Source organism: Streptomyces lacaronensis, assembly GCF_047337785.1.
Lineage (GTDB): Bacteria > Actinomycetota > Actinomycetes > Streptomycetales > Streptomycetaceae > Streptomyces > Streptomyces lycopersici.
Genome location: NZ_JBLHDK010000003.1, coordinates 11,217,075 through 11,274,436 on the forward strand (window position 1 = coordinate 11,217,075; position 57,362 = coordinate 11,274,436).

The following is a 57,362-nucleotide window of genomic DNA, read 5'->3' on the forward strand; positions in this document are numbered from 1 at the left end:
TTGACATACGCGTCCGACGCCGGGTCCATCAGCCCGTGGAACAGCATCCCGGCCTGGGTCGGGGTCAGCGGATAGATGTCCTCCACCGCCCGGCCGTCGGCGGCGATCCGGTCCACCGCGGCCTGGTCGAGCCGGGCCAGCGGGAAGTCCGACGGGGTGCGGCCACCCGCCCCGGGGTCGGCGCAGTGGCCGACGATCTCCTCCAGCCCGCGGAGCATCCCCCGCGCCAGCCCGGCCACCGTCTCCTCGGTGTGCGTCCCCGAGCCGTAGTACCAGGTGATCTCCAGGCACCGGCGCTCCACCCGGCCCACGACGTCCAGCAGATGCGGCCGGGCCATGTCGGGCGCGGCGTCACCGCCAAGACCGTCCCGTACGGCGCGGACGAGACCGGTGTCGTCATCCGCCGCCGACCAGTCGAACTGCCCGAGGTAGTTGAAGCTGATCCCGGGCTCGGCCGCGTCCTGGAGACCGGAGGCGGGGGAGAGATGGCGCAGCGCGCCGTAGCCGATGCCCCGTGCGGGCACCGCCCGCAGCTGCTCCTTGACGGACTTCAGCGTCTCGCCCCAGCCGCCGCCCGGGACGTCCAGGGCGACCGGACAGAGGCTGGTGAACCAGCCGACGGTGCGGGACAGGTCCACCCCGTCCAGCAGATGCTCCTCCCGGCCGTGGCCCTCCAGGTCCACGGCGATCCGGCGCCGCCCGGTCCAGTCGCCGAGCACCCGCCCCAGCGCCGCGAGCAGACAATCGTCCACACGGGTGCGGTAGACCTCGGGAACCTGCCGCAGCAGCGCCTCGGTGCGCTCCTGGTCAAGACGGACGGTGACCGACGCCATGGACGCCACCGTGTTGTCCCCCTCGCCGTCCACGGGCAGCCCCGCGGCGCACTCCGCGGTCACCGCCCGCCAGTGGGGGAGTTCGGCGTCGAAACCACCGGCGGCGGTGTGCTCGGTGAGCTTTCGGGACCAGTCCCGTACGGACGTGGTGCGCGGGCCGAGGTCGGCCCGCCCGCCGTTGAGCAGCTGCCGGTACGCGGTGTTCAGATCCTCCAGCAGCACCCGCCAGGAGACACCGTCCACCACCAGGTGGTGGACGGTCAGGAAGAGGGTCGGCCGCGCTCCGTCGCCACGGTGGAACAGCCGCGCGGCCAGCAGCGGACCCCGGGCCAGGTCGAACCCGGCCTGCGCCTCCGCCATCGCCGTCTCCTCGGCGGCCCGGCACCGGTCCGCGTCGAGCCCCGACAGGTCGTGCTCCCGCAGGGGCGCCGGGGCCGTCAGGTCCGGCTGCGGGCAGTACTGCCGCGGACCTCCGTCGGCGCCGGGGGCGAACCGCATGCGCAGCGCGTCATGGTGGACCAGCAGCGCGTCGAGCGCCGCGCGCAGCGCGCGGAGGTCCGGTTCCCGCTGGAGCTCCACGACCACGGACTGGTTGAAGTGGCCGGGCCGGTCGGTCCGCGTCCCGAAGAACCAGTGCTGGATCGGGGTGAGCGGCACCTCACCGGTCACCGGCCCGGTGTCGGCGGCGGGCGTGGCGGTGGGCGTGGTGACGGCGGCGAGCGAGGCGATGGTGGGATGCCGGAAGAGTTCGCGGGGGGTGAAGGCCAGCCCCGCCCGCCGGGCGCGGGAGGCCACCTGGATGCTGAGGATCGAATCCCCGCCAAGATGGAAGAAGTTGTCCTCCGCGCCGATCCGCTCGCGGCCCAGCAGGGTGCCCCAGATCTCCGCGAGGGCCCGCTCGGTGTCGGTACGGGGCGCCACGTACCCGGCCGTCCCGGCCGCCGCCGGGTCGGGCGCGGGCAGCCGGCGGCGGTTCACCTTGCCGTTGCGGGTGAGCGGCAGCGCGTCGAGGGCGACGAACGCCGAGGGCACCATGTAGTCGGGCAGCAGGCCGCCCAGGAAGGACCGCAGCTCCCCGGCGTCCGGCACCTCGGCCCCGCCCACCGGCACCGCGTAGCCGGTCAGCAGCGTGCGGTCGCCCACGCGGGAGAGCGTGACGACCGCCTCCGCCACGGCCTCGTGGCGGGTCAGCGCGGCCTCGATCTCGCCCGGTTCGATGCGGAAGCCCCGGACCTTCAGCTGGTCGTCGGCGCGGCCCACGAAGCGCAGTTCACCGTCGTCGGTCCAGGCCACGATGTCCCCGGTGCGGTACATCCGGGAGCCGGACGGCCCGAACGGATCGGCGATGTACCGCTCGGCGGTGGCACCGGGGCGGCCGTGGTAGCCGCGCGCCACCCCGGCCCCCGCGATGTACAACTCCCCGGGAACGCCGGGGGGTTGCGGCTGGAGCGCACCGTCGAGGACGTACGTGCGGGTGTTGTCCAGCGGCCGTCCGATGGGTAGCGAGCGCGGCAGCTCCTCTCCGGCGCGGAAGGGGCGACGGGTGGCGAAGGTCGTGGTCTCGGTGGGCCCGTAGCCGTCCATCACCGTCAGATCGGGGCAGGCGGCGAGCACCCGGCGCACCGCGCCCGGGGGCACCGCCTCACCGCCGGTCCACACCTCCCGGGCGCCGCGCAGACACTCCGGCGCCTCCTGCGCCAGCAGCCGGAACAGCCCGGCGGTCAGCCACAGACAGCTCACCCCGTACTCGGCGATCGCCCGGCGCACGGTGTCCGCGTCCACGTCCCCGGCGGGCGCCAGCACGGCCCGGCCGCCGCGCAGCAGCGGGACCCACAGCTCGTACGTCGAGGCGTCGAACGCCTGGGGCGAGTGCACCAGCACCCGGTCGTGGTCCGCGAAGGCGCGGTCCGTGACGAGGGCGGTCACATCGCGGTGGCGCACCGCGACGCCCTTGGGCCGCCCGGTGGAGCCCGAAGTGAACATCAGGTAGAGGGCGTTGTCGGGGGAGAGCGCCACGTTCGGCGGCTGCGACGGGCCGTCGTCGTCGCCGGACCCGGACCCGGACTCCACGAGCAGGGTCCGCGCCGCGCCTGAGAGGTCCGCTGCCGTGCGCTCCCACGCGTGGTCGGTCAGCAGCACCTCCGCGCCCGCCTCCGCCAGCACGCGCCGCAGCCGGTCCCCGGGGGCGCGGGTGTCCAGCGGTACGTACACCCCGCCCGCCTTGACGACCGCCAGCAGCGCCACCACCAGCTCCACCGACCGGTCCATCAGGACGGCCACCGGGCGTTCCGGGCCGACGCCGTGTCCGATGAGCCGGTGGGCCAGCCGGTTGGCGCGGGTGTCCAGCTCCCGGTAGCTCACCGGGCCGGCCCCGCCGTCCAGGGCCACCGCGTCCGGCGCACACCGCATCCGCTCGGCGAACAGCCCGGCCACCGTGGACTCGGGCAGCGGGACCGCGGTGTCGTTCCACTCCCGGAGCACCTGGTGGCGGCGGGCGGCGGTGAGCATCGGAAGGTGTGCGGGCGCCCGGTCCGGGGTGTCGGCCATGGCCGTCAGCAGCACCGTCAGGTGCTCCGCCATCCGCCGGGCGGTGGCCTCGTCGAAGAGCGCCGGGTCGTAGCCGAGCCGCAGCGCCAGCTCCTCGCCGGGGTAGACCACCAGGGACAGCGGGTAGTTGGTGGTCTCGACACCGTTCAGGTCGCGCAGGGCCAGGCCGTGCGCGGCGGCGAGGTCCCCGCCGACCGGATAGTTCTCGAAGACCACGATGGAGTCGAAGAGGTTCACCCGCTCGGGCAGACCGGTCCAGGACCGCAGCCGGGTGAGTGGCACGAAGTCGAACCGCCGGTCCTCGGTCTGCCCGGACTGCACCGCGCCCAGCCAGGACAGCAGGGTGGACCCGGCCGGCACCGTGAGGCGGGTCGGCACGGTGGTGATGAACAGCCCGTTCATCGTCTCCACGCCCGGCAGCTCCGGCGGCCGTCCGGACACCGTGGTCCCGAAGACCACGTCCTGGCGGCCGGACTGCCGGGCCAGCAGCAGCGCCCAGGCGCCCTGCACCACGGTGTTCAGGGTGAGCCCCTCGTCCCGGACCAGCGCCTGGAGCCGCCGGGTGGTGGCGGCGGGCACGGTCACACGGAGCTCCTCGGTGGACTCGGCGTGATGGGTCTCGGTGGGTTCCCGGTCGTACGGCAGCGGGGTGGGCTCGGTGAGATCGCCGAGCCGGGCCCGCCAGTGCTCCTCGGCCAGGGCCCCGTCGCGCTCCCGCAGCCAGGCCACATAGTCGCCGAACGGGCGGCGGCCGGGCAGCCCGGCGGCCATCGCCGCGCCGGACGCCCCGTCACGCGCCCGTGCGTGGCAGTGGAAGACGTCGGAGAGCACCTGGAACAGGCTCCAGCCGTCCAGGATCAGATGGTGGAACGTCCACACCACCTGGACCTCGGTCGCCGACAGCCGGGCCAGCGCCAGCCGCGTCAGCGGCGCGGCGGCCAGGTCCAGGCCGCGCTCCCGGTCCTCGGCGAGGAACCTCCGCAGTTCCCGCCGGCGCTCGTCCGGCCCGGACAGATGACGCCAGTCGAGCAGGGCCACCGGGATCCGGACCCCGCGCTCCACCACCTGGACCGGCTCGGGAACCCCCTCCCACACCGCGCGGGCGCGTAACACCTGGGTGCGGTCGGCGACCTGCTGCCAGGCCGCGGCCAGCGCCGTCGGCTCCGGCACCCCGTCGAGGACGAAGGTGAGCTGCTGGAAGTAGGCCCGCCGGTCACCCTGCGCCAGCGCGTGGAACAGCATGCCCGCCTGGGTGGGGGTGAGCGGGTAGATGTCCTCCACCGCGCCCCCGTTTCCGGCCAGCCGGTCCACGGCGGCCTGGTCGAGGGCGGCGAGCGGGAAGTCGGACGGGGTGCGGCCGCCCGCGCCGGGCGCGCTGCCGTGCCGGGCGATCTCGCACAGCGCCTCGCGGAACTCCCCGGCGAGCCGGGTGACCGTCTCCTCGCGGTGCAGATTCGCGGAGTAGAACCAGGTGAACTCCAGGTCGTCCCCCCGGGCCCGGCCCACCACCTCCAGCGGATGCGGGCGCGGCGAGGTGGGGTCGGCGTCCAGGGCCAGCTCCCGGTGCAGACCGCGGAAGAGCCCGTCGCCACCGCCCGGCGCCTCGAACCGGCCGAGGTAGTTGAAGCTGATCCCGGCCGTGGGGCCGTCGGGAAGGCCCGCGCCATCGAGCAGATGGCGCCGCACCCCGTAGCCCAGACCACGCCGCGGTACGGCCCGCATCTGCTCCTTGACGGACTTGAGAATCTCGCCCCAGCCGCCGTCCGGAAGGTCGAGCGCCACCGGGAAGCGGGTGGTGAACCAGCCGACCGTACGGGACAGATCCAGGTCCGCGAACAGCTCCTCGCGGCCGTGGCCCTCCACGTCCACCGGCACCCGGGCGCGCCCGGTCCAGCGGCGCAGCACCCGGGCCAGCGCGCTCAGCAGGACATCGTTGACCTGTGTGCGGTAGACCTCGGGGAGCGTCTGGAGGAGTGCGGCGGTCTCCTCCGGGCCGAGCCGGACGGTGACCGACCGGGCCGAGGCGTAGGTGTTCGCCCCGGCCGTCCCGTTCAGGTCCGTCGGCAGCGAGGGGTCGCAGGCCCCGGCCAGGCCGGTCCAGTACGCGTCCTCGTCGGCGAACCCGCCTTCCCCGGCATGGGTGTTGAGCCGCAGCGCCCAGCGGCGCAGCGGTGAGGACTTCGGGGGAAGCCCGGCGCCCTCGTCCCGGGCCGCCGCCCGCCGGTAGGCGCCGTCGAGATCCTCCAGGATGACGCGCCAGGCCACCCCGTCCACCACCGCGTGATGGATGGTGAGGTGGAGGACCGGGTGCGGCCCGGCGTCCCGGTCGAGCACCGCCCGCATCAGCGGCCCCTCGGCCAGGTCGAAACGGCCCAGGTGCCCGGCGCCGGTGGTCTGGAGCGGGACGCGGACGGCCGCCGCGTCCTCGATCCGCTGGTACCAGCCGCTGTCGCGGCGGTGGAAGCGGGAGCGCAGGGCGTCATGGTGGCCCACCAGGGCGTCCAGGGCGTGCCGCAGCGCGTCCTCGTCCACGTCCTCGGGCAGCACCAGCGAGATGGTCTGGTTGAAGTGGCCGGCCCGCTCGGGGTCGGCGGTGAACAGCCAGTGCTGAATGGGGGTCAGCGGAAGCTCCCCGGTGGCCGTCCCGTCCCCTTCGGAGGTGGGCTCGGCCGGGGCCGTGGTGGTGTCCAGGTGCAGGGCCAGCGCGGCGATCGTCTGATGGCGGTAGACATCGCGCGAGGTGACGGCGAGACCGGCCCGCCGTGCCTGGGAGACCAGCTGGATGCTGAGGATCGAATCGCCGCCGAGGGAGAAGAAGTTGTCCTCCATCCCCACGCGGTCCACCCGCAGGATCCGGGCCCAGACCGTCGCCAGGGTCCGCTCGGTGGCGGTCCGGGGCGCCACATAGCCCGGTGCCGCGGCCTCGGCCCAGTCCGGCTCGGGGAGCCGGCCGCGGTCCAGCTTGCCGTTGGGGTTGAGCGGCATCCGCTCCAGGACGACGACGGAGGCGGGCACCATGTAGTCGGGCAGCGAGCGCCGCAGGAACCGCCGCAGCCCCGCCGGGTCGGGCTCGGCGCCCGCGGCGGCCACCACATAGGCGATCAGCCGCTGGTGGCCGTCCGTCTCCCGGGCGACGGCCGCCGCCTCGGCGATGTCGGGGTGGCGCAGCAGCGCCGTCTCCACCTCGCCCAGCTCGATGCGGAAGCCACGGATCTTCACCTGGTCATCGGCTCTGCCCACGTATTCCAGCTGGCCCTCGCCGTTCCAGCGGACCAGGTCACCGGTGCGGTACATCCGGCTGCCGGGCGCCCCGAAGGGGTCCGCGAGAAAGCGGTGGGCGGTCAGCCCGGGCCGCCGCAGATACCCCCGGGCCAGGCCCTGCCCACCCAGATACAGCTCACCGGTCACCCCGGGCGGCACCAGCCGCAGCGTCGGGTCCAGGACGTACGCGCGGGTGCCCGCGACCGGGCGGCCGATCGGCGGGGCCTGCGAGGGCGCCCGGCCGTCGCAGAACCAGCCGGTGGCGTACACCGTGGCCTCGGTCGGCCCGTAGAGATTGGCGATCCGGCAGGACGGCATGGCCTCCCGGATGTCCCGTACGGTCTGGGCGGGCAGCGCCTCACCCGCCAGTACGATGGTCCGGGCCCAGTCCGCCGGGCGATCCCCGCCCAGCAGCCGGGAGAACACCGAGGGCACCCCGCTGAGCAGCCCCGTCGCCCGCGGCCGCCCCTCGGGATCGGTGAGGGCGAGCAGGTCGCGCACCACCTCGACGCTGCCGCCGGCCAGCAGCGGGCAGAGGATCTCGAAGACCGACACATCGAAGTTGAGCGAGGTCGAGGCGACCACGTCGGTCAGCCGCTCCCGCCCCAGCTCCGCCTCGGCCCAGGCCGCGAGCCCCGCCACACCGCGGTGGGTGGCCACCACGCCCTTGGGCCGGCCGGTGGATCCGGAGGTGTAGATGACATAGGCGGGATGGGCCGGGACCAGCGGCCGGAGCCGTTCGGTGTCGGTGATGTCGCCGTCCGCGAGCCCGTCCAGCCGGGCGCGCACCTCCGGGTCGTCCAGCGGCAGCGGTGCGGCGTCCGCGGGCAGGCAGCCGGCCGCCCCGGTGGTGGTGAGGACGGTCGAGGGCGCGGCGTCCTCCAGCATGAACGCGATGCGCTCGGCCGGGTATTCGGGGTCCACCGGCAGATATCCGGCGCCCGCCTTGAGCACCGCCAGCAGGACGACGACGAGCTCGGCCGAGCGGGGCAGGGCGAGGGCCACCAGCCGCTCGGGACCGGCGCCCCGGTCGATGAGCAGCCGCGCCAGCCGGTTGGCGCGCCGGTTCACCTCGTCGTAGGAGAGGGTGGTGTCCCCGCAGGTCACGGCGGTGGCCGTGGGCCGCCGCGACACCTGGGCGGCGAAGAGATCGGGCAGGGTGGCGTCGACCACGGGCCGCTCCGGCCCGTTCCAGGCGTCGAGCATCGCATGCCACTCGGCGTCGGCCAGCATCCGCAAGCAGATCAGGGTGGCGCCCGGATCGGCCACCATGGCGGTCAGCAGCCGGTGCAGATGCCCGGCCATCCGCTCGATCGTGGCCGCGTCGAACAGATCGGAGTTGAACTCCACGGTCAGCCCCAGCGAGCCGTCGTCGCGGGGCAGGAACTCCAGCACCAGATCGAACCGCGCGGCCGGGCGCGGCAGGGAGTGCTCGGTGATCCGCACACCCCCCGCCTCCTGGCCGGGCACCATGGCGCTCTGCTGGACGACCAGCGCCTGCACCAGCGGATTGCGGCTGGGGTCGCGGCGCGGGGCCAGCTCCTCGACGACGCGCTCGAACGGCAGCCGGTCATGGCTGAAGGCGTCCAGCACCGTCTCGCGCATCGCGTCCAGGAACCGCCCTACCGTGCTGTCCCCGTCCACATCGGCGCGCAGCACAAGGGTGTTGACGAAGAATCCGGCGACCGACTCCAGCTCCCTGCGGTGGCGCCCGGCGGTCACGGTGCCGAAGGCGATGTCCCGCTGGCCCGAGTAGCGGGAGAACAGCACCGCGACGGCGGACGCGAGCAGGGTGAACCGCGTGGTGTCCCGCTCCCTGCCGAGCCGGGCCAGCCCCGCCACCAGCTCGGCGGGCAGCTCACGGCGGTGCACCGCGCCCGCCGTGGTGCGCACCGGCGGGCGCGGGCGGTCGGTGGGCAGCTCCAGCGTCTGCATCCCGGCCAGCCGGCCCCGCCAGTACTCCAGATCGGCGTCCGCACCGGCGGTGGCGGGACGGCTCCGCTCCCACACCGCGAAGTCCGGGTACTGGAGGGCCGGACCGGGGAGCGCGGCGTCGGTTCCGGACACCTCGGCGGCGTAGAGCGCGGCCAGTTCGCGCACCAGCAGCCCGACCGACCAGCCGTCGGTGACGATGTGGTGCTGCGCCAGCAGCAGGATGTGCTCCTCGTCGGCGAGCCGGATCAGCAGCGCCCTGGTCAGCGGGCCCTGTCCGAGGTCGTAGGGGCGGTTCAGCTCGGCGGTCAGCGTGGCGTCGAGCTCCTCGGCGCGCCGCCGCGCCGGATGCCCGCCCAGATCGAGCCGCTCGAGCGGTACGCTCCCGTGCGCGGCCACCTGCTGCACCCCGTGCCCGTCCACGGTGGCGAAGGTGGTGCGCAGGGCGTCATGGCGGGCGGCGAGCCGGTCCAGCGCCCGGCGCAGCGCGGCCGCGTCCAGGGGGCCGTCGAGCCGCAGCCCGGCCCCGGTGTTGTACTCGGTTCCGCCGGAGGTCAGATCGTCCAGGAACCACAGCCGCCGCTGGGCGGAGGAAAGCGGCAGCGGACGGTCGCGCGGCGCGGGCGGGATCGGCGCCTCCGGCGTGTCGGCCGCCGCGGCGGGCAGCCTGCCGGCCAGCCGCGCCACCGTCCTGGCGTCGAGCAGATCGCGCAGTGAGAGGTCCACGCCCAGCTCGGCCCGGATCCGGGTCAGCAGCCGCACCCCGAGGATGGAGTCACCGCCCAGGCCCAGGAAGTCGTCCTCCACGCCCACGGCGTCCACCGGCAGCACCTCGGACCAGACGCGGGCCAGGGCCTCCTCGGCGGGGGTGCGCGGGGCGATGTGGCGCGCGTCGCCGTCGGGCGCGGAGCGCGGGGCGGGCAGCGCCTGCCGGTCGATCTTGCGGTGCGGGGTGAGGGGGAACGCGTCCAGTACGACGTAGGCGGACGGCACCATATGCGCCGGCAGTACCCGGGCCACCGCGGCGCGCACCTCCGCGGCCTTCGGCGGGGTCCCGCCGCTGGGCGGCACCACATGGGCGACCAGCCGCTTCTGACCGGGCTCGTCCTCCCGCACGGTGACCACGGCGGACCCCACCCGGGGGTGGCGGGCCAACGCGGCCTCCACCTCGCCCAGTTCGACGCGGAAGCCGCGTATCTTGACCTGGTGGTCGGCCCGGCCGAGGAATTCCAGTTCGCCGTCGGCGTTCCAGCGGACCAGGTCACCGGTGCGGTACATCCGCGATCCGGGCGGGCCGAACGGGCAGGCGGTGAACCGCTCGGCGGTCAGCCCCGGCCGGTCGAGATAGCCGCGGGCCAGGCCCGCGCCGCCGATGCACAGCTCTCCGGTGACCCCGACCGGCACCTGCCGCGCCGCCTCGTCCAGCACGAACACGCGGGTGTTGGGCAGCGGACGGCCGATCGGCGGGGCGCCGGTCCCCGCCGCCAGGGCGTCCGTCCAGGAGGCCACGACCGTGGCCTCCGTCGGACCGTAGGAGTTCACCATCCGCCGCCCGGGCGCCCACAGGTCCACCAGATCGGCGGGGCACGCCTCCGCGCCCACGATCAGGGTGCGGAAGTCGGGCAGTCCGTCATGGAGCTCCTCCGGGGGCACGGTGGCGAGCGCGGCCGGGGGGATCAGGGCATGGGTCACCCGCCTCTCCCGCAGGACCGACACCAGCTCGGCGCCCAGCAGCGGTCCTTCAGGGGGCACCACCAGGGCCGCCCCGGCGAGCAGGGAGGAGCACAGCTCCAGGACGGAGGCGTCGAAGCTGGGCGAGGAGAACTGCAGCACCCGGTCACCGGGCCGGACCTGGTAGTGGGCCGCCGTCGCGGCCGCGAAGTTGCCCAGACCGGCGTGTGGCACCAGGACGCCCTTGGGCACGCCCGTGGAGCCGGAGGTGTAGATGACATACGCGGGATGCTCGGGGCACAGTGGGCCGAGCAACTCCCCCCGGCCGGGCGCGTGATCCGGGCCCGCCCCGGCCCCCGCCTCCCGGATCCACGCCGGGTCGTCGAGCACGGCCACCGGCCGGGCGTCGGCCAGCATCATGGCCCGGCGCTCCTCGGGGTGCGCGGGGTCGATCGGGAGGTACGCGCCACCCGCCTTCGCCACCGCCAGCTCGGCCACCACCAGTTCCGCCGAGCGGGGCAGCACCAGCGCCACCACCCGCTCCGGACCCACGCCCTGCGCGATGAGATGGTGGGCCAGCCGGTTCGCCCAGCGCTCGACCTCCCCGAAGGACCACTCGCACCCGTCCGCCACCAGCGCCGGCGCCTCGGGGGCGCGCTCCGCCCGGACGGCGAAGAGCTCGCCGAGCGGCGCGCGGGAGACGGCGCGGTCCGTGGCGTTCCACGCCTGCGGAGGGAGGTCCGGGACGGGTTGGGGTGCGGACACCGATGAGGTCTCGTAGTGGTCCGTCATGGTGGGTCGTGGCCCTTCAGAGCGGTTGAACGGGCGGATATGGGGGCGGCTCGGGCCGGCCGACGCCGAGCCGGTGCGCCCGCGCCCGGCCGGAGGAGACGTGGGGAGAACGGCCGTGTGCGGGGCGGTGGGAATCTCAGACCAGGGCGCTCTTACGGGCCATCCGGCCCGAGAGCTGGATCCGGTCCACGGCGCCGGTCCGCGGATCGCGGACGAAGCGCCCGCCGGGGAGCCGGCGTCCGGAGGAGGGGTCCACCAGATCGCAGGTGAGGTCCTCGTGGCAGACCAGCGGCGCGGGGAGGTCGCCGTCCACGGACAGGGCGAGAACGCCGCCCTCGCCGATGGTCACCTGGTACTCGATGTCGCCGTTGAGATAGATCCCGGTGCACTGCGAGGTGGCGGCCATGGAGGTGGCCCGGTGCCGCGGGGTGGGTGTGGGGGGCACCCGGACGCCGGTGATCTCGCCGAGGACATCGGTCAGTTCATGCCACAGCTCGGTGCCGGCGCCCGCGTTGGCCGTGAAGCCGACCACCGCTCCCGTGGCGGGATCGGCCCGCAGGAAGCAGGAGGTGCCCTGGGCGTTGCCGTCGTGCCCGAACCACAGCGTGTCGCCGTGCCGGAAGAGCCCCCAGCCCAGGCCCCAGCCGTCGGCCAGCACACCGGGGTCGGCGCCGGGCACCGGGCGGCGCATCTCCTCCGCGAGCTCATGGGGCAGCGATCCCACGGCCCCGTCGCCGATATGGGCCCGGCCCAGCGCCACCAGATCGAGGGCACTGACCCTCAGAGCACCGGCTGCGGCCTCGGCGGGGGCGAGGTTCTGCCGCACCGGCCGCGTTCTGCCCGTGGCCTTGTTGGCCGAGTGGCCGCGCGCCGTGGGCCGGTGCGGGGCGCCGGCCGTGCCGATGAAGGACGGCACGGTGCCCAGCGGATCGAGCAGAACGGACCGCACGGCCTCCTGCCAGCTCATTCCGGTGACCGTCTCGATCAGCCGGCCCGCGGCCACATAGCCCGCGTTGGAGTAGGAGAAGTCCGTCCCCGGGGGCATCACCAGGCTGCGGTCCGTGCAGTGGTCCAGCAGATAGCGCGCGGCGGTCAGCGAGGCCACCTGATCGGAGTCGGGCCCGGACGGCAGCCCCGCTGTGTGGCTGAGCACCTGGCGCACCGTGCACGGCGGACCGGCCCGCCGCAGCTCCGGCACATGGTCGCCGAGCCGGTCGTCCAGCTCCACATCGCCGTCCGCCACCAGGAGCATCACCACGGTCGCGGTGTAGGCCTTGGTGATGGAGCCGATGGGCACGGCCGCGTCGGCGGTGCACGGCTCGCCGGTGTCCGCGTCCAGGACGCCGGTCTCCACGGCGAGAGTCGTTCCGCCGCTGTGCACGGCGAGTTGGGCCGCGGGCACCTGATGGGCGCGGGCCAGGGCGGTCAGCCGGTCCTCGAGGACGCGGCGTATCTTCGACCGCTCCTCGACTGACGGGGCCGGGGTCCGACGTAACACGGTGCACTCCTTGCCGGGGGACGGGACGGGCGACGGGGACCGGGTCATGGCAGCTGGCTCGTGGCCGTGAGGTCCCGGGGCACGATCCTGAAGCCCTGCCAGTGGGTGGGCATGGGGTCCTGGTCCTCGTCCCTGGGCACATGGTGGAAGTCGACACTGACCCAGGCGACCGGGTCGGTCAGCTTCTCGCCGCCGGTGTACTTGTCGACCGAGGTGGCGCAGTCCGGGGCGGTGTTGCCGTAGGCCAGCCGCTCGCACTCCCGGTACTGCGTGAAGTACATGTCGTGGTGGGTGAACTCCTCGGTCTCGTGCGGGCCCCGGTACTGATCGCTCTGGTGGTTGTCGATCTCCCAGGACTTGGCGTGGCCGTCGGAGTTCTCGGCGGCGGGGTTGACCACCCGCCAGAAGCGGGTGGGCGCGAGGTCCGCCGCCCTCTCACGGGAGAACACCGTGCGCTTGGTGGTGCGCGCGGCCGTGCCGCTGCCCAGGTAGTCGTACTGCTCCACGGTGTTCTTCGACTGTCCGTCGACGTCGAAGTCCAGCCGCCAGAAGATGTTGTGCGAGTGGTTCTCGCTGAACCGGGTGGAGCCCACCCCGGTCGGCCAGCCGCTGCTCGCGTCGGAGAACTGGAACGGGGAGAGGCTTCCGGTGGCGCCCGACCGGGGGGTGATGGAGCCGTCGTCCGAGAAGCGCCACTCGGTGATGTAGTCGTACCAGCCGATCTCGGAGACCGAGAAGACGACCAGATCGGTGCCGTGCAGCACGCCCTTCTCCACGGCGCTCTTGTAGGCGAACGGCCGCGGCTGCTCCTCGACGCACAGCACCGGGGTGTCACGGAAGTCGCGCAGCCGCCCGTCGGGGCAGTCCTTGGCGCTGAGCGGGGTGAGCGTGCCCTGCTCCAGATCGCCGAAGCCGATGGACGATACGTCGTAGAAGCGGGGCTGACCGCTGTCGTAGGGCACATGCACCTCGGCCAGCGAGGCGCTCTTGAGGACCCGGGTGGGGGTGGAGCGGTTCGGGGTGTAGATCACATCGCTCAACACCGCACCGGTGTTGCGGTCGATGTCCCAGCACATCTGCCACCGGGCACCGTTCTTGAGGGTCGTGTCGATGCGATCCGCGGCGGGGCAGGGCGGGTCCGCCGCGGCCCTCGCGGGCGCCGCGGAGGCCGGGCCCGGCACCCACAGGGCCAGCAATCCCACCATGGCGATCAGCACACGGGCACACCGAAGCAGATGGCCACGCCGAAACACACGGGTACGCCGAAACAGACTGGACACGGACCACGCTCCCCTCACAGGCCGATGACGGCGGCGCGCCTGGCCGACAGATCGATGACGATCCGGCTGGTGTCGATCCACTTGCCACCGGGAATGCGCACGAACAGCTGCACACACCGGTGCTCACCACACCGGGACACCTTCCGGGCGCCGTCCACCCCCTCGGCCCGTGAGCCGAGGAACGACATGCTCTGGAGCCGCAGTTGGGCGGGCGAGGTCAGCCGCTTCCCGGTCTGCGATGCGTAGGACTCGCGCATCCCCGGGCCGAGCCGGCGGTCGGCGAGGATGACCTTCACCGCCTCGCGGGCCTCGGCCAGGGTGGGAGGCGGCTGGACGCCGTGCCGGCGGGCGGAGTCGAGGACCTTCTCGGAGCGCAGATCGACCACCCTGGTGATGAGGGTGTCCGAGGCGTAGTCGTAGAGCTGGACCTCGGCCCGGCTGTCGGTGTCGGAGGACGCCGACTTGGCCCGGGGCGGCCGGCGGGTGTCCAGCGGCTCGGCACCGGAGCCGCCCGCGGCGTTCCGCTCCCCGTCACTCTTCTTCGTCGCCTTCTGACGGTCCTTCGCGGCCCCGGGCCCGGCGGCGGCGTCGATGGCGATACGGGGCGCCTCGCGCGATTCCTCGGATGTCAGCCGGCCGGAGTGTGAGGCGACGGCAGCCGCGGGCTCCGGGGCATCCGACGCGGGCGATCCGGCGGTGCGGAGGGCGGCGATCCCGCCGCCCGCCAGCACCGCCGCCAGACCCAGCGCCGCGGATACGCGCCATCTCCGGTGACGGCGCCCCCTGGTATCGACCGCACCCCTGTCCGTCGCGTTGTCTGTCATCACCCAGCCGTTTCGTTGTCGGTCAAGTGAGCCCGGTGGGGCTCGCGGTGACAGCACTCGGCCGGATACCGGATTGTCGCTGGTGCGTTCCCCGTCGTGCGGACGGGATTCAAGCCGCTGACAACGGCTCGCGCGGACTCCCCCCGGACTCTTCGCTGTCCACTGTTAGCTCACGCTTTCACCACTCCGGGCGGGGTAACAGTCGCATTTGTCATCAAGCGGCTGTGAGAAACGCATGTCCCATGGGCGGCTGAGCGGCCGCAAAGTGATGACGGGGAAGGCTGGTGGGAAGGCTCTCTGCCATCATGCTCACATGAGCCATTCGATCACCATTCGATGTGACATCTGTGGCGCCACTCATTCCTCCTCAGCGGCCGACAGCGTGGGTGCGCTTCGCGAAGTCATCGTCCAAATGAGCTGGTCGAGGGCGCGATGGGATGGCCGGGTGATCGATATGTGCGGTGGGTGCGGCGCCCGGGAAATGGCGTCGAGCGTACCCGGACGACGCTGCGGTTCCTGTGAGGGAGGCGAACTCTTCGATGCCCTCGGACACGACAGAATCGGACATCGTTTGGCCAACGCATTACTCAGGGCCGGTATCGATAATCTCGAACTACTCTCCGGTTTCTCCGCGCGTCAGCTTCGTGATCTGGACGGTATCGGTGCCGTGAGCGCACGTCACGCACTCAATCGTCTGCACTCCGCACCGAATGAAAGGCGATCGTGAACGAATATTCCACCGGAACATCCGCGCCGTTATTCCCCGGCGCCGCCCGAAAGGGGATCGTGCCGCGTACCGTACCCGCCGGTTGCCCCCCCCCCGGGCGTGGAGCTCAGCTCTGCGCGGTGGGACGGACCACGATCTCGCCGACGTCGACACCGGCCGGCTGCTCGATGGCGAACGCGATGGCGCGGGCGATGGCGTCCGGGGAGATCGCGATCTTGTCCATGCCGGCCTGGATCCCGCTCCTCGCGTCCGGGTCGGTGATGGAATCCGCGAGCTCCGTCCGGATGAACCCCGGCGAGACGGTGGTCACCCGCAGCGTCTCGCCGGCCTCCTGGCGCAGCCCTTCGGAGATGGCGCGTACGGCGTTCTTGGTGCCGGCGTAGACCGCCATCGTCGGGACGATGCTCAGCCCGGCGGTGGAGAGGGTGTGCACGAAATGCCCGAAGCCCTGCTCACGGAAGACGGGCAGGGCCTCGGCGATGCCGTACAGCACGCCCTTGATGTTGACGTCGACCATCGCCTCCCAGTCCTCGACGCGCAGATCGTCGAGGGCGGAGATCGGGCTGATACCGGCGTTGCTGACCAGGACGTCCAGCTTTCCGTACCGCTCGCGTGCCGTCGCGACCAGACGGGACAGATCCGTGCGCCGCTTCACATCCGTGACGACGGCGACGGCCTCGCCGCCCGAACCGGCGATCCGGGCCGCCAGCGCCTCGATGCGGTCCGACCGCCGCGCCGCGAGGACGACCTTGGCGCCGCGCTCGGCCAGCAGCAGCGCTGTCGCCTCGCCGATACCGCTGCTCGCGCCCGTAATGGCGACGACCTTGCCTTCGATACCCGATGTCATGGGGGTTCCTTTCAGGGAAACGTTGCAGGAGGGCAGGGGGAAAGGAGGAGGCGGCGATGGCCTACAGTGAGAAGTGGAGGCGCCGCCACTTCACCTCACACTAAGTGGGTGTGCCTCCACTTAGCAACCGGGGAATGAGGAGAGTCGCCGATGGCCAGGGATCCAGGGCGCCCGCTGCGGGCCGACGCACAGCGCAACCGGGAGAAGATCCTCTCCGCCGCGGTGCGGGTGTTCGCCGAGGAGGGGCTGGACGCCCACCTGGAGCGCATCGCCAAGGAGGCGGGCGTGGGTACCGGCACCCTCTACCGGAACTTCCCGACCCGTGAGCTGCTGATCGAGGCCGCCTACCGCAATGAGCTGGCCCGGCTCTGCGCCGCCGCCCCCGAACTGCTGGCGGCCCTGCCCCCGCGCGAGGCCCTGCGGACGTGGCTGGCCCGCTTCATGGACTACGCCAACGCCAAGCTGGGCATGGCGGACGCGCTGCGGGGCGTGGTCGCGTCGGGCGTCAATCCGTACGCGCAGAGCCACGAGATGATCCAGGACGCGCTCTCACGGTTGATGGACGCCGCCGTCGCGGCCGGTGTGATCCGGTCGGACGTCACCGCCACCGACATGTTCGCCGCCCTCACCGGCATCGCCCTCGCCTCGGGGAAGCCCGAACAGCGGGAGCAGGCGGACCGCCTTCTCGACCTCACCCTGGACGGACTGAGCGCGGGATCCGGCCAGTAAAGATTTCTGAGTTTTCAGTTCAGACTCTTGTGCCACCCGCTCAGCGCTCTTAACGTGTGCGGCCATGGAGAACGAACACGCCACGGACCGGGCCGCGGGAACCGGCGACGAGTCCGTGGGCGACCGGCTGCGCGCGCTGCGCAAGGCGCGCCGGCTGACGCTGCGGACCGTCGCCGAGGCCGCCGGGATCAGCGAGGGCTATCTCAGCCAGATAGAGCGCGGACAGGCCAATCCCAGCATCGCCACCCTCCAGCAGGTCGCCGCCGCGCTCGGCCTGAAGGTGGCCGATCTGTTCGGCGACGACTTCACCAGCGGCCCGAGCGTGCTGCGCGCCGAGGAGGCGCCCCGGCTCGCCCTCGGGGTGCTCGGCGGGCGCAAGTTCCGGCTGACACCGGGGCCGCAGCACCATCTCGAAGTGTTCCTGGGGGAGTTCGACGCCCATGGCTCCACGGGAGAGACCCTCTACAGCCACGGCGACTCGGAGGAGTTCCTGTACGTCCTCGAGGGCACCGTCCAACTCCAGCTCGGCGAGCGCTCCTTCACCCTCGGGGCCGGTGACAGCATCCGCTACTCCTCGGCCGTACCCCACCGGTTGAGCGAGACGGCCGGGGCAGCCGCCCGGGTGCTGTGGGTGATCAGCCCACCCAGCTACTGACCCACCCCTCCTCATATCTCTCACCTCCTCGAGCCACTTCGATCCGCGACGAAACCGGGGCCATCCCAGGCCGCCCGACCAGCGGCCGTTCGACCACGATTGGCTGAGTGCCGCAGTGCTGAACGGAAATGTGTCCTTCTGGTACCGCCAGACCGGCTTCCCCGAACGGCGTCCGCCGCTCGACGGCGACCTCGCCACCGATGTGTGCGTCGTGGGCGGGGGCTTCACCGGGCTATGGACCGCGTACTACCTCAAACAGGCCGCCCCCGATCTCGACATCACCGTCGTGGAGCGGGAGTTCGCCGGATTCGGCGCCTCGGGGCGGAACGCCGGCTGGCTCAGCTGCAAGATCGCCGGGTCGGCCGGGACCTATGCGAGGAAGCGCGGGCGCGAGGCCGTGATCGCCCTCCAGCGGGAGATGATCCACACCGTGGACGAGGTGATCTCGGTGGCCCGTACCGAGGGCATCGAGGCCGACATCGTCAAGAGCGGCTATCTCACCGTCGCCCACGGCGCCGCCCAACTGCCCCGGCTGCGCGCCGCGTACGACCAGCTGAGCCACTGGGGCGGGCAGGACCTGGAGTGGCTGAGCGCACCCCGGCTCGCCGAGCGGCTGCGCCTGGACGGGGCGCTGGCGGGCTACCACAATCCGCACTGCGCCCGGGTCCACCCCGCCAAGCTGGTGCGCGGCCTGGCCGCCGCGGTGGAGGCGCGGGGTGTGCGGATCCTGGGGTCCACCCCGGTCACCGCCATCGCCCCCGGCCGGGTCGGCACCCCGTTCGGCACCATCCGCGCGGACCGGATCGTCCGCGCCACCGAGGGCTTCACCAGCGGTATCGAGGGCGAGCGGCGCACCTGGCTGCCGATGAACTCCTCGATGATCGTCACCGAACCGCTCCCCGACGAGCTGTGGAAGCGGCTCGGCTGGGAGGGGCAGGAACTCCTCAGCGACGCCACGCACGCGTACACCTACGGACAGCGCACCGCGGACGGCCGTATCGCCATCGGCGGCCGCGGCGTGCCCTACACGTTCGGCTCCCGCACCGACCGGGCGGGGCAGACCAGCGCGGACACCGTGCGCGCCCTGCGGCGGATCCTCACCGGCCTCTTCCCGGACACCGCCGAGGCCGCCATCGACCACGCCTGGTCGGGGGTGCTGGCCGTGCCCCGCGACTGGTGCGCCTCGATCGGCTACGACCCCGCCACCGGCATCGGCTTCGCCGGTGGATACGTCGGCCATGGCGTGGCCGCCACCAACCTCGCCGGACGCACCCTGCGCGATCTGCTGCTCGGCCACTCCACCGAGCTGACCGCGCTGCCCTGGGTCGGCCACCGCACCCGGCGCTGGGAGCCCGAACCGTTCCGGTGGATCGGGGTGCACGGCATGTACGCCGCGTACCGCGCCGCCGACCGCTCGGAGTCCTCCGGCCGCACCACCACATCGCCCATCGCCCGTCTCGCCGACCGCATATCTGGACGCTGACCATGAGCAAGCCCACCGCCACCGCCGCGGCCACCGACCGCGCCCCGGTCACCGACCGCGAGCGGACCGCCCGCAAGGCCGGTCTCGCCTCGTTCATCGGCACCACCGTCGAGTGGTACGACTTCTACATCTACTCCACCGCCTCCGCGCTCGTCCTCGGCAGGATCTTCTTCGGTGGTGGCGGTGACACCACCGGCGCGCTGCAGGCGTTCGGCAGCCTGTGGCTCGGCTTCCTCGCCCGGCCGATCGGCGGCATCGTCTTCGGCCACCTCGGCGACCGGATCGGCCGAAAGAAGACCCTGGTCACCACGTTGCTGATGATGGGCATCGCCACCACCCTGATCGGGCTGCTCCCCGGCTACGACGAGGTCGGCGTCGCCGCGCCGATCGCGCTGGTGCTGCTGCGCATGGTGCAGGGCATCGCGGTCGGCGGCGAATGGGGCGGCGCCGTCCTCATCGCCAGCGAACACGCGCCCAAGGAGAAGGCTCTGTCGTTCGGCGCCTTCGCCCAGCAGGGGTCCCCGGCCGGATCGATCCTGGCCACCGGGATGTTCGCGCTGCTCACCCAGCTTCCGGACGACGACTTCGACGCCTGGGGCTGGCGCGTACCGTTCCTCTTCTCCGCCGTGATGGTGGTCATCGGCCTGGTGGTGCGCCTCAAGGTCGAGGAGTCCCCGGAGTTCGCCCGGCTGCGCGACGAGAAGCGGGTCGCGAAGGTGCCCCTGCGGGAGCTGGTCACCGGCCACCCCGGATCCCTCGCACTCGGCGTGCTCGCCAGCTCCATCGGCATCGCCGCCACCTACTTCATCACCACCTTCGTCCTGTCCTGGTCCACGGACAGCCTCGGCATGGAGCGCTCCACCATGCTGAACGTGCTGCTCGTCTACAGCGTGGTCCAGTTCATCACCCAGCCCTTCGGGGTGATGCTGGCCGCCCGCTTCGGCCCGCGCCGCACCGTGGCGGCCCTGCTGGGCCTCAACTTCGCTCTGGTACCGGTGATGTACGCCTGTGTCTCGACGACCCAGCCGGTCGTCGTGGGGCTCGGCATCTCCCTGCTGGGCATCACCGGCGCGATGAACTACGCGATCCTGGCCGGACTGCTCGCCGCGGCCTTCCCGATCTCGGTGCGCTACACCGGTATCTCCCTCTCCTACCAGCTGTGCTCGGCGCTCATCGGCGGTACGGCGCCCCTGGTCGGCGAGTGGCTGCTGCACTCGACCGGCGGATCGATCGTGCCGGTCGTGATCTACCAGATGGTGCTGGTGGCCGTGTCCCTCGTCTGCTCCCTGGCGCTGCTGGGCCGCTCGCGGACGGCGTAGCCGCGGTCGGCCTTGGCCGAACGGTCAAAGCCACGGCCGGGTCTTTGGCCGATGCGTGCACCTCCCCGCCCGCTCCCTTCCGCATCATCAGGGGCCGTACAGCGCGGCGGCGCGGACAAGGGAGGCAATGTGAACGGTGTGCGAACACAACCGCACGGCCGGCGGACCCCGGGGCAGGCCACCGGCCCGGTCGGCAGGCTGACCCGCCGCCGGGAGGTGGCGGAGCTGGTCGCCGAGGCCGGTGGCGGCCCGCTCCGCCGCACCCTGGGCCTGACCCAGCTCACCCTGCTCAGCGTCGGTGCCACGCTCGGCACCGGGATCTTCGTGGTGCTCGGCGAGGCGGTGCCCCAGGCGGGCCCGGCGGTGGTGCTCTCCTTCGTCCTCGCCGGGGTCACCGCGCTGTTCTCCGCCCTGTCCTACGCCGAGCTCGCGGGCATGATCCCGGGCGCCGGGTCCTCGTACAGCTACACCTACGCCACCTTGGGCGAGCTGGTGGCCTGGGTGTGCGGCTGGTGTCTGATCCTGGAGTACGGCGTCTCCGTGGCCGCGGTCGCGGTCGGCTGGGGCCAGTACGTCAATGAACTGCTCCAGCTGACCGTCGGCCGGACCCTGCCCGACGCGCTCGCCGCCCCGCCCGGCGACGGCGGGGTGCTGAACGTCCCCGCCGCCGCCATCGTCGTCCTCGCCATGGTGGTGCTGCTGCGCGGCGCCCGGGAGAGCGCCGTGGTCAACACCGTGATGGTGGCGGTGAAGCTGGCAGCGCTCGTCATCTTCTGCGCGGTGGCCTTCACCGCCTTCCACGCCGGGAACTTCCGGCCGCTCTTCCCCCTCGGCACGGCCGGGATGACCGCGGGCGCCTCCTCGCTCTTCTTCTCCTACATCGGCTTCGACGCCGCCTCCACGGCGGGGGAGGAGGCCAAGCACCCACAGCGCGATCTGCCGCGCGCCATCGTCCTCTCGCTCGGGCTGGTCACCGCTCTGTACTGCGCGGTGGCGCTGGCGGCGGTCGGCGCGATGCCCTGGCAGCGGTTCGAGGGCACCGAGGCCACGCTCAGCCAGGTCCTCGTCAGCTCCGTCGGCGGTGGCGAGCTGTGGCCGATCCTGCTGTCCATCGGCGCGGTCGTCGCCACCACCAGCGTGGTCCTCACCGTGCAGTACGGGCAGATCCGCATCCTGTTCTCGATGTCCCGCGACGGGCTCGTCCCCGGCCTCTTCTCCACGGTCCACCGGCGCACGGGGGTGCCGCGCGCGGGCACCGTCATCGTCTCCGCCTTCGTCGCCCTCCTCGCCGCGCTCATCCCGCTCGGCGACCTCGCGGACGCCACCAGCATCGGCACCCTCTTCGCCTTCGCCCTGGTCAACCTGGCGGTGCTGATCCTGCGCCGGCGCAAGCCGGACGCGCCGCGCGGCTTCCGGGTGCCGCTCGCGCCCGTGACGCCCCTGCTGGGAGTGGCCTGCTGCGGGTATGTGATGTACGGGCTCGGGGCCGACACCTGGATCGCCTTCGGCGCCTGGATGGCGGTCGGACTCGCTGTCTACGGGCTCTACGGCATCCGGCACTCCACCCTCAACCGCCCCGCCCCCGAACCGGAGACCACCCCATGACCCCGCTCGACCCCACCGCCGATGTGCTCGCGCTCACCCGTGCCCTGGTCGACATCCCCTCGGAAAGCGGCCATGAGGCCCCGCTCGCCGACGCCGTCGAGAGCGCGCTGCGCGCCCTGCCGTGGCTGACCGTCGAGCGGATCGGCCACTCCGTCGTGGCCCGCACCCATCTGGGCCGCGACCGGAGGGTGGTCATCGCCGGGCACCTGGACACCGTCCCGGCCGCGGACAACCTCCCCTCCCGGCTGGACGGGGGACTGCTCCACGGCCTCGGGGCCTGCGACATGAAGGGCGGTGTCGCGGTCGCCCTCCGGCTCGCGGCGGCACTCCCCGCGCCCGCGCACGACATCACCTACGCGTTCTACGAATGCGAGGAAGTGGCGGGCGACCGCAATGGCCTGGCCAGGATCGCCGCGGAGCGCCCCGAGCTGGTCCAGGCCGATCTGGCCATTCTCATGGAGCCCTCGGACGCCGGTGTCGAGGCGGGCTGCCAGGGTGTGCTGATGGCGGACATCGCCGTACGCGGCGAGCGGGCGCACACCGCCCGCGCCTGGAAGGGAGTCAACGCCGCCCACCGCGCCGCCGCCGTCCTGCGGCGCCTGGACGACCACACCGCGGAGCGGATCACCATCGACGGGCTGGAGTACCGCGAGGGGCTGAGCGCCGTGGCCGTGCGCGCGGGCGTGGCCGGGAACGTGGTGCCCGACCTGTGCCTGATAACGGTCAACCTGCGTTTCGCGCCCAGCCGTTCACCACGGGAGGCCGAGGCGTACGTACGCGACCTCTTCCCCGAGTACGAGGTCGAGATCACCGAGAACACCCCGGGTGCCCTCCCCGGCCTGGACCGGGAAGCGGCCGCCTCGCTCGTGGCGTACCTCGGCGTGGCGCCCCGCCCCAAACTGGGCTGGACCGATGTCGCCCGCTTCGCCGCGCTCGGCACACCGGCGCTCAACTACGGCCCCGGCGACCCGTCCCTGGCCCACACCGCGGGCGAGTACGTGCCGGTGGAGCAGCTGCGGGAGTGCGAGGCGCGGCTCATGGGCTGGCTCGGCTGAACCGCGGGACACCCCTCAGCAGAAAGGCGCCCCCGAAGGGGCGCGGGCTGTGCCGAGGTGCGGCTCCGCCGCGTGGGCGCGACCAGCCACGACGACGCCGCGGACGGTCGACGGCAGCTCGGGGCACCTCCGGAGGAGCGCTCAGGGGCTCGCGCCCCGCAGCCCGGCGAGGGCGCGCAGCTGGAGCCAGAGCACCAGCCGCTCGTCCGGGTCGTCCAGGTCGATGCCCAGCTGCGCCCGCGCCTGCCGCAGCCGGTAGCGGCAGGTGTTGGGGTGGACGGCCAGCAGCCGGGCCGCCCGGGCCATATCGCATCCGGCGTCCAGCCAGCACACCAGCGTCCGGGCATAGTCCGTGCCGTGCCCGGCGTCGTACGCCAGGATGTCCCGCCAGGCCCCGGCCGCCAACTCCCGCCGCTCGCCCAGGAGTTCGCCGAGCCGGAGGAGTACGGCGCGGGCCCGGACCTCCGCCATGGCGGCCACCGTCTCCTCCGGGCCGAGCACCCGCAGCACCAGATCGGCGTCCTCCCGCGAGCCGCGGACCTCCGCCACCTCCGGCACCACATCGCCAAGACCGGCCCGCACCGGCACCCTCAGGGCCTGCCCGGCGCGGCGCACGATGTCCTCGGCGAGCCGCCGCTGCCGTTCCCCGGCCCGACCGTCGGCGACGGGCAGCAGCGCGTACACCACACCATCGACCAGCACACAGGCATGCCGCCCGTACCGCGCCTCGCACTGCAGCCGTACGAGATCCAGCAGCCGCAGCGCGGCCTGCTCCCCGTCCGGCGCGCCCGCCGCGCCCTCCAGCGCGAAGGCGGCCACCCGCACCGGTGTGCCGGGGGCGAGCCCCAGCCGCTCGGCGGCGGTGGCGGGCTCGGCGGTGCCGTCCAGGAGACGGCGCAGCAGATCGCCGGTCATATGCCGGGACAGCTCCTGTGCCGCCCGCGCCCGCAGCAGGAGCAGGGCGGCCGTGGAGGCGCCCTGGGCCAGTGCCTCCTCGGCGTCCGGTGCGAGGGTCCCGTCGTCGACGACCCACAGCGAGCCGAGGGTCTCCCCGCCCGCCCGTACGGCGACGGCCAGCCGTGGCAGTTCCTCCGCGCTGAGGGCGGGCAGGCGCACCGGCCCGTGGGACGCGAACAGCACCCGGTACTGCTCGGTGTTCTCCGGGCTGTCCGGCACCTGACGGCCCAGGATGCCCTGGCGCCTGGGCTCGTCCACGGGCTGGCCGGGGATGGTGGAGTGGGCGAGTATGCGCTGGCGCGGATCCTCGATCACGGTGGCGCCGCCCACGGCCGTGGCCACGGCGCCGGCGAGCGAGAACAGGTCGCCGAGCGCGGCGCCACCGGCGGGGGAGGGCCGGGCCCCTACCGCACCGGCCAGCAGCAGATGGACATGGTGCCAGGCGGCGTCCTCGTCGACGGTGAGCAGGGCCAGCCCGCGCTCCCGCGCCCGGGTGACGGCATCCGCGAGCCCGTGTACGTGCCCGGACGAGGGCCCCTGGCCGTGCCCGGACGAGGACCCCTGCCCGGACGAAGGTCCCTGCCCGGACGAGGGCCCGTCCTCACCGCGTACGACGAGACCCGCCATCCGCGCGGCCGCCGCCTCGTCCACCAGCGCCCCGGCCGCCTCCGCCCGCACCCCGACCGCCAGCAGCAGGGCGCCGGGCGCCCGGTCCGGGAACGGGGCGTGGACGTCGTACAGCAGCACCTCGGTGACGGGCGTGGTGAGCCCGGAAGGGGCGGTGACCAGCCGCAGCGCGGGCTCGCCCAGGATGTCCAGAAGCTCCCCGAGGGTGCGGGTGTCCATGAGTGGTACCGGGCCTTCCAGGGGGCTGACGCGCGAGGCGATTGGCTGATCGCAACAGGACCCTAGGTCGCGCTTGTGCGTCCGGACAACCCGAGCGCGGACACACCCCGGGAGACTCGGGCCCATGACATCAGTGACGATGGACGCCGAGGCGCTGGCCACCGCCGCCGCCCGCGCCGCCGGGGTCGCCGTCCGCACCGTCCACGACGTGGCCGGTGTCCAGGCGGTGGCCGACTTCTTCGCCGAGGTGTGGCGGCTGCCGCGCAGCAACCCGCCCTATCCGGCCGAGGTGCTGCACAGCATCGTCCACGCGGGCGGCGCGGTGCACGCCGCGTACACCACCGGGCCCGACGGGCAGGAGGGCGAGCGGCTGTCCGGCGCCGCGGTCGCGGTCTTCGGCCCGCCGGCCGACCGGGAGGTGTACTCGCTCGTGGCCGCCGCCACCGCCTCCGACCGGGGCGTCGGCCACGCCGTCAAACAGGCCCAGCGCGGCTGGGCCCTGGAGGGCGGGGCCCACACCATGCGCTGGACCTTCGACCCGCTGGTCGCCCGTAACGCCCGCTTCAACCTGGTCAAACTGGGCGCCGTCGGCGCCGAGTACCTGGTCGACCTCTACGGCCCCATGAACGACGGGGTGAACGACGGCGACGAGAGTGACCGGCTCACCGCCCGCTGGGACCTCCTCGCACGACCCGCACCCGCACCCACCCCCGCCGATGACACCGACGACCGGGCGGCCGCCCCGGTCGTCCGCCACGCCCCCGACGGAGGCCCACTCGCCGCCCGCCACGCGGACCGGCTGTGGTGCAGGGTGCCCGGGGACATCGTCGCGCTGCGCACCGCCGACCCGGCCCTGGCACTGCGCTGGCGGCACGCCGTGCGCGAGGTCTTCACCGAGGCGTACGCCGAGGGCTTCCGGGCCACCGCGATGTCCCGCGACGGCTGGTACCGGCTCACCCGGAACCCCACCCCGACCACCCCCGGAGAGGACCCGCGGCCATGAGGCTCGAACGCGCCGAACTGTTCCAGGTCGCCCTTCCACTGATCACCCCCTTCCGTACCTCCTTCGGGACGATGACCAGTAAGGACACCTTTCTGCTGCACGTTGTCACCGACCGGGCCGAGGGCTGGTCGGAGTTCGCCGCCGATCCGGAGCCGCTGTACTGCGCGGAGTTCACCGCCGGTGCCGAGATCGTGATCCGCGACTTCCTGCTGCCCCGGGTGGCCGCCCTCCCCGCGCCCACGACCGCGGCCCTCGCCCCCGCCATGGCCGCCGTCAAGGGCCATGAGCTGGCCAAGGCCGCCCTGGAGACCGCGCTGCTCGACGCCGAACTGCGCGCCCACGGCATGCCGCTGGCCACCTTCCTCGGCTCGGTCCACGAGCGGGTGCCCGCCGGGGTGTCCGTCGGCATCAAGGACTCCCTCCCCGAGCTGATCGACGACGTCGAGCGGTATCTCGCCGAGGGCTATGTGCGCATCAAGCTCAAGATCGAGCCGGGCTGGGACGTGGAGCCGGTGCGCGCCGTACGGGAACGGTTCGGCGAGGCGCTGCCGCTTCAGGTCGACGCCAACACCGCGTACACCCTCGCCGACGCCGAACACCTCAGGAAACTCGACGAGTTCGGGCTGCTGCTCATCGAGGAGCCGCTGGAGGAGAACAACCTCCACGCCCACGCCCGGCTCCAGCGGCGGCTGACCACCCCGGTCTGCCTGGACGAGTCCATCCACAACGCGCGCGACGCCGCGTCCGCGATCGCGATGGACGCCTGCCGGGTCATCAACGTCAAACCGGCCCGGGTCGGCGGCTATCCGGAGGCCCGCCGCATCCACGACCTCGCCGCCGCCCACGGCGTCCCGGTGTGGTGCGGGGGCATGCTGGAGACCGGTATCGGCCGCGCCCCCAACCTGGCCCTCGCCGCCCTGCCCGGCTGCACCCTGCCCGGCGACACCTCGGCCTCCGGCCGATACTTCGCCGAGGACATCACCGAGCCGTTCGTCCTCCAGGACGGCCACCTCCCGGTGCCCACCGCGCCCGGTATCGGCATCGACCCGCTCCCGGACGCCCTCGCCCGCTTCACCACCTCACGGCGGCGGCTGTACCCGCGCTGACCCGCGCCCGCCACCGGCCGGTCGGGTCCGGCCGGTCAGATCCCTCGCATGTCCCTCGTCATGTCCGTCCGGTCAGCATGACCGTGCAGCCGCGCAGCTCATAGCTGTCGATCCCGTCCTTGAAGCCGACCCTGGGCGGGGCCGCCATACGGATGCCGGGCAGGGCGAACAGCCGGCTGAGGAAGACATCCGTCTCCAGAAGCGCGATGGTGGCCCCGGGGCATTTGTGCGCACCGTCCCCGAACGACAGCCCCGGCGCCCCCGCGCCCGCGGCCATCGGGCGGCCCGGACACAGCCGCTCCGGCCGCTCGCCCACCGTACGGGCGTCGAGATTGGCGTGATGCAGCAGGACGTCGACCAACTCCCCGGCCGGGACGGTCACTTCCGCGTCCGGGCCCCGGCCGTCGCCGGGCAGCCGGAGCGGTGCGGTGGTACGGCGGCGGAGCCGGCCGATGACCGGTTCGAGCCGGAGGATCTCCTGGAGGATCGCGATCCGGCCGGGCTCGTCGGCGGCCCGGTAGCGCGCCAGCAGGGCGGCGTCGCCGAACAGATGCCACGCGGCCACATTGACGAACTCCCGGGTGGTGACCATGCCCGCGGCCGCGAACGTGAGGCATTCCCCCAGGATCTCGCCCGACGAACACCCCTCGTCCAGCAGATGGGAGATCAGGTCGTCGCGCCGCCGACGGCGCCGGGCCCGTACGGCCGGGCGGACATCACCCCAGTAGACCCGCAGCCAGTTGGAGTTCTGCCGCACCAGCCAGCGGATCCCGTGGAGGCTGGTCAGCCCGGGTGTCCCGAACTTCTCGGGGAAGAAGCGCTCCAGCCGCCCCCGGATCCCGGGCCGGCTCTCCGTGAGGCCGATCACGGCACTGGCCACCTCGATGGCCAGGTGGAAGCTCAGCTCGGCGAGGCGGCCCCGGCCGGTCTCCCGGACGGTGTCGAGCTGTGCCTCCGCCACCTCGACCATGACCTCGCGGTAGTGCTCGTCCACCCGGCGCGGGGTGAAGAACCGGGCGGTCTGCCGCCGGTCCTCGCGGTGTTCCGGACCGTCCCGGTAGAGCACCGGCCGCCGGAACCGGGACGGCAGCTTCTCCACCGTCTCGACGCCGAGCCCGGCCTGCACGGTGGCCGTGGCGCGGAGTACGGCGCGGGCCTCCTCGTAACCGGACACCTGCCAGATCCCGTCGGGCCCCCGCCGCACCGGGCAGCCGTCTCCGTCCGGCCCCCGGCCGACCCTGCGCTCCCCGTAGTGGTCCATGGGCGGCACCCCCGGCCCAGACTAGGAGTAGCGCGGCCACCTTACGAGGGCCTGACCGTGCTTTCCGCGGTCTACGCTCGCTTTCATGGACAGCGAGAACCCTCTGGGGCGCTTTCTGCGTGCCCGCCGTGAACGGGTGCGGCCCGAGGACGTGGACATACTGCCCGCCGGCCGGCGCCGGGTGGCGGGGCTGCGCCGGGAGGAGGTCGCCCTGCTGGCCGGGGTCAGCACCGACTACTACATACGGCTGGAGCAGGGCCGGGAGCGGCATCCCTCGGCGCAGGTGGTCGAGGCGCTGGCCCGGGCGCTGGTGCTGGAGGAGGACGCGGTCGCCCATCTGCATCGGCTGGCCCGTCCGGCCCCCGGCCGGCGCCGACCGGCCGCGCGGCGGGAGCGGGTGAGCCCGACCCTGCTGCGGATGATGGAGGGCTGGCCGCGGACCCCGGCCGTGGTCCTGGGCCGCTGTCTGACCGTACTGGCCCACAACGCCCTGGGCGGGGCCCTCTTCGACGGGCACACCCACAGCCGGGATCTGATGCGGCTGGTCTTCCTCGACCCGGACGCGCGGGAGTTCTACCCCGACTGGGAGCGGGTGGCGGTCAACACCGTCGCCGGGCTCCGCGCGGCGGCCGGAATCGACGCCGAGGACCCCGAACTGATCGCCGTCGTCGGCGAGCTTTCGCTGAAGAGCGAGGCGTTCCGGCGGCTGTGGGCCCGCCATGACATCCGCCAGAAGACCCATGAGACCAAGCGCTTCCGGCACCGCCTGGTCGGTGAGCTGACCCTGGAGTACGAGGCACTGACCGTGAACAGCGCCCCCGGCCAGCAGCTCATCGTCTACCAGGCCGAGCCGGGCAGCCCGTCCGAGCAGGCGCTGGCCCTGCTGGGCAGCCTCACCGCCGATGTGGTGGAGGCGCCCCACGACCCCATGAGCACCACGACGAAGGACTCTTCCGCATGACCGTCAATGACTCGCCCGTCTGGTTCATCACCGGCTGTTCCACCGGTCTGGGCCGGGCCCTGGCCACCGCCGTCCTCGGCCACGGCCACCGCGCGGTGGTCACCGCCCGCGACCCCCGGCAGGTGGCCGACATCGTCGCCGGTCACGGAGACCGCGCGCTGGCCCTGGCGCTCGACGTCACCGACAAGGACCGGGTGGCGGAGGCGGTGAAGGAGGCGGAGACCGCCTTCGGCCGCATCGACGTACTCGTCAACAACGCGGGCCACGGCTACCTCGCCGCGCTCGAGGAGGGCGAGGACGAGGAGGTCAGGGCCCTGTTCGACACCAATGTCTTCGGCTTGGTGGACGTCACCCGCGCGGTCCTGCCGGGCATGCGCGCCCGCCGCGCAGGCCACATCGTGAACATCTCCTCCCTCGGCGGCCTGGCCGCCTTCGGCGCCACCGGCTATTACCACGCCACCAAGTTCGCCGTGGAGGGCCTGTCCGAATCGCTCGCCGCCGAGGTGGCCCCGCTGGGCATCAAGGTGACGATCGTCGAACCCGCCGCCTTCCGCACCAACTGGTCCGGCCCCTCCATGCGCCAGTCCGCCACCACCATCGACGACTACGCCGGGACCGCGGGCGCACGGCGCACCGGCACCCTCGCCACCTATGGCCGCCAGCCCGGCGACCCGGCCCGCGCGGCCGAGGCCATCATCGGTGCGGTGGAGGCGGCGGAACCCCCGCTGCGGCTGCTGCTGGGCAAGGCCGCCTACGACATCGCCCAGGCCCGGCTGGACTCCCTCAGGGCCACCTTCGACACCTGGCGCGAGGTCACGCTCGGAGCCGACTACCCCGTGACGACGTCCTAGGGGCGTCCGACGGACCGTGACGCCTGCGGCGGGCTGCTCTCGTCCCGGCCCTTCCCGATGGCTCTGCCCCAGACACCCGGACCGGGCATTCGCCCCCTTCCCGCAGCGTCGATATGCGGCTCCGGCGCGTGGCCGTGGCATGGGCTCCGCCCCGGGCCTCGGGGTCCAGGGACGGAGCCCCGGAACGGGGTCTGGGGCGCTCCGCCCCAGTATCGGGAAGGGGCGGGGAGGGGGAAAGCGTCGATATGCGGCTCCGGCGCGTGGTCCGCGCGTGGGCCCGCCGGGCTCTCAGCGCCCCCTGAGTCGGCGGCCCCAGCGGCGCAGCAGCCCCCGCCGGGCCCGGGGAGCCCGCAGTGCGGAAGGCCGGCGGCCCTCCGCACCGATGCGGCTCGGCGTCCACTGACCGTCGGGGGAGAGGATCGGTGCCTTGCGCTCCGCCTGCGCCACGATCTCCTGGTGGGAGTCGTACGCCGTCACCCGGAACGCCTCGTCGTGCGAGGCCAGGGCCGCCCGCAGGGCCGCGCCGGTGGCGCCACGGCGCCGGGCGAGGGAGGCCACCCAGCCGAGGAAGCCCATGAGCGCGGCGAGCACACCGGCGACGATCAGATACGGCAGTAAATCACTCATGGGCCGAGGCTATGTGAGGCCGTACGTCGTCGAGGAGACCGAGTTCCAGACGGCTCAGCCGCGCGGGATCGGCGATCACCTCGTACGCGGCGATCCTCCCGTCCTCGACGGCGACGGTCAGGGCGAGGAGCAGCCGGCCGTGCGGGGCCACGACTACCCCTACGGACCCGTTCACCAGCGCGGGCTCCGCGAACCGCGCCCTCGGCGCGAAACCGGCGGTCTCCTCCGCCACCGTCCGCGCACCACGGGCGACCGTTGGCACCCCCTCGGGCAGGGCGGCGCGGTCGGCACGCCGGACGACATCCGGGTCCAGCACCGCGAGCAGCGCCTCCATGTCACCGCCGCGGGCGGCGGTGAGGAAGGCGTCGACGGTGCGCCGCTGCCGGTCCAGCTCGGCGCGGGGCACCGCCGCGATGCCCCGCACCTTCTGGCGGGCGCGGCTGGCCAGCTTCTTCGCGGCGACCGGTGAGCGCTCCACGATGGGCGCGATCCGGTCGAACGGCACCGCGAACACATCGTGCAGCACAAAGGCGATCCGCTCGGCCGGGCCCAGCGTGTCCAGCACCACGAGCAGCGCCCTGCCGACCGAGTCGGCCAGCACCGCCTCGCCCTCCGGACCGCCGCCGTCCCCGGTCTCCCGGGCCATCTCGGGCAGCTCCTGGCCGACCGGCTCCTCCCGGCGCGCGGTGCGGGAGCGCAGCATGTCCAGGCAGATCCGGGAGACCACCGTCCGCAGCCAGCCGGTCAGGTTCCCGACCGCCTCGGCGTCCGCGCGGCTGAGCCGCAGCCATGTCTCCTGCACGGCGTCGTCCGCCTCGCTGAGCGAGCCGAGCATCCGGTAGGCGACCGCCCGCAACTGGCCGCGGTGGGTCTCGAAGCGCTCCGCCAGCCCGTCCTGCGGGTGCTGTCCGTTCCCCGGTTTCCGCCCGTCCATCGGTCACCTTTCCTCGCCGCGCTCCGTCACTTCCCCAGACGTAACCACGACGTATGCCACGCGGCAGAGGTGACGAGGAGAGACACCATGACCACCACCTGTTCGACCGTCCTGGACCAGCCGCTGCTGCGCCCCGCGGAGCTGGGGGACCTCCAACTGCCCAACCGGGTGGTGATGGCGCCCATGACCCGGGCCCGGGCCACGGGCGAGGGGCTGGTCCCGAACGGCATGCACACGGACTACTACGGTCAGCGGGCCGGGGCCGGGCTGATCATCACCGAGGGGACCTGGGTGAGCGAGCGGGCCATCGGCTTCCCGGACGTCCCCGGCGTCTACAGCGAGGAGCAGATCAGCGGGTGGCGCCGGGTCACCGACGTCGTCCACGCCCTCGGCGGCCGGATCGTGCTGCAGCTGTGGCACACCGGCGCCGCCTCGCACCCCGACCACCTCGGGGGCGCCCTTCCGGCCGGTCCGTCGGCGGTCGACCCCCGCGAGCGGGCCTACACCCCCGGCGGGCCCAAGGCCACGGTCACCCCACGGGAGATGACGATCGACGACATCCGGGACACGGTCGCGGAGTACCGCGCGGCCGCGGTGAACGCCCGCCGCGCCGGTTTCGACGGAGTCGAGGTGCACGCCCTCGGCTCGTTCCTGATCCCTCAGTTCCTCAATCCACGGCTGAACCGCCGCCGCGACGCCTACGGCGGCGACCCGGCAGGACGGCGGCGGCTGCTGATGGAGATCGTCGACGCGGCCACCGCGGTCTGGGACGGCCGCCGGGTGGGCGTGCGCCTGTCGCCGTACTGGACCGCCGAGCGGTTCACCGCCGACGAGCGGACGCTCGCCGACTACGACGCGCTGGTAGCGGAGCTGTGCGACCACCCCCTGGCCTATCTGCATCTGCGGGGACCGGCCCCCGCCGAGCCCGGCACCGCCCCGGACCACGACGCCTTCGCCCGCTACCGCCGCCTCTACGACGGCCCGCTGATCGCCAACCACGGCTTCGGCCGGGAGACCGGCAACGCGGTGATCGGGGCCGGGGTCGCGGACGCCGTCTCCTACGCCACCCACTTCGTGGCCAACCCCGACCTCGTGGCCCGGTTCGCCCTGGACCGTGAGCTGGCGGCGGGCGACCCGGGCACGTACTACACCGGCGGGGCGGGCGGCTATGTCGACTATCCGGCGAGCCGCTGGAACGACGGCGCCAGGCGTTGAGGGGCGCCCGCAACGGCGTCAGGCGTTGAGGACGCCCGCGCCGAGCAGCCCGAACAGCGCCAGGCCGATCACGATCCGGTAGATCACGAACGCGTTGAACGAATGCTTGGCCACGAACTTCAGCAGCCAGGCGATGGAGGCGTAGGCCACCGCGAAGGACACCACCGTGCCCACCGCGAGCGGCATCGTGCCCACGCCACCGCCCATGGCGTCCTTGAGCTCGTAGAGCCCCGCGCCGGTCAGCGACGGAATGCCCAGGAAGAACGAGAGCCGGGTGGCGGCCACCCGGTCCAGGTCGAGCATGAGGCCGGTGGCCATCGTGGCGCCCGAACGGGAGAAGCCGGGGAAGAGCAGTGCGAGGATCTGCGAGGAGCCGACCAGCATCGCGTCCTTGACGCTGGTGTCGTCCTCCCCGCGCTTGTGGCGGCCCATCCGGTCGGCCAGCCACATCAGCCCGCTGCCCACGATCAGCGAGGCGGCCACCACCCACAGGGAGGCGAGCGGGCCCTCGATCAGCGGCTTGGCGGCCAGGCCCACCACCACGATGGGGATCGTGGCGTAGATGACCCACCACGCGAACTTGTAGTCGTGGTGGTACCGCTCCTCGCGGTTGACCAGCCCCCGCGCCCACGCGGTGGCGAAGCGGCGGATGTCGCGGAAGAAGTACAGCAGGACGGCGGCGATGGCGCCGACCTGGATCACCGCGGTGAAGGCCACGACGGACTTGTCGTCCACCGGGATGTCCATCAGCCCCTCAGTGATCTTGAGGTGGCCGGTGGACGAGACCGGGAGGAACTCCGTGACCCCCTCCACGACGCCGAGAACGACGGCCTGTCCGATGTTGATCGCGCTCACGTGGTCCGTCCCGCCGGTGGCTTTCCGTGATCAGGTTGTCCACGGGACGGTAGACGATGAGCCGGGACGATGGCCAATCAGCGAACGGCCGCCGAGAGCAGGCATCGCCGCGGCCCGTGCCCGTACGGAGCAGGGGCACGGACCGCCGCGGGAGGGTCAGGCGGCCGGGCCGGAGCCGCTGAGCAGGCTCCGCACGCCGTTGGCCGAGAGGGTGACGGCCTCCGGGGCGCCCGCGTCGATGGTCAGCGAGAGCTCTTCGGAGGGCCATCCCTGGGCCAGCGCGCCCAGCGGCACCAGGTGGTACCGCTCGATCTGCGGCAGGGCCTGGTGCATCCGGGCCGGAGTGGTGAAGACCGGTACCAGCTGCGCGCCGTCCTCCTGCTGGAACACGGGCAGGGTCACGGCCTGCGGGTCCGTCTCCTCTCCGGTCTCGGCGGAGGGGAGGAGGACCTCACTGTTGGCAAGGGTGTTCAGCGCCGACTCGTCCGCCCGGTCGGCCGCCAGCTCGCCTAGGGCCTGCTGGGTGGCGGAGACGTTTTCATCGGAAGGGCTGGTCATGATTCCGTCCATGGATCGGGTTTGGGTCTTCATGGGTTTCTGGGTCCCAGAGCGGCTCGAGTGAACAGCCGCGGCTGGCTCGAATACCCCGCCTCAGGGAACTCACACGTTCCGTTCCGCCTCGATTCCCGCGCAGACCGTGGAGGAATATGCCCCGGGCTACGACCTGGCCCAGCCCAGCGACCTCTCGACCGCCCGCCGCCAGCTCTCGTACTCCGCCTCCCGACGTGCGGGGTCCATCGTGGGCATCCACTGGGCCGCGCGGTGCCAGTTGCGGCGCAGCCCCTCCAGATCCGGCCAGTAGCCGGAGGCGAGCCCGGCGGCGTAGGCGGCGCCGAGGGAGACGGTCTCGGAGACCATGGGGCGCACCACGGGCATGTCCAGGACGTCGGCCAGGAACTGCATCAGCAGATTGTTCGAGGTCATCCCGCCGTCCACCTTCAGCTGGCGCAGTGGCCGGGGCGAGTCGGCGTTGATGGCGTCGACCACCTCCCGGGTCTGCCACCCGGTGGCCTCCAGGACGGCCCGGGCCAGATGCCCCTTGGTGATGTACGAGGTGAGCCCGACGATCACCCCGCGCGCGTCGCTGCGCCAGTGCGGGGCGAACAGCCCGGAGAAGGCGGGGACGATGTAGCAGCCGCCGTTGTCCTCGACGCCGCGGGCCAGGGTCTCGATCTCCGGGGCGCTGTGGATCAGCCCCAGGCGGTCGCGGAACCACTGCACCAGTGAGCCGGTGACGGCGATCGGGCCCTCCAGGGCGTAGACCGGCGGCTCGCCGCCGACCTTGTAGCCCACCGTGGTCAGCAGCCCGTGCCGGGACCGTACGAGCTCGGTGCCGGTGTTGACCAGGAGGAAGCTGCCGGTGCCATAGGTGCACTTCGCCTCGCCGGGGGCGAAGCACGTCTGCCCGAACAGCGCCGCCTGCTGATCGCCGAGGGCCGCGCAGATCGGGACGTCCGGCAGCAGGGCGCGGGCCATGCCGTAGCGCTCGGCGGAGGAGCGGATCTCCGGCAGCATCGCCCGGGGCACATCGAAATAGGCCAGTAGTTCATCGTCCCAGGACAGGCTGCGGATGTTCATCAGCATGGTGCGGCTGGCGTTGGTGGCATCGGTCAGGTGCAGTCCGCCGTCGGGCCCTCCGGTGAGGTTCCAGATCAGCCAGCTCTCCATGGTGCCGAACAGCACCTCGCCGCGCTCCGCGCGCTCGCGCAAGCCGTCGACATGGTCGAACAGCCAGCGCAGCCGTGGCGCGGAGAAGTAGGTCGTGGGCGACAGTCCGCAGCGCTCGAGGAAGAAGTCGTCACCGGTGGTCCGCCGCAGCTCCTCGACATAGCCGCTGGTACGGGTGTCCTGCCAGGTGATGGCGCGGCCCACCGGAACGCCGGTGCGGCGGTCCCAGACCACCGTGGTCTCGCGCTGATTGGCGATGCCGATCGCCGCGATCTGCTCGGGGCGGATCCCCGCGCCCTCCAGGGCCCGGGGGACGACGACACGGCGCAGATGGGACCAGATCTCGGTGGGGTCGTGCTCGGCCCAGCCGGGCCGGGCGAAGTACTGCTCATGTTCTCGCTGGCCGACCGAGACCAGCCGTCCCTGGTGGTCGAAGAGGATGCACCGGGTGGACGTGGTGCCCTGGTCGATGGACATCACATAGCGTTCAACCATGGCCTGGCCTGTCTTCGGGCGGGTTGGAGCAGGGCATGGGGCATCACCAGCGGGTCGCGCCGAGATCGCGGGAGATCGCCCGGGCGGCGTCGCGCGTCAGCCCGACGAGCGAGCCATGCGGCCGTCCCTTGCTGTCGCAGAGGCGGTCCACGGCGCCGGAGATGCCGACGGCGCCCACCACCAGGCCACCCTGTCCGCGGATCGGCGCGGCGATGTCCGCCTCGCCCATCATCATTTCCTGTGCCGCGAACGCCCACCCGGTGTCGCGGATCTCGGCCAGCGCCCGGCTCAGCTGCTGGGGGGAGTCGAGCGTGTGCCGGGTGTAGCTCTCCAGTTCGGTTTCCATGAGCGGCTCCAGGGGAGTCGCCCCGTACGCCAGCAAAACCTTGCCCAGCGCGCTGGCGTGCAGGGGCAGCAGCGAGCCCACGTCCAGGGTCTGGAAGGTGTCATCGGGCCGGAAGACGTGGTGGACGATGAGGACCTTGCCCTCCAGGGGCACTCCGAGGCGGACCGCCTCACCGCTGCGTGCGGCCAGGGCGTCGGTCCAGTTGATGGAGCGGGACCGCAGCTCGTTGATGTCGAGATAGCTGGTCCCCAGGTGCAGCAGCGCCGCGCCGAGCTGGTACTTCCCCGTCGCCTTGTCCTGTTCGACGAAGTCGACGCTCTGCAAGGTGCGCAGAATCCCGTGCGCGGTGCCTTTCGCGAGGCCGAGCGAGGCCGCCACCTCGCCCAGACTGAGCCGACCCGACCCCTGGGCGAGCAGCCGCAGGATCGCCGCCGCCCGCTCGATGGACTGCACCGGGCCGGCCATGTCGCGATCGTAGCTCTTCGGCCAGTGACACAGCCTGTCGGCGAGAGCGCCAAACGTTCGGCAATGCCGACCCGGGTTCGTTGACCCCGGCGGTTGGTGCCCATAGCGTCCGTATCGGGACAAGAAGAGCAGTATGCCGAAAGGTGGCCCGAAGGGTGCCCGGCAGAGAGACACAACCCGGCTTGGAGAGGAGGAGACGTGGCGGAACAACTGAGCCTGCCGACGCCCGGCGTCACCGGGCCCGGTATCACCAGGCACGGCGTGACCGGGCAGACCGCGGGGACCGTCGATCTCACCGACGTCCGTCTCATCGGCTCCCAGGCGCCGGACCCGGACTCCCCGGCGGCGTCCGGGGTCACCCGTGCCGAAATCCCGGACCAGCCGTCGGCGGCGATGCGCGATGAGGCCCCGGCCCGGCCCTCGGCGGACGAGGCCGGCGACCATGTCCTGCCCGTCCCGCACATCTGCGAGGCCGTCGCCACCGTACGGCGGCGGGCGCACGCGCTGCTGTCCGAATGGGAGCTGCCGGCCGACCGGGTCGACGAGGCGCTCATGGTGATCTCGGAGCTGGTCACCAACGCGATCCTGCACGCCCTGCCCCCGGCCGTGCTGCGGCTGAGCTGGACCGAGTGCGAGGGCCGCGTCGGCCTGCGCATCGAAGTCACCGACGGGGGCCCGATCCCCGCCGATCAGCGGGCGGACGAGGACATCGAGCCCGATGAGCACGGCCGCGGGCTCGGCATCGTCACCGCGCTGTCCTCGCGCCACGGCAGCCACACCTGCCATGAGGGCATCACCTGGTGGGCGGACCTGCCGGCCGCCTAACCGACGGCCCGGTCCCAGGTGACCGGAAGCCGGTGGACTCCGTAGATCAGCATGTCGTGGCGCAGCGGCACCTCGTCGGGCGGCACCGCCAGGCGGAGCGTGGGGAAGCGCCGCAGCAGGGCGGGGTAGCCCGTCCGCATCTCCATCCGCGCCAGATGCTGGCCCAGGCACTGGTGAACGCCGTGGCCGAAGGCGACCTGATCGCCCGGGTCGCGGGTGACGTCCAATGTGTCCGGGGCGGCGAACCGCGCGGCGTCCCGGTTGGCCGAGGCCAGCGCCCCCACCACCGTCTCCCCGGCCCGTACCCGCGCCCCGGAGATCTCGAGGTCTTCCCGCGCGACCCGTACGATCCCGAACTGGACGATGGTCAGATACCGCAGCAGCTCCTCGACCGCGTGGTCGATCACCTCGGGCCGCTCGCGCACCCCGCGCGACTGCTCGGGGTGACGCAGCAGCGCGTAGGTGCCCAGGGCCAGCATGTTCGCCGTCGTCTCATGGCCCGCGACGAGCAGCAGCAGCCCCACACCGGTCAGCTCCTCGTCGGTCAGCCCGGCCGCCGTGGCGCTGCCGGGGCCGCCGGGCGCGTCGTGCTCGCCGCCCACGAGACGCGAGAGCAGTGCCTCGTCCGGCCGCTGCCGCTTGGCGTCGATCAGCCCCCGCATGTACTCCCACAGCGCGTCACGGGCCGCGTAGACCTCCTCCTCGCGCTGGCCGAGCCGGAGCAGAACGGTGGCCCACCGCTGGAAGTCGGCCCGGTCCTCGTACGGCACCCCCAGCAGCTCGCAGATCACCAGCGACGGGATCGGCTGGGCGAACGACGTCACCAGGTCGATCGGGGGACCGGCGCGCTCCATCGCGGCCAGGTGGTCCTCGACGATCTCCTCGATCCGCGGTTGCAGCCCCCGCAGCCCCCGGGCGGTGAACCACTTGCTCAGCAGTCGCCGGTAGCGGGTGTGCTCGGGCGGGTCCATACCGATGAACGAGCCCAGCATGCGGCGGTCGTCCGGGCGGACCGGAAACGCGTGCACCGGTGAGGAGGTGCGGCGGCGGTCCGAGCTGAAGCGGTCGTCCGCCAGCAGCCGCGTCACGTCCTCGTGCCGGGTGAGCAGCCAGCCCGCCTTGCCGTCCGGGAAGGCCAGCCGGCTGGCCCCGCCGTCCTCCCGCAGCGCCGCGTAGGCACCGGGCGGATCGAAGGGGCAGTCGCGATGTCTGGGCAGCGGCGCCGGAGCCGCCGCGCGTGATGTGACGGACACGGAAACGCTCCCTTCGAAGGCGAACCGAGTCCCTCCCTTGGCGAACCGAGTCCCTCCCTTTCGAGCGTAGCTCCGCACGGTGGGCCGGGCGACGCGAGCCTTTACGGCAACGAGCCCTCACCGCGGGCGGTTTCCCGGGCCGGTGTGGCATCGTGGCGCCGGGCGCGAGGAGACGCCGGGAGGTTCCGGGAGCGCCGGATGGGGGAGAAGAGCAGGATCAGCCCGGCGAGCGGAATGCCCGCCGTGGTGATCCACATGGCGGCGCGCAGGCCCAGCGCGGTGCCGAGCGCACCGCCGAGCAGGGCTCCGAGGGGCAGCGTTCCATAGCTGACGAACGCCGAGGTGGCGGTGAGCCGCCCGAGGAGCTCCGGCGGGCAGTAGCGCTGCTGGAAGCTCGCCTTGATCACATTGCCGCCCACCACACCGGCGGTGACGCAGAAACCGCCCGCCACGAACAGCACCGTTCCGGGCCCCTCGGCGGTCATCGGCATGAGCAGGGCGCCGACGGCCAGCCCCACTTCGAACAGGAGCGTCGCACGTGCGTCGCCGACCCGGGTGGCGACGCGGCGGGCGCAGAACGCCCCGGCGACGCCCCCGAGGCTGACGGCCGCGGTGAGGCCACCCACCAGCCCGGGTGGCAGACCCACGGTCCGGACCAGGAACACCACCTGGATCGACTGGTACCCCATCAGCGCCAGATTGGACGCGGCCGCGAAGAGCGTCAGGGTGCGCAGCCACCGGTCGCCGGCGATCAGCCGCAGCCCCTCGGCCACCTCGCGGGCCAGCGCCCGGGGCGGGCGCTCGGCCCGGGGGACGCGCGGTTCGCGGAAGCGGATGCCGGTCAGACAGATGAGGGAGACCAGGAAGGTCGCCGCGTTGACGAACATCCCGTTCACCGCGCCCGCGAGCTGTGCGATCAGACCGCCGGAACCCTGTCCGGCGATCTGCGCGGCGGACGCGCTGCCGTGCAGTTTGGCATTGCCCTCGGGCTGGTCGGCGGGGTCCAGAAGCCCGGCGAGATAGGCGCTGTAGGCGGTCTGGAAGAACACCGCCGCCGTACCCGTCAGCAGGGCGACGGCCAGCAGCACTCCGACGCTCAGCAGACCGGACCGGGCGGCCACCGGGACGGACGCGAACAGCACCAGCGAGACCGCCGCGGCGGCCACCATGACCGGCCTTCTGGGCAGCCGGTCCACCCACGCCCCCGCCGGAAGGCCGATGAGCAGCCAGGGGGCCCATGCGGTAGCGGCCAGCAGACCGACCTGGAAGGTGTCCGCGTGCACGGTGGAGACGGCGATCAGTGGCATCGCCACACTGGTGACGGCCGAACCGTATTTCCCCGCGGTCTCGCCGCACCACAGCAGCCGGAAGTCGCGGTGGCGCCGCAGCAGGCCACCGGAGGTCTTGGGAGTCACGCCGGTCAGGCTCCTCGGTCGGGGAGAAGGGCGGCCGCGTGGCGGAGCAGTGCGTGGAGGGCCGGGTTGTCGTTGTTCTTGCGCCACACGAGGTTGAGTTCTACCGGTTCCGGGGTGGTCAACTCCACTGATTTGAAGACGGTGTTCGGGTAGCGCGGCCGGGCGGCGGTCTCCGGGACCAGGGCCACTCCCCAGCCGCCGTTCACCAGCGCCAGGATGGTGTGGACCTGGCTCAGGTACTGGGAGAAGACCGGGGTGGCGTGTGCGGCGCGGAAGATGCTGATGAGCAGCTCGTTGAAGTAGCGCGCCTCGATGGGCGAGTACATCAGCAGCTCCTGCCCGTCGAAGTCGGCCACCTTCAGCGGCCCTTCGCCCGCCGCCAGCGGATGCCCGGTCGGCAGGGCGGCCAGCAGCCGCTCCCGGGCCGCGGGGCGGGAGCGCAGATCAGGGCCGGTGACCGAGGGCCGCACCAGGCCCAGGTCCAGGCTCTGCTCGGTGACGGCCTCCAGCTGGTCACGGGTGACCATCTCGCGCAGGGTGATCTCCGCGCCTGGCATGGCCGCACGGGCGATCTCCAGCAGTGTGCCGAGTACGGAGTGGGCACTGGCCGCCGTGAAGCCGATGGCGATGCTCCCCGCCTCGCCCGTGGCCACCTGCTGGGCGGCGAGCACGGCGTGCTCGGACTGGCGCAGGATGCGGCGGGCCTCGGTGAGGAAGGCGCGTCCCGCGGGGGTGAGCCGCACCGAGCGGTTGGTGCGCTCCAGCAACTGGACCCGCAGCTCCGTCTCCAGCAGCTGGATCTGGCGGCTCAGCGGCGGCTGGGTCATCTTCAGCCGCTCCGCGGCCCGGGTGAAATGCAGCTCTTCGGCGACCGTCACAAAGCTGGTGAGTTGCATGAGCGTGAACAACGATGCTCTCCCGGTATCAACGCATGCCAATTTTAAGTTAGACGTAGATCGTCCGGCGACCTTAGCTTGCAAAGGAGCTCGTCGGCCGCCCGGGGGCGGTTCCGACGACATCCACTCGCCCCGCATACGGGCCCCATACACAGGGACAACACGTGGTGACCACATCGCATACGGCAACGCACACCGCGCAGCAGACAGGTGAGGCGACCCTCGACCGGGTCTCCTGGATCCGAGTGTCCTCGGTCGTCCTTCCCCTGACCACTCCCATCAGCGACGCCAAGGTGCTCACCGGGCGCCAGAAGCCGATGACGGAAGTGGCCTTCCTCTTCGTCGAACTCGCCACCGAGGAGGGACACGAGGGCATCGGCTTCAGCTACTCCAAGCGCGCCGGAGGGCCCGGCCAGTTCGCCCACGCCCAGGAGATCGCGCCCACGCTCCTCGGCGAGGACCCCAGCGACATCGCCAGGATCTGGACGAAACTGGTGTGGGCCGGCGCCTCCGTGGGCCGCAGCGGGCTGTCGACCCAGGCGATCGCGGCCTTCGACATCGCCCTGTGGGACCTCAAGGCCAAGCGGGCCGGGCTGCCGCTGGCGAAGCTGCTGGGCGCACACCGTGACACCGTCCGCTGCTACAACACCTCCGGTGGCTTTCTGCACACGCCGACCGAGCAGCTGCTGGAGAACGCGACGGCCTCCCTGGCCAGCGGAATCGGCGGCATCAAGATCAAGGTGGGCCAGCCGGACGGCAAGGAGGACCTGCGCCGGCTGACCGCCGTACGGGAGCACCTGGGCGATGACGTACCGCTCATGGTGGACGCCAATCAGCAGTGGGACCGGCCCACCGCGCAGCGCATGGGGCGCGCCTTCGAGGAGTTCGGCCTGGTCTGGATCGAGGAGCCGCTGGACGCGTATGACGCGGCCGGCCACGCGGCCCTCGCCGCCTCGCTGGACACCTCCGTGGCCACCGGGGAGATGCTGGCCAGCGTGGCCGAACACTGGGAGCTGATACGCCACAACGCGGCGGACATCATTCAGCCCGACGCACCGCGGATCGGTGGCATCACCCAGTTCCTCAAGCTGGCCACCCTCGCCGAGCAGCACCATCTGCAACTCGCCCCGCACTTCGCGATGGAGATCCACCTCCATCTCGCGGCCGCCTATCCGCAGGAGCCGTGGGTGGAGCACTTCGACTGGCTGGAGCCGCTGTTCAACGAGCGGCTGGAGATCCGTGACGGCCGGATGCGGGTGTCCGCGCGGCCCGGCCTCGGCATCACCCTCAGCGAGCAGGCACGCGCCTGGACGGGTGCCAAGGCGGAGTTCGGTGCCCGATAAGCCCGTTTCGCACCACGCCGGTCACGGATCCCTGGCCATACCCATTGACCGGCGGTGTTCACCCCTCTAGCCTCCATCTGCATATATAGACGGAGTGCATGTACGTGGACTCCTTGGCCCGTCTGGCAGCCGTTCGAGTCTCCGGCTCAACCGCCCGCAGTTCAAAGGGGAACTGAAGACATGCCTCTAGTCGTCGTCGGAATCAGCGTGGCGATCCTGCTGTTCCTCATGACCAAGCTGAAGCTCAACGGCTTCATCGCACTGCTCCTCGTGGCCGTCGGCGTCGCGCTGGTGCAGGGGGTCGAGATGGAGAAGATCCCCGATGTCCTCGGAGAGGGCGTCGGGGGTCAGATCGGCGACACCATGCTCGTCGTCGGTCTCGGCGCCATGGTCGGCCGGGTCATGGGCGACTGCGGCGCGGCCCAGCGCATAGCCAACACCCTCATCGACACCTTCGGACTGCGCTGGGTCCAGGTGGCGATGGTGGTCACCGCCATGCTCATCGGCGTGACCATGTTCTACGAGGTGGCCTTCGTCATCATCGTGCCGGTGGCGTTCACCATCGTCCGGGTCACCCGCAAGAACCTGCTGTGGGTCGGCCTTCCGATGTCCATCGCCCTGTCCACCATGCACAGCTTCCTGCCGCCCCACCCCGGGCCCACCGCGGTGGCCTCGACCTTCCACGCCTCCGTCGGCCTGACCCTGTTCTACGGGCTGTTCATCGCCGTTCCGGCCGGTGCGCTGATCGCCCTGGTGTGGCCGCGCCTTCCGTTCGTCCGCCGGATGGACCCCGAGATCCCCAAGGGCCTGGTCAGCGAGCGCACCTTCACCGAGGAGGAGATGCCGGGCCTCGGCTGGTCGCTGTCGGTGGCCCTGGTCCCGGTGGTGCTGATCGCGGGCGCCGCGGTGACCGACATGGCCGTGTCCGGCTCCAGCCCGGTCCTGCACTTCATCACCTTCATCGGATCCGCGCCGATCGCCCTGCTGCTGACCCTGCTGCTGGCGGTGTGGGCGTTCGGCCCGCGGATCGGCCGGAGCCTGTCCGAGGTCAGCGCCTCCTGCAACTCCGCCGCCCAGGCGATGGCGATGATCCTGCTGGTCATCGGGGCCGGTGGCGCGTTCAAGCAGGTCCTGGTCGAGGGCGGGATATCCGACTACATCAAGGACCTCACCGACGACTGGTCCATTTCGCCGATCATCCTCGCCTGGCTCATCGCCGTCGTCCTGCGGGTGGCGCTCGGATCCGCCACGGTCGCCGTGGTCACCGCCGCCGGTGTGGTGCAGCCGCTCCTGGAGAACAGCGGAGTCCAGCCCGAACTGATGGTCCTCGCCGTCTCCTGCGGATCGATCGCCTTCAGCCATGTGAACGACCCCGGCTTCTGGATGTTCAAGGAGTACTTCAACCTGTCCGTCATCGACGCCATCAAGGCGCGCACCACCTACACCACCGTGCTCGCGGTACTCGGCCTCGGCGGCGTGCTGGCCGTCGAGGCCGCCCTCGAAGCACTCAATGTCTGACACTCGAGGTCCGACACATAACGTCTGACCGCCCCCGATCCAAGGACGCCACGATGAGCCAGCCGACCGTCACCTCGTTCTCCGTCTACCCGGTCGCCGGCCGGGACAGCATGGAGCTGAACCTCTCCGGTGCCCACGGCCCCTACTTCACCCGCAACGTGGTGGTCCTCGAGGACTCCGAGGGCCGTACGGGACTCGGCGAGGTGCCCGGCGGTGAGAAGATCACCCAGACGCTGCGGGACGCCGAATCCCTCGTCGTCGGGGCTCGGGTGGGCGACTACAAGCGGGTGCTGCGCGAGATCGGGCAGCGGTTCGGCGACCGCGACGCCGGGGGCCGGGGCACCCAGACCTTCGATCTGCGCACCACCGTGCACGCCGTCACCGCCGTCGAGTCGGCCATGCTGGACCTGCTGGGGCAGCATCTGGAGGTGCCCGTCGCGGCGCTCCTGGGCGACGGGCAGCAGCGCGACTCGGTACGGGTCCTGGGCTATCTGTTCTACGTCGGCGACCCCGGCCGGACCGACCTGGAGTACGTCCGGGAACCCGACGCCGACGCCGAGTGGTACCGCATCCGCCACGAGGAGGCGCTGACCCCCGAGGCCATCGTCCGTCAGGCCGAGGCCACCTACGACCTCTACGGCTTCGCGGACTTCAAACTCAAGGGCGGCGTCCTGGAGGGAAACGAGGAGGTCAAGGCGGTACGGGCGCTCAAGGAGCGGTTCCCCGAGGCCCGTATCACCCTCGACCCCAACGGCGCCTGGTCGCTGCGCGAGGCGATCGAACTGTGCCGGCCGCTGCTCGGCACGCTCGCCTACGCCGAGGACCCGTGCGGCGCCGAGGACGGCTACTCCGGCCGGGAGATCCTGGCCGAGTTCCGGCGCGCCACCGGACTCCCCACGGCCACCAACATGATCGCCACGGACTGGCGGCAGATGACCCACGCGCTGGCGCTGCAATCCGTCTCCATCCCGCTGGCCGACCCCCACTTCTGGACCATGCAGGGGTCGGTACGGGTGGCCCAGCTCTGCCATGAGATGGGGCTGACCTGGGGCTGCCACTCCAACAACCACTTCGACATCTCCCTGGCCATGGTGGCCCACTGCGGGGCCGCCGCCCCGGGCGCGTACAACGCCCTGGACACCCACTGGATCTGGCAGGAGGGGCTGGAGCGGCTCACCGTCGAGCCGCCGCGGATCGCCGGTGGTGAGATCGCCATCCCGGACGCCCCCGGGCTGGGGGTCCGGCTCGACCGCGACCGGCTCCTCGCCGCCCACGCCCTCTACCAGGAGAAGGCGCTGGGGGCGCGGGACGACGCGGTCGGCATGCGCTATCTCATCCCGGGCTGGACCTTCGACAACAAGCGCCCTTGCCTGGTGCGTTAGCGTGCCGCCGCCGTCCGGTGGGCCGGTCCGGCCCACCGGACGGCGGCGGCACCCGGATCGGGGCCGTGCGGCTCAGACCTCCAGCTCGGTCTCGATCTTGCGCAGCTGGTGGCGTGCCATCGCCAGATTGGCCCGGTTCTTGTCCAGCGCCAGATAGAGGAAGAGGCCCTGGCTGTCCCGGCCCTTCAGCAGCCGGATCAGGTGGTACTGGGTGCCGAGGGTGATGAGGATGTCCTCGATGGTGTCCTGGAGACCGAGCTGCTCCATGGTCCGCACCTTGGCGCGCACCACATCGGTGTTGCCCGCCGCGGCCACCGTCAGGTCGAGCTCCTTTCCGCCGCCCACGGTGCCGAGGGCCATCCCGCTGGAGTAGTCGACCAGCGCGGCGCCGAGGGAGCCCTCGATGGACGTCATCGCCTCTTTGAGCGCGGTCTGGGTGTTCGCCATGATCGTGGCTGTTCCTTTCGATGTCAGTGATGTGCGGTCGGATCTCGGCGCGCCGGATGCGCGCCGGGCGGGGGAGGTCGTGGGGTCAGGGCTGCTCGGCCCTGCTGAGGGCGACACCCACCAGATCGGCGAGACGGGCGCCCGAGCGCCGGGCCTCCATATGGAGGCGGCCGACGTTGGTGCGGTCACCGGCCAGTACGGTCAGCACGGCCGTGGGCCCCGCGGCGTAGGTGGCCACATAGCCGTTCTCGCCGCGTACCAGCAGCTCGCGGAAGGCGCCCCGCCCGGTGGCACCCGCCAGCGACTGCGCCACCCCGAGGGCCGCGGCGGTCAGCGCCGCCACGCCCTCGGGCTCGATGGTGGCCGTGTCATGCGCCAGCACCACGCCATCGCTGGTGGCGGCGAGGGCGCCGGTCACATGCGTCACCCGGGCCCGCAGCCGGCGCAGCTCCTCCAGCACTTCGGGCTCGGCGACCAGCAGCGACTTCCGCTCCGTGCGCTGCCGCAGGGTGAGCCTCATGACACCGCGCACGGGGCGGGCGGGTCGGTCGGGGGAATCACAGGGTTGCCTCCAAGGCATCGCGGAGCCGACGCAGCAGGTCGATATCGGGATCGGTGAAGACGACGGCGCCGGAACCGCGGTCCGGGGCGGGCGGCGCGGAGGCGGCGGAACCGGCGGGCGGGCCGGGGCGGCCCGGATGTTCCGGACGTGCGGGGCGTGGGGTGGCGACATGGCCCGCCGCGGCCAGCCGCCGTATGTCGATCAGCGTGTGGAAGGCGGGACGGCCCAGCTCGTGGGCGATGCGGGCGGGGGTGCGGACCCCGTCGGCCAGCGCCAGCACCGCGCGCTGACGGGGGGTGACGGCCGGGGCGCGGCCATCCGGTCGGCGCAGCACCACCGGCTCCGCGTCCACCTGGGGATACGGCCACAGGGCGGCCAGCAGCTTGCCCCGACGCCGGATCTCGCGCTCGACGGCCACCGCGCCCACCGGGCGCACCGGCCCGAGCCAGTGGGCCGCGCCCCGCTGGAAGCCGCGAGGTCCACTGCCGTGCCCCAGCGCGAAGTACGCCGCGTCGAACAGCGCGCCCAGATGGCAGATCTCCAGCTCCGCGCCCGACAGCCGGCCGCTGTCGACGAGGAACCGCCCGACCCCACCGGACCGGCCGGTCCGGCCCACCGCCTCCCGCCAGTTGTCGGAGGTCAGCCGCCCACCGGTGGTGAGCAGCACCTCGATCCCGGGGGCCACGGGGCTCTCGGCGTGCACCACCTGGCCGTCCCGGAGATAGACCGTGCCCGCGTCGCACAGCAGGGCGCCGCTGGCCCGCTCGTCGGCGAGCCCGGTGAGGCTGGGGGCGCGCCCGGTCCGCGCCCCGGTCCGGTGAGGCAGGCTCATATCAGCGCCAGCCGCCCGCACAGGTCGCGCAGCCGGATCCGGGCGAGCGCCAGATTGCCCTCCCGGCGGTCGAGCCACAGATAGAAGAAGACGCCGCTGTCGAAGGCCGTGTCGAGGAAGCGCAGCAGGTGGTAGCAGGTGCGGGTGGTGACGATGACGTCCTCGACGGCGGGCTCCGCCTCGTCCGGGTCGGCGCCGCTCTTGTCTCTCCCGGGGCCCAGCGCGGCGAACGCCCGCTGCTCGGCGGCCATCCGGGCCAGCTCCGCCGTCTCCGCCGCGGTGGCCTCGGGGTCCTCGTCGCGCACCTCGCCGACCATGCCGAGCGCGAGTCCGCTGGTCCACTCGATCACGGCGGCTCCGCGCGCGCCGTTCACGGTCATCGCTTCCAGTAAGCACTCGTCGATTCCGGGCATGCGGCCTCCCCTCCCTGCGTCACCCATGGCGGGCGCCCACCGGTGGCGCTTCGCCAGTGACGGTGAGGTTACGCAGGGTTCAGCTGTTAGGGGGCAAATCCAGTAATGCTCGGAAATAGCGGGCGGTGCGTAGTAAGGTCCGCCGCCCCATGGGCCCCGTAGCTCCCGGTGGCCCCTGACCGAGGCCGTGCCGGGCCGGTCATCGGCCCTCTGAACGATTCCTAGCGGGTGCGGAGCCCACCGGGCCACCAGTGGGCGGGCGCATATTCCACCGTCCTATTGCAGGCGTGGTGGATGGGTCAGTAGACGGTCGTGCGATGGTCGAGTACGCATACGCATGGAGCCGGGGCGCGGCGCGGTGCCCGTCAGGGGTGGTCATGAGGCTCTCCCGGAGCCTTTTCACACCCCCCGCGGCGCACAGAGTGGCGTGATTTGACGGTACCGATGTGGCGGAAACCGCCCGCGTTTCACCCGGCTTGTCCGCGCTCTCCTGACGGTGCGTTACGGAACGGCGGGGGAGGGGGAGGAGGTGGCGCCCGGAGTCGTCGGGGAGGCCGACGAGCCCGGCGCGTCGTCGACCGGGGCGGGCGGGGACGCCGTGGGCGGTTCGCCCTTGCCCTCGAGCGAGGCCGGTTTCTTCAGGACGACCATGGGCTCACCGGGCTTGGGCATCACCGGCTTGGTGAAGTTCGGGCCCTGGGTCGGGGTCGCGGTGATCTGGGCGGGAAGCCGCTCGTAGTCGACCATCCCGGTGTTCTCCATCTGCGTGATGTGGTCCAGCACCGTGTTGTTGGCCTGGGTGGCGAGCTGACGCACCAGGGTGTTCTTGCTGGTCGCCCGGATCTTGGCGATGGAGCTGAAGATCTGGCCGTGGGTGATGCGCAGGATCTGGGCCATCTGGCTGTCGAAGTTCTTGCCCGTGGCCGCCGTCAGGGTGTCCAGGAAGCCCTGCTGCTGCGGTGTGGGCTTGTTGGGCAGAGTGATGCCGAGTTTGGGGGCGATGTCCCGTGAGGCGTCGTCCAGTTGTGCGTGCCCCACGATCAGATGCTCACCGGCCGTCTTCACCGCCGCCGTGGTGCCCTTCTTGAGGGCCAGCTCACCGACGGGGTACTCCCACAGTCCGGCGAGCCGGACCTTGACCACGAAGTCCCGGTCGGCGCCGGTGAGCGGTCCGTACTGCGTCGTGCTCGTCTTCGCCAGGTTCGTCTGGTTCGTCTGCTGCACACCCGTCAGGACGGGCGACATGATCACACCGAGGGTGACCACCACGGAACCTATGAGGAGGGAGGTACCTGTCACGAAGTACCGGGATCGCATAGAGCCTCCTGGCGGGGACGCCGGTCGTTGTGCGGAGCAGTGTCTGCCCGTGCTTGCACCGGCGAATACGGATCGCGAAGGCCCTCTGCTCAATGGCCTGGCGGCTGTTTATATGTCTTTGGACCGTTACTTACCGCCGCATATGGCCTATCTCACAGCCACCTCCCGAGCGCTCCTGGCTGAGGACGTCCACCAGCCGCTGGAGGGCCGGGTTGGGGCTGTCCGGGCTCCAGCAGGCGTGGAGGGTGACGGAGTGGGCGTCGGCCGGGGCCAGTTCGCGGTAGCGCACGCCGTGCACGCCCATGGTCATGATCGAGCGGGGGATCAGGGCGCAGCCCAGGCCCGCGCGGACCAGGGCGAGCATGGTGGGGACCTGGGAGGTCAACTGGCTGACGGCGTAGCGGTCCACGCCGATCATCGCGGCGCAGATGTCGTGCAGATAGCGGGAGCCCTCGGGGCTGTAGCCGATGTAGTCGTCGGCCACGTCGGTCAGGGCGACGGGGGTGTCATCGTCGTCATGGGCCAGTGGATGGCCGGAAGGGACCGCGAGGACGAGATCCTCGGAGTGGACCAGGAGCGAGGCGTACCCCTCGGGGATGGGCGGCCGCACCAGACCCAGGTCGATGCGCAGCTCCGAGAGGGCGGCGAACTGATCGGGGCTGACCAGTTCGGTCAACTCGACGGTGACATCGGGGAGATGGCGCTTCACCAGGTCCAGCACGTCGGCCAGGATGGCGTACGCGCCGATCGCGGTGAAGGCCAGCCGCAGCGTGCCGGTGCGGCCCTCGGCGGCGCGGCGGGTGGCGGTCGGCGCGGCGTCCAGCAGGGCCAGCACCCGGTGGCAGTGGTCGAGGAAGACCCGGCCCGCCGCGGTGATCCGGGCGCCTCGTCCGGTGCGCTCGAACAGGACGACGTCCAGGGCGCGTTCCAGCGCCTGGATCTGACGGGTCAGCGGGGGCTGGGTCATATTGAGGCGGGCGGCGGCACGGCCGAAGTGCTGCTCCTCCGCCACCGCCACGAAGCCGCGGAGCTGCTGCAGGGAGAGGTTCATACCCTCACGGTATGGGGCGATGCGAAAGTGGGCTTGGACGGGCATGGCGGCGCGCCCCTACGGTCATGACGACCGCCGCAGGGCAGATCCGTGCCGATCCCCTCCGAGGAGCCAGGTTGTCCAGACTCGCCGTCGCCATGACCCCCCAGCGTGCCACCGATGTGATCAGCGCCGAGGCCAGGCGGCTGATGGCGAGACGTTACGAGGTGAGCTGGGCCGAAGAGCCGCTGACCGCGGACGTGGTGGCCCGGCTCGCCGCCGGCAGCGATGTGCTGCTGACCAGCTGGGGCACACCCCGTCTGGACCGGGCGATCTGGGCCGGTGGCGATGGCCCCCGGGTGGTGGCCCACGCCGCCGGGACGGTGAAGAAGCTCATCGACCGCGAGGTGCTCGACCAGGGCGTCGCGGTCTTCTCGGCCGCCGGGCGGATCGCCTGGTCCGTGGGGGAGTACTGCCTGGCGGCGATGCTCACCCTGGCCCGCAGGCTGCCGCTGTTCGACACCGCGATACGCGCCGGTGGCTGGAAGCAGAGCGGCTTCCGGGGCGGTGAACTCACCGGCCGGCGGGTGGGCGTTCTCGGCGCGAGCTCCACGGCCCGCGCCCTGATCACCCTGCTCAGGCCGTTCCGCTGCGATGTGGTGGTCTACGACCCGTATCTGGACCAGGAGGCGGCCGCCGCGCTGGGGGTTCGGACCGCCACGCTGGAGGAGGCCCTCGGCTGCCCGTTCGTCTCCGTCCATGTGCCCGACCTCCCCGACACCCGGGGCCTGGTGAGCGCCCGGCTCATCGAGCGGATCCCCGACCACGCCGTGGTCGTCAACTCCGCCCGGGGACCGGCCGTCGACCAGGGCGCGCTGCTCGAACACGTGCTGGCGGGGCGGCTGTTCGCCGCGCTTGACGTCTTCGACCCGGAGCCGCCGCAGCTCGGCGAGTCCGTGCTGAGCTGCCCGAATCTGCTGCTCACCCCGCATATCGCCGGGGACACCGTGGACGGGCATCTGGCGCTGGCCGGATATGTGCTGGCGGATGTGGCCGACTGGCTGGACAAGGGTGTCCGCGGTCCGAGCTTCGTGGACCCCGCCTCCTGGCCCATTGCCGCCTGACCGGCCCCGGCGCTCCGCATCCGGCCGTTCGCGTCATCGACCTTATGTCAGGAGTCACTTCACCATGTCGCGTATCACGGCGGTCGAGGTCTTCCCCGTGGCCGTGCCGTTCGCCCGGCGGTTCGTGCTGGGCAGCGGCGCCGTCGGCACCCCCGATCAGGCGGGCTCGGTCATCTTCGTCAAGCTGACCACCGAGGACGGGGTGGTCGGCTGGGGCGAACAGCGCGCCCTGCCCAGCTGGAGCTATGAGACCGCCGAGACGATCGCCGTCGTCATCAAGCGCCATCTGGCCCCCATCCTGCTCGAACTCACCCCGTTCGACGTGGAGTTGTTCCACACCCGGGCGAGCCGTCTGCTGAGCCCCTCGGTGTCCAACGGCTTTCCGTTCGCCCGCGCCGCGGTGGACATCGCCCTGCACGACGCGGCCGGCAAACTGGCCGGGCTGCCGGTCCACGCCCTGCTGGGCGGCAAGCTCCGGGACACGGTGCCGCTCTGCTCGGCCATCGGGGTGGGCGAGCCCGCCGCCGTCCGCGAGCACGCCCACCAGTCCTCGGACTACACCGCCTACAAGGTGAAGATCGGTGGCGATCCCGCGGCGGACACCGCGGCCATCACCGCGGTCGCGGAGGTCGCCGCGGGCAAACCCCTCTGGCTGGACGCCAATCAGTCCTACCGGCCGACCGCCCTCATCCGCCTGATGGACGCGGTGCGCGAGGTGCCGCATCTGACGTGCGTGGAGCAGCCCGTGCCGGGCACCGACACCCTCGCCCTGCGCCGGGTGCGGGACCTGATCGGCCTGCCGGTGGCCATCGACGAGGGCAGCTTCACCGCCCAGGACCTGGCCCGCACCCTGCGCCTGGACGCCGCCGATCTGGTGGTCGTCAAGATCTGCAAATCCGGTGGGCTGCGCAACGCCCTGAAGACCGCCCAGGTCGCACTGGCGGGCGGCCTGGAGGTGCTGGCCAGCGGGCTGACCGACTGCGGCATCGGCTTCGCGGCCGCGCTGCACCTCTTCAGCCAGCTGGAACTGGCCCTGCCCGCCGAACTGAACGGACCGGAGCTGCTGGCCGACCTCTACGTGGAGAACCTCGACATCGTCGCGGCCACCGCCACCGTCCCCTCCGGCCCCGGGCTCGGCGTCGAGGTCGACGAGGAACGCATCCGGGCCGAATCCCTGGACCTGGCCTGGTCCTGAACATCTGCGCACCCAGACCCAGCAGCGAGGAGACGACGATGTCTTCCAGCTTTTCCCGGCGTGCTCTGCTCAAGGGGGCGGCCCTCGGCGGGCTCGCCACCACGGGAGCCCTGAGCGGCTGCTCCTCCGGTCCGCCGCCGGGCACGGCCACCTGGTCCATGTGGTCCAGCAGCCCGGAGGAGAACCGGGTCTGGGCCGACTTCGGACGCTATGTCGAGCGGCGCATGCACATCAGATCGGCCTCGACCCTCACCCCCTCCGACGGCTACCCCACCAAACTCGACCTGCAGCTCGTCAGCGGAACGGCCGGTATGGTCACCGCACTGAACGGCTGGCTGATCCCCACCTACGCCTCACGCGGCGCGCACCGGCCGCTGGACGATCTCATCGCCGCGGACCCCGACTTCGACCTGGACGACTTCTACCCCGCCATCCGGTCCATCTCCTCGTTCGCCGGGCACACCTACGCCATCGGCTTCGATGTGGCACCGACCGTCCTCTACTACAACAGGACACTGCTGGAGCGGAACGGTGTCGATCCGCCGTCCCCGACGGAGCCGATGAGCTGGGACACCTTCCGGGAGCTGGCCATCGAGCTGAGCAAGCCGAAGGACCAGTACGGCTTCACCTGCGCCCCGACCATCGACGACCTGGTGTCCTGGATCTACTGCGCCGGTGGCGATGTCGTCGACGGGGACCGTGACACCAGCCCCCTGGACGCCCCCGAGGCCCTGGAGGCGATCCACTATGTGGTCGGCCTGTTCGTCAGGGACCGGGTCACCCCGCCGATCGACAACCTGGTCGCCCAGAACGCCTCCGGCACCGCCCTGGCCAACTTCCTCCAGGGCAACGTGGCATTCATGCAGAACGGCCCGTGGCAGGTGCTCAATGTCCGCAAGGCTCCCTTCACATGGGACATCGTGCCCTTCCCCGCGGGACCGGCCGGATCCACACCGCGGGTGTCGGGCTCCGGCTTCGCCATCCCCTCGGGCGTCAAGGACGACGACCTCGACCTGGCGTGGCGGCTGCTGAAGACCCTCACCAGCACGGGCGCGCTGGACATCTACGCACGGGCCGGGCGCAACAACCCGGCGCGGCTCTCCGCCGCGAGCGCCTTCGAACCGCCGCCCGCCAACCTCGGCATCGTCCAGCGGATCCTGAAGGGCGAGGTCGCCGGCGGCCATCCCTTCGACGTCACCACCAACTGGAACCGCGTCCGGCTGCTGCTGGGCCAGGATCTGCCCCGGGCCTTCCTCGGCCAGGTGAGCGTCCGCGACGCGATCGACGGTGTGATGCCACGGCTGAACGCCCTGATGCGCCAGCACCGGGACGCCGTCCGCCAGGCCACCTGAGGAGGATCACGATGGCTGTCGAAACCCCCGCCGCGGCGACCGCGGCCCCACGGCGTACCCCGCGCGGCCCGCTGCGCCGCCGCCGGTTCTGGCGTAACGGCTCGGAGACGCTCGCCGCCTGGCTGTTCCTGCTGCCGAGCCTGGCCGGATTCCTGGTCTTCACCGCCGGGCCGGTGGTCGCGGCCGGGGTGATCTCGCTGCTGGACTGGAACCTGTTCAGCCCGCCCCGCTTCATCGGTCTGGACAACTTCGCCCGGCTCGGCCCGGACGACACCTTCTGGTCGGCGCTTCTCAACACCGCGTACTTCACCTTCGTCAGTGTGCCGCTGACACTGCTGGTCAGCCTGGGTCTGGCGCTGCTGCTCAACCAGGGGCTGCGGCGCATGGCGGTGTTCCGGTCGCTGCTCCTGCTGCCCTACGCGACGATCACCGTGGCGGTGGCCTTCGTCTGGGTCTGGCTCTACATCCCGCACGACGGGCTGATCAACGCGGTGCTCGGCGTCTTCGGAATCGACGGCCCGGCCTGGCTGATCTCGGACGACTGGGCCATGCCCGCCCTCATCCTGATGAGCGTCTGGAAGAGCTTCGGCTTCGGCATGGTGATCTTCCTCGCCGGGCTGCAGGCCATTCCACAGCAGCTCTACGAGGCGGCCAGGGTGGACGGCGCCTCGCCCTGGCGGACCTTCCGCGCGGTGACGCTCCCCCTGCTGTCGCCCTCGGTGTTCTTCACCGTGGTCACCTCGATCATCGGCTCCTTCCAGGTCTTCGACCAGGCGCTGGTGATGACGGACGGCGGGCCGGGATCCAGCACCACCACGCTCGTGATGTACATCTACCGGACCGGATTCCAGAACTACGAGCAGGGCTACGCGGCCGCGCAATCGATGGTGCTGTTCGCCTTCATCGTCGTCATCACCGCGGCGCAATTCCTGCTCCAGCGGAGGCTGGTGCACTATGACATCTGACATGCCCGCGCTCGCGGCCCTCCGCCGCTCGCCCGTGGCGGCCCGGCGGCTGTTGGTGTTCACCTGTTTCCTGGTCACCGCGGTCACCCTCACCCCCATCGTGATGATGGTGCTGGTGGCTTTCCAGTCCGACGCCGAGTCGATGGCGGCACGGCCGTCGTTCTGGCCCGGCAGCTGGCATCCGGAGAACTTCGGCCGCGCCTTCGACCTCGTCCCCCTGGGCCGCTATCTGCTGAACACCGTCTTCTTCGCCGGAGGTACGGCGCTGCTGGAGACGGTCACCGCGGCGCTGGCCGCGTACGCCTTCGCCCGGCTGCGCTTCCGGGGCCGGAGCGTGCTGTTCGGCGTCTATCTGACCACCTTGATGATCCCCTCGCAGGTCACGCTGATCCCGCAGTTCATCCTGGTGGCGAAGTCGCACGGGGTGGACACCTGGCCCGGGATGATCCTGCCGCACGCCTTCACCGCGCTCGGGGTGTTCCTGCTCCGCCAGTTCTTCCTGGGCGTGCCCCGCGACTACGAGGAGGCCGCCCGGCTCGACGGCGCGAACCGCTGGCAGACGTTCATCCGGGTGATCGTCCCGCTCGCCGTCCCGGCCATCGCCACCCTGGCGGTGTTCAAGTTCATCAGCCAGTGGAACAACCTGCTCTGGCCGCTGGTGATCTCCAACAGTGACTCCACCCGGACCGCGGCGGTCGGCCTCCAGGTGTTCCAGTCCACCAACGGCACCCAGTGGAACCTGCTGCTGATGGCCGCCGCCATCACCACCGTGCCGCTCATCGTGCTCTTCTTCCTCACCCAGCGCTGGTTCGTCAAAGGCATCACCATGAGCGGACTCGGAGGCCGCTGACACCATGACATTTCTCTGGTCCGTGTTCACCAAACCGTGGTCCACGCTGCTCGGCGAAACCCTGGGCGGGCTGGTGTCCGGCCTCGGCTTCACCGGTGCCGAGATCCCGGTGCGGGACACCGCGTACGTCACCCCGGGCGAAGCGGGACGGCTGCTGCCGGAGTTCACCGCGCGGCTGCGGGGAGAGGGCGTCGAGGTGATCAGCGTCGCGAGCGATCTCCGCGAACCCGTCTTCGCGGCCTGCCGGGAGGCGGGCGTGCCGATGATCCGGGTCATGGCCGAGCTGGGCCCCGACGGCTACGCCGCCTCGGTCCGGCGCGTACGGCGACGGCTGGAGGACGCGGCGCCGCTCGCCGAGGGATATGGCGTCCAGATCGGGGTGCAGCCGCACCACGGGCGCTATGTGTCCTCCGCGCTGGGGGTGATGGATCTCCTCGACGGCCTGCCGGTCCAGCACTTCCGGGTGATCTGGGACGCCGCCCATGACGCGCTGGCGGGCGACGATCCGCGGGTCACCCTGCCGCTGGTCGCCGAGCGGCTCGGCATCGTCAACCTCAAGAACGCCATCCATGTGCGCACCGAACCGGCCGGTGGGGCCGTTGGCGGCCACTGGAAGCCCTGGTTCGTGCCAGGGCCCGAGGGGCTGGCGGACTGGTCGGCGGCGCTCGGGCAACTGGCGGAGCTCGGTTTCACGGGCCCGGTGTGTCTGTCCGGGCAGTACTCCGACCCCGGTGTCCCGGTCGAGAAGCGCCTGGTGGCGGATCTGGCGGCGGCGCGCGGCGCGGCGGGCGCCGCATGACCGGGTGTCCGCTGTCCCGAGAGGAGTAGGGAGAACGTGTCCCGGGGGGGAGCGGGAGAACCCCGCGCCCCCGCTCCCCCCGGGCTCCTCCTCCCAGAGGCTCCTACGGCAGGCCGCCCGGCTCCGGGCCCTGGTAACCCGGACGGGACGAGGCGTCGATGCCCACCTCGTAGCGGATACCGGGGTGGAGGGTGTTGCCGCCGACCCGGGCGCCGGTCGAGTGGTGGGCGAGACCGATGGCGTGGTGGGTGGGCGCGGCGAAGTCATTGCCGGTGATGGTGGCGTTCCGTACGTCCTCGAACATCAGGGCCTGGGAGGCGCGCAGCGTCTCGCAGTGGTTGCCCCTGATGGTGAAGTCGCCCGTGGTGCCGTGGCTGTCGCCCTCGCCGTCGTCGGGGCCCTCGGCCATCAGACACATGTTGTCGATGTCCTCGCAGCGGTTGTCCTCGATGCGGACACGATGGCTGGGCGGGGTGTCGCTGGCGAAGGTCTGCATGCAGTCGGCGTGCCGGCCATGGCTGTTGTCGGTGTCGCGGACGGTGTTGTGCGCGATGGTCAGATCGTCCCCGAAGAACCGGATGCCGTCGCCGTCCCCGCCCCTCGGCCCGATCACGGTGTTGTTCCGCACGGTGACGCGGTGGCCGGTCAGCTCGATCCCGGGCGCCTCCGGCCGGACGGACCGGAACCCGTCCACGATCACATCGTCGGCCTCGATGGTGATGCCGTCCACCGCGTCCCCGCCCCCGGCGTAGATGATCGGGTGCTCCCGGCTCCCGCCCTTGGTGATGACCAGTCGCCGCCGGGACAGATCGCCGTCGAGGCAGACCGTGTCCCCCGGTTTCGCCCGGCGCGCCGCCTCCCGCGGGGTGGCGGCGCGCAGTGTGCAGCGCTCGGTCCCCTTCCCGACGGTGACTGACGCCGCCGGCCCGGCGGCGCCCCGCTCCTGGGGCCATGACGGACGTGCCAGGGCGGCCAGGAGGGCGAGAACCGAGACGGCGAGAAAGCCGAGGACGAGTCTCCAAGTGATCCGCATGGCGGGAACCGTAGAGCGGGACCCCGGGGACCGGTCCCGCCGTCAGCCGTCCGCCGCTGGCGTCCGGTTCACTCCAGCGTCACCATGCGCCCCTAGGTTCACT

At 72.1% G+C, this 57,362-nt stretch carries 45 protein-coding genes (1 of these 45 only partly in view); 22 read left to right on the top strand and 23 right to left on the bottom strand.

Annotated features, from left to right (window positions below; all coding sequences use genetic code 11):
* The 4 genes from ACMTAK_RS48080 to ACMTAK_RS48095 all read right to left on the bottom strand — a co-directional run.
* Positions 1–11,036, bottom strand: the 5' portion of a protein-coding gene (locus tag ACMTAK_RS48080) for a non-ribosomal peptide synthetase (RefSeq protein ID WP_413812019.1). It extends 7,597 nt beyond the left edge of the window; only the first 11,036 of its 18,633 coding nucleotides appear in the window; it begins with the start codon at positions 11,034–11,036; its stop codon lies off the left edge, out of view.
* 136 nt (positions 11,037–11,172) lie between these two features.
* On the bottom strand, positions 11,173–12,534 hold the full coding sequence (locus ACMTAK_RS48085; protein WP_413812020.1) for a serine hydrolase domain-containing protein: 1,362 nt from the start codon (positions 12,532–12,534) through the stop codon (positions 11,173–11,175).
* Between the two features lie 44 nt (positions 12,535–12,578).
* Positions 12,579–13,739 carry a copper amine oxidase gene (locus ACMTAK_RS48090; protein WP_413812021.1) on the bottom strand — a complete coding sequence of 387 codons (1,161 nt, stop codon included), beginning with the start codon at positions 13,737–13,739 and terminating at the stop codon, positions 12,579–12,581.
* 89 nt (positions 13,740–13,828) lie between these two features.
* Positions 13,829–14,638 carry a hypothetical protein gene (locus tag ACMTAK_RS48095; protein ID WP_413812022.1) on the bottom strand — a complete coding sequence of 270 codons (810 nt, stop codon included), beginning with the start codon at positions 14,636–14,638 and terminating at the stop codon, positions 13,829–13,831.
* A gap of 313 nt (positions 14,639–14,951) precedes the next feature.
* Here ACMTAK_RS48095 and ACMTAK_RS48100 point away from each other — a divergent pair, with 313 nt between their 5' ends.
* Positions 14,952–15,365, top strand: coding sequence for a hypothetical protein (locus ACMTAK_RS48100; RefSeq protein WP_413812023.1), 414 nt, complete (start codon positions 14,952–14,954; stop codon positions 15,363–15,365).
* Positions 15,366–15,471: 106 nt separating this feature from the next.
* On the opposite strand, the gene ACMTAK_RS48105 is transcribed toward ACMTAK_RS48100, so the two are convergent.
* Positions 15,472–16,212 carry an SDR family oxidoreductase gene (locus ACMTAK_RS48105; RefSeq protein ID WP_413812024.1) on the bottom strand — a complete coding sequence of 247 codons (741 nt, stop codon included), beginning with the start codon at positions 16,210–16,212 and terminating at the stop codon, positions 15,472–15,474.
* 150 nt (positions 16,213–16,362) lie between these two features.
* Here ACMTAK_RS48105 and ACMTAK_RS48110 point away from each other — a divergent pair, with 150 nt between their 5' ends.
* The 6 genes from ACMTAK_RS48110 (at position 16,363) to dapE (ending at position 23,058) form a co-directional block, all read left to right on the top strand.
* Positions 16,363–16,941 (top strand): TetR/AcrR family transcriptional regulator, encoded by a 579-nt coding sequence (locus tag ACMTAK_RS48110; RefSeq protein ID WP_413812025.1) that lies wholly within the window; start codon positions 16,363–16,365, stop codon positions 16,939–16,941.
* Positions 16,942–17,005: 64 nt separating this feature from the next.
* A complete protein-coding gene (locus tag ACMTAK_RS48115) occupies positions 17,006–17,596 on the top strand; it encodes a helix-turn-helix domain-containing protein (RefSeq protein WP_413812026.1) in 591 nt (196 codons plus the stop codon).
* A gap of 115 nt (positions 17,597–17,711) precedes the next feature.
* Entirely contained in the window at positions 17,712–19,079 is a 1,368-nt protein-coding gene (locus tag ACMTAK_RS48120) for an NAD(P)/FAD-dependent oxidoreductase (RefSeq protein WP_413812027.1), read from the top strand.
* A gap of 2 nt (positions 19,080–19,081) precedes the next feature.
* Positions 19,082–20,398: an MFS transporter gene (locus ACMTAK_RS48125; protein WP_413812028.1), complete on the top strand. Its 1,317-nt coding sequence runs from the start codon at positions 19,082–19,084 to the stop codon at positions 20,396–20,398.
* Positions 20,399–20,536: 138 nt separating this feature from the next.
* Positions 20,537–22,003: an amino acid permease gene (locus ACMTAK_RS48130; protein WP_413812029.1), complete on the top strand. Its 1,467-nt coding sequence runs from the start codon at positions 20,537–20,539 to the stop codon at positions 22,001–22,003.
* Positions 22,000–23,058, top strand: coding sequence for a succinyl-diaminopimelate desuccinylase (dapE, locus tag ACMTAK_RS48135; protein WP_413812030.1), 1,059 nt, complete (start codon positions 22,000–22,002; stop codon positions 23,056–23,058). The genes ACMTAK_RS48130 and dapE overlap by 4 nt, the downstream gene beginning before the upstream one ends.
* Before the next feature lie 141 nt (positions 23,059–23,199).
* Here dapE and ACMTAK_RS48140 read toward each other — a convergent pair whose 3' ends face one another.
* The gene (locus ACMTAK_RS48140; RefSeq protein WP_413812031.1) at positions 23,200–24,861 is read right to left on the bottom strand and encodes a PucR family transcriptional regulator; all 1,662 of its coding nucleotides are present in this window, start codon (positions 24,859–24,861) and stop codon (positions 23,200–23,202) included.
* Between the two features lie 124 nt (positions 24,862–24,985).
* Between ACMTAK_RS48140 and ACMTAK_RS48145 the strand changes: the two genes are divergently transcribed.
* On the top strand, positions 24,986–25,864 hold the full coding sequence (locus tag ACMTAK_RS48145; protein WP_413812032.1) for a chorismate synthase: 879 nt from the start codon (positions 24,986–24,988) through the stop codon (positions 25,862–25,864).
* Positions 25,861–26,970, top strand: coding sequence for an o-succinylbenzoate synthase (gene menC, locus ACMTAK_RS48150; RefSeq protein ID WP_413812033.1), 1,110 nt, complete (start codon positions 25,861–25,863; stop codon positions 26,968–26,970). Before ACMTAK_RS48145 ends, menC begins: the two co-directional genes overlap by 4 nt.
* 58 nt (positions 26,971–27,028) lie before the next feature.
* Here the strand turns inward: menC and ACMTAK_RS48155 are convergent, their stop codons facing one another.
* Entirely contained in the window at positions 27,029–28,231 is a 1,203-nt protein-coding gene (locus ACMTAK_RS48155; RefSeq protein ID WP_413812034.1) for a cytochrome P450, read from the bottom strand.
* 85 nt (positions 28,232–28,316) lie between these two features.
* Between ACMTAK_RS48155 and ACMTAK_RS48160 the strand changes: the two genes are divergently transcribed.
* A complete protein-coding gene (locus tag ACMTAK_RS48160) occupies positions 28,317–29,192 on the top strand; it encodes a helix-turn-helix transcriptional regulator (RefSeq protein WP_413812035.1) in 876 nt (291 codons plus the stop codon).
* Positions 29,189–30,043 carry an oxidoreductase gene (locus tag ACMTAK_RS48165; protein ID WP_413812036.1) on the top strand — a complete coding sequence of 285 codons (855 nt, stop codon included), beginning with the start codon at positions 29,189–29,191 and terminating at the stop codon, positions 30,041–30,043. Before ACMTAK_RS48160 ends, ACMTAK_RS48165 begins: the two co-directional genes overlap by 4 nt.
* A gap of 288 nt (positions 30,044–30,331) precedes the next feature.
* Here ACMTAK_RS48165 and ACMTAK_RS48170 read toward each other — a convergent pair whose 3' ends face one another.
* Both ACMTAK_RS48170 and ACMTAK_RS48175 read right to left on the bottom strand, forming a co-directional pair.
* Positions 30,332–30,670 (bottom strand): hypothetical protein, encoded by a 339-nt coding sequence (locus ACMTAK_RS48170; protein WP_413812037.1) that lies wholly within the window; start codon positions 30,668–30,670, stop codon positions 30,332–30,334.
* Positions 30,663–31,604, bottom strand: a complete 942-nt coding sequence (locus tag ACMTAK_RS48175; protein WP_413812038.1) for a sigma-70 family RNA polymerase sigma factor — start codon at positions 31,602–31,604, stop codon at positions 30,663–30,665. Before ACMTAK_RS48175 ends, ACMTAK_RS48170 begins: the two co-directional genes overlap by 8 nt.
* An 87-nt stretch (positions 31,605–31,691) precedes the next feature.
* Here ACMTAK_RS48175 and ACMTAK_RS48180 point away from each other — a divergent pair, with 87 nt between their 5' ends.
* Entirely contained in the window at positions 31,692–32,819 is a 1,128-nt protein-coding gene (locus ACMTAK_RS48180) for an alkene reductase (protein ID WP_413812039.1), read from the top strand.
* An 18-nt stretch (positions 32,820–32,837) separates the two neighbouring features.
* Here ACMTAK_RS48180 and ACMTAK_RS48185 read toward each other — a convergent pair whose 3' ends face one another.
* From ACMTAK_RS48185 to ACMTAK_RS48200, 4 genes are all read right to left on the bottom strand, one after another.
* Complete coding sequence (locus ACMTAK_RS48185) at positions 32,838–33,674, bottom strand: undecaprenyl-diphosphate phosphatase (protein WP_413812040.1); 837 nt, start codon at positions 33,672–33,674, stop codon at positions 32,838–32,840.
* Positions 33,675–33,830: 156 nt separating this feature from the next.
* The gene (locus ACMTAK_RS48190) at positions 33,831–34,232 is read right to left on the bottom strand and encodes an SseB family protein (protein WP_069872347.1); all 402 of its coding nucleotides are present in this window, start codon (positions 34,230–34,232) and stop codon (positions 33,831–33,833) included.
* Between the two features lie 159 nt (positions 34,233–34,391).
* Positions 34,392–35,897, bottom strand: a complete 1,506-nt coding sequence (glpK, locus tag ACMTAK_RS48195; protein WP_413812041.1) for a glycerol kinase GlpK — start codon at positions 35,895–35,897, stop codon at positions 34,392–34,394.
* A gap of 43 nt (positions 35,898–35,940) precedes the next feature.
* On the bottom strand, positions 35,941–36,708 hold the full coding sequence (locus ACMTAK_RS48200; protein WP_413812042.1) for an IclR family transcriptional regulator: 768 nt from the start codon (positions 36,706–36,708) through the stop codon (positions 35,941–35,943).
* 198 nt (positions 36,709–36,906) lie between these two features.
* Between ACMTAK_RS48200 and ACMTAK_RS48205 the strand changes: the two genes are divergently transcribed.
* Entirely contained in the window at positions 36,907–37,533 is a 627-nt protein-coding gene (locus ACMTAK_RS48205) for an ATP-binding protein (protein WP_413812043.1), read from the top strand.
* Here ACMTAK_RS48205 and ACMTAK_RS48210 read toward each other — a convergent pair.
* From ACMTAK_RS48210 to ACMTAK_RS48220, 3 genes are all read right to left on the bottom strand, one after another.
* Complete coding sequence (locus ACMTAK_RS48210) at positions 37,530–38,786, bottom strand: cytochrome P450 (protein ID WP_413812044.1); 1,257 nt, start codon at positions 38,784–38,786, stop codon at positions 37,530–37,532. The genes ACMTAK_RS48205 and ACMTAK_RS48210 overlap by 4 nt on opposite strands.
* A gap of 101 nt (positions 38,787–38,887) precedes the next feature.
* The gene (locus ACMTAK_RS48215) at positions 38,888–40,201 is read right to left on the bottom strand and encodes an MFS transporter (RefSeq protein ID WP_413812045.1); all 1,314 of its coding nucleotides are present in this window, start codon (positions 40,199–40,201) and stop codon (positions 38,888–38,890) included.
* Between the two features lie 5 nt (positions 40,202–40,206).
* A complete protein-coding gene (locus tag ACMTAK_RS48220) occupies positions 40,207–41,109 on the bottom strand; it encodes a LysR substrate-binding domain-containing protein (protein WP_413098974.1) in 903 nt (300 codons plus the stop codon).
* 152 nt (positions 41,110–41,261) lie between these two features.
* Between ACMTAK_RS48220 and ACMTAK_RS48225 the strand changes: the two genes are divergently transcribed.
* The 3 genes from ACMTAK_RS48225 (at position 41,262) to ACMTAK_RS48235 (ending at position 45,340) form a co-directional block, all read left to right on the top strand.
* Positions 41,262–42,440, top strand: a complete 1,179-nt coding sequence (locus ACMTAK_RS48225; protein WP_413812046.1) for an L-talarate/galactarate dehydratase — start codon at positions 41,262–41,264, stop codon at positions 42,438–42,440.
* A gap of 180 nt (positions 42,441–42,620) precedes the next feature.
* A complete protein-coding gene (locus ACMTAK_RS48230) occupies positions 42,621–43,958 on the top strand; it encodes a gluconate:H+ symporter (RefSeq protein WP_413812047.1) in 1,338 nt (445 codons plus the stop codon).
* A gap of 53 nt (positions 43,959–44,011) precedes the next feature.
* Positions 44,012–45,340 carry an enolase C-terminal domain-like protein gene (locus ACMTAK_RS48235; protein ID WP_413812048.1) on the top strand — a complete coding sequence of 443 codons (1,329 nt, stop codon included), beginning with the start codon at positions 44,012–44,014 and terminating at the stop codon, positions 45,338–45,340.
* 72 nt (positions 45,341–45,412) lie between these two features.
* Here the strand turns inward: ACMTAK_RS48235 and ACMTAK_RS48240 are convergent, their stop codons facing one another.
* The 6 genes from ACMTAK_RS48240 to ACMTAK_RS48265 all read right to left on the bottom strand — a co-directional run bounded on the left by ACMTAK_RS48240 (position 45,413) and on the right by ACMTAK_RS48265 (position 49,962).
* A complete protein-coding gene (locus ACMTAK_RS48240) occupies positions 45,413–45,787 on the bottom strand; it encodes a hypothetical protein (protein WP_413812049.1) in 375 nt (124 codons plus the stop codon).
* 85 nt (positions 45,788–45,872) lie between these two features.
* The gene (locus ACMTAK_RS48245; protein ID WP_413812050.1) at positions 45,873–46,307 is read right to left on the bottom strand and encodes a roadblock/LC7 domain-containing protein; all 435 of its coding nucleotides are present in this window, start codon (positions 46,305–46,307) and stop codon (positions 45,873–45,875) included.
* 37 nt (positions 46,308–46,344) lie between these two features.
* Positions 46,345–47,181, bottom strand: a complete 837-nt coding sequence (locus ACMTAK_RS48250) for a transcriptional regulator (protein WP_413812051.1) — start codon at positions 47,179–47,181, stop codon at positions 46,345–46,347.
* Entirely contained in the window at positions 47,178–47,594 is a 417-nt protein-coding gene (locus ACMTAK_RS48255; protein WP_413812052.1) for a hypothetical protein, read from the bottom strand. The genes ACMTAK_RS48250 and ACMTAK_RS48255 overlap by 4 nt, the downstream gene beginning before the upstream one ends.
* A gap of 501 nt (positions 47,595–48,095) precedes the next feature.
* Complete coding sequence (locus tag ACMTAK_RS48260) at positions 48,096–48,911, bottom strand: DUF4142 domain-containing protein (RefSeq protein ID WP_413812053.1); 816 nt, start codon at positions 48,909–48,911, stop codon at positions 48,096–48,098.
* Between the two features lie 130 nt (positions 48,912–49,041).
* Positions 49,042–49,962 carry a LysR substrate-binding domain-containing protein gene (locus ACMTAK_RS48265; RefSeq protein WP_413812054.1) on the bottom strand — a complete coding sequence of 307 codons (921 nt, stop codon included), beginning with the start codon at positions 49,960–49,962 and terminating at the stop codon, positions 49,042–49,044.
* A 116-nt stretch (positions 49,963–50,078) separates the two neighbouring features.
* Here ACMTAK_RS48265 and ACMTAK_RS48270 point away from each other — a divergent pair, with 116 nt between their 5' ends.
* From ACMTAK_RS48270 to ACMTAK_RS48295, 6 genes are all read left to right on the top strand, one after another.
* Positions 50,079–51,065 (top strand): hydroxyacid dehydrogenase, encoded by a 987-nt coding sequence (locus ACMTAK_RS48270; RefSeq protein WP_413812055.1) that lies wholly within the window; start codon positions 50,079–50,081, stop codon positions 51,063–51,065.
* Positions 51,066–51,129: 64 nt separating this feature from the next.
* The gene (locus tag ACMTAK_RS48275) at positions 51,130–52,260 is read left to right on the top strand and encodes a mandelate racemase/muconate lactonizing enzyme family protein (RefSeq protein WP_413812056.1); all 1,131 of its coding nucleotides are present in this window, start codon (positions 51,130–51,132) and stop codon (positions 52,258–52,260) included.
* 38 nt (positions 52,261–52,298) lie between these two features.
* On the top strand, positions 52,299–53,612 hold the full coding sequence (locus tag ACMTAK_RS48280; protein ID WP_413812057.1) for an ABC transporter substrate-binding protein: 1,314 nt from the start codon (positions 52,299–52,301) through the stop codon (positions 53,610–53,612).
* An 11-nt stretch (positions 53,613–53,623) separates the two neighbouring features.
* Positions 53,624–54,577: a carbohydrate ABC transporter permease gene (locus tag ACMTAK_RS48285; RefSeq protein WP_413812058.1), complete on the top strand. Its 954-nt coding sequence runs from the start codon at positions 53,624–53,626 to the stop codon at positions 54,575–54,577.
* Position 54,578: 1 nt separating this feature from the next.
* Positions 54,579–55,427 carry a carbohydrate ABC transporter permease gene (locus ACMTAK_RS48290; protein ID WP_413812059.1) on the top strand — a complete coding sequence of 283 codons (849 nt, stop codon included), beginning with the start codon at positions 54,579–54,581 and terminating at the stop codon, positions 55,425–55,427.
* 4 nt (positions 55,428–55,431) lie between these two features.
* Complete coding sequence (locus tag ACMTAK_RS48295) at positions 55,432–56,226, top strand: sugar phosphate isomerase/epimerase family protein (protein WP_413812060.1); 795 nt, start codon at positions 55,432–55,434, stop codon at positions 56,224–56,226.
* Positions 56,227–56,329: 103 nt separating this feature from the next.
* Here ACMTAK_RS48295 and ACMTAK_RS48300 read toward each other — a convergent pair whose 3' ends face one another.
* Positions 56,330–57,259 carry a right-handed parallel beta-helix repeat-containing protein gene (locus ACMTAK_RS48300; RefSeq protein WP_413812061.1) on the bottom strand — a complete coding sequence of 310 codons (930 nt, stop codon included), beginning with the start codon at positions 57,257–57,259 and terminating at the stop codon, positions 56,330–56,332.
* Positions 57,260–57,362 lie beyond the last annotated feature (103 nt).

What these genes read in the sequence shown, in the direction of transcription:
- ACMTAK_RS48175 (WP_413812038.1), bottom strand. Translation starts at nt 31,604, where the DNA reads ATGGACGGGCGGAAACCGGGGAACGGACAGCACCCGCAGGACGGGCTG.
- ACMTAK_RS48260 (WP_413812053.1), bottom strand. Translation starts at nt 48,911, where the DNA reads ATGCGATCCCGGTACTTCGTGACAGGTACCTCCCTCCTCATAGGTTCC.
- ACMTAK_RS48170 (WP_413812037.1), bottom strand. Translation starts at nt 30,670, where the DNA reads ATGAGTGATTTACTGCCGTATCTGATCGTCGCCGGTGTGCTCGCCGCG.
- ACMTAK_RS48240 (WP_413812049.1), bottom strand. Translation starts at nt 45,787, where the DNA reads ATGGCGAACACCCAGACCGCGCTCAAAGAGGCGATGACGTCCATCGAG.
- ACMTAK_RS48255 (WP_413812052.1), bottom strand. Translation starts at nt 47,594, where the DNA reads ATGCCCGGAATCGACGAGTGCTTACTGGAAGCGATGACCGTGAACGGC.
- ACMTAK_RS48230 (WP_413812047.1), top strand. Translation starts at nt 42,621, where the DNA reads ATGCCTCTAGTCGTCGTCGGAATCAGCGTGGCGATCCTGCTGTTCCTC.
- ACMTAK_RS48115 (WP_413812026.1), top strand. Translation starts at nt 17,006, where the DNA reads ATGGAGAACGAACACGCCACGGACCGGGCCGCGGGAACCGGCGACGAG.
- ACMTAK_RS48300 (WP_413812061.1), bottom strand. Translation starts at nt 57,259, where the DNA reads ATGCGGATCACTTGGAGACTCGTCCTCGGCTTTCTCGCCGTCTCGGTT.
- ACMTAK_RS48095 (WP_413812022.1), bottom strand. Translation starts at nt 14,638, where the DNA reads ATGACAGACAACGCGACGGACAGGGGTGCGGTCGATACCAGGGGGCGC.
- ACMTAK_RS48235 (WP_413812048.1), top strand. Translation starts at nt 44,012, where the DNA reads ATGAGCCAGCCGACCGTCACCTCGTTCTCCGTCTACCCGGTCGCCGGC.
- ACMTAK_RS48140 (WP_413812031.1), bottom strand. Translation starts at nt 24,861, where the DNA reads ATGGACACCCGCACCCTCGGGGAGCTTCTGGACATCCTGGGCGAGCCC.
- ACMTAK_RS48090 (WP_413812021.1), bottom strand. Translation starts at nt 13,739, where the DNA reads ATGGTGGGATTGCTGGCCCTGTGGGTGCCGGGCCCGGCCTCCGCGGCG.
- ACMTAK_RS48155 (WP_413812034.1), bottom strand. Translation starts at nt 28,231, where the DNA reads ATGGACCACTACGGGGAGCGCAGGGTCGGCCGGGGGCCGGACGGAGAC.
- ACMTAK_RS48145 (WP_413812032.1), top strand. Translation starts at nt 24,986, where the DNA reads ATGACATCAGTGACGATGGACGCCGAGGCGCTGGCCACCGCCGCCGCC.
- glpK (WP_413812041.1), bottom strand. Translation starts at nt 35,897, where the DNA reads ATGGTTGAACGCTATGTGATGTCCATCGACCAGGGCACCACGTCCACC.
- ACMTAK_RS48105 (WP_413812024.1), bottom strand. Translation starts at nt 16,212, where the DNA reads ATGACATCGGGTATCGAAGGCAAGGTCGTCGCCATTACGGGCGCGAGC.
- menC (WP_413812033.1), top strand. Translation starts at nt 25,861, where the DNA reads ATGAGGCTCGAACGCGCCGAACTGTTCCAGGTCGCCCTTCCACTGATC.
- ACMTAK_RS48110 (WP_413812025.1), top strand. Translation starts at nt 16,363, where the DNA reads ATGGCCAGGGATCCAGGGCGCCCGCTGCGGGCCGACGCACAGCGCAAC.
- ACMTAK_RS48295 (WP_413812060.1), top strand. Translation starts at nt 55,432, where the DNA reads ATGACATTTCTCTGGTCCGTGTTCACCAAACCGTGGTCCACGCTGCTC.
- dapE (WP_413812030.1), top strand. Translation starts at nt 22,000, where the DNA reads ATGACCCCGCTCGACCCCACCGCCGATGTGCTCGCGCTCACCCGTGCC.
- ACMTAK_RS48275 (WP_413812056.1), top strand. Translation starts at nt 51,130, where the DNA reads ATGTCGCGTATCACGGCGGTCGAGGTCTTCCCCGTGGCCGTGCCGTTC.
- ACMTAK_RS48200 (WP_413812042.1), bottom strand. Translation starts at nt 36,708, where the DNA reads ATGGCCGGCCCGGTGCAGTCCATCGAGCGGGCGGCGGCGATCCTGCGG.
- ACMTAK_RS48180 (WP_413812039.1), top strand. Translation starts at nt 31,692, where the DNA reads ATGACCACCACCTGTTCGACCGTCCTGGACCAGCCGCTGCTGCGCCCC.
- ACMTAK_RS48160 (WP_413812035.1), top strand. Translation starts at nt 28,317, where the DNA reads ATGGACAGCGAGAACCCTCTGGGGCGCTTTCTGCGTGCCCGCCGTGAA.
- ACMTAK_RS48245 (WP_413812050.1), bottom strand. Translation starts at nt 46,307, where the DNA reads ATGAGGCTCACCCTGCGGCAGCGCACGGAGCGGAAGTCGCTGCTGGTC.
- ACMTAK_RS48280 (WP_413812057.1), top strand. Translation starts at nt 52,299, where the DNA reads ATGTCTTCCAGCTTTTCCCGGCGTGCTCTGCTCAAGGGGGCGGCCCTC.
- ACMTAK_RS48285 (WP_413812058.1), top strand. Translation starts at nt 53,624, where the DNA reads ATGGCTGTCGAAACCCCCGCCGCGGCGACCGCGGCCCCACGGCGTACC.
- ACMTAK_RS48190 (WP_069872347.1), bottom strand. Translation starts at nt 34,232, where the DNA reads ATGACCAGCCCTTCCGATGAAAACGTCTCCGCCACCCAGCAGGCCCTA.
- ACMTAK_RS48265 (WP_413812054.1), bottom strand. Translation starts at nt 49,962, where the DNA reads ATGAACCTCTCCCTGCAGCAGCTCCGCGGCTTCGTGGCGGTGGCGGAG.
- ACMTAK_RS48125 (WP_413812028.1), top strand. Translation starts at nt 19,082, where the DNA reads ATGAGCAAGCCCACCGCCACCGCCGCGGCCACCGACCGCGCCCCGGTC.
- ACMTAK_RS48290 (WP_413812059.1), top strand. Translation starts at nt 54,579, where the DNA reads ATGCCCGCGCTCGCGGCCCTCCGCCGCTCGCCCGTGGCGGCCCGGCGG.
- ACMTAK_RS48165 (WP_413812036.1), top strand. Translation starts at nt 29,189, where the DNA reads ATGACCGTCAATGACTCGCCCGTCTGGTTCATCACCGGCTGTTCCACC.
- ACMTAK_RS48250 (WP_413812051.1), bottom strand. Translation starts at nt 47,181, where the DNA reads ATGAGCCTGCCTCACCGGACCGGGGCGCGGACCGGGCGCGCCCCCAGC.
- ACMTAK_RS48100 (WP_413812023.1), top strand. Translation starts at nt 14,952, where the DNA reads ATGAGCCATTCGATCACCATTCGATGTGACATCTGTGGCGCCACTCAT.